Below are 57,671 nucleotides of genomic sequence, written 5' to 3'. Positions count from 1 at the left end.
CCGGCAACGAGCGTTACACCTGCACGCTCCGTGAGGGCCTGAAGTTCGCGAACGGCGACAGCATCACCGCCAAGGACGTCAAGTTCTCGATCGACCGCGCCCGGTCCATCAAGGCCGACAGCGGCGTGTTCGCGCTGCTGTCCACCATCGACACCGTCGAGACGCGCGGCGACCGCGAGGTGATCTTCCACCTCAAGACCGCGGACGCCACCTTCCCGTTCAAGCTGTCGACGCCGGTCGCCGGCATCGTGAGCGCCAAGGACTACGAGAAGAACAAGCTCCGCGACGGCTTCGCCGTGGACGGTTCCGGCCCGTACACCCTGGAGTCCGAGGTCAAGGGCGACAAGCTCGTCAAGGCCGTCTTCACCAAGAACCCCAACTACAAGGGGCAGCTGACGGTGAAGAACTCCAAGGTCGAGATGCGCTCCTTCGACAGCGCCGACGCCATGGGCGCCGCGCTCGAAAAGGGCGACATCGACCTGATGACCCGCTCGATGACGCCCGACCAGATCAACAAGCTCGGCACCCCCACCGACAGCGACATCGACCTCAACGAGATGCCGGGTCTGGAAATCCGCTACCTGGCCTTCAACACCGACGCCCCGACGGTGAAGACCCGGGCCGTCCGCCAGGCCATGGCCCAGATCATCAACCGCGGCGAGCTCGTCGCCAAGGTGTACGGCTCCCAGGCCGAGCCGCTCTACTCGCTCGTCCCGGCGACCATCACCGGTCACTCCAACTCGTTCTTCAACAAGTACGGGGACCCGAGCGTCAACAAGGCCAAGTCGATGCTGACCAAGGCCGGCATCACCACCCCGGTCAAGCTCACCCTGCACTACACGACGGACCACTACGGTGCGGCCACCAAGCCCGAGTTCCAGGTGCTGAAGAAGCAGCTGAACGACAGCGGTCTGTTCGACGTCAGCATCGCCGGTACGACCTGGGACAAGTTCCGTCCGGCCGAGAAGGCGGGCGACTACGACGTCTACGGCATGGGTTGGTTCCCCGACTTCCCGGACGCCGACAACTACCTGGCGCCGTTCCTCGACAAGGACAACTTCCTCGGCTCGCCGTACACGAACAGCCAGGTCAGCAACAACCTGATCCCGGAGTCCCGGCGCGAGGCGGACCGCCTCACCGCGTCGAAGAGTCTCACCGAGATCCAGGACATCGTGGCCGACGATGTCCCCGTGCTGCCGCTGTGGCAGGGTAAGCAGTACATCGCCACCCGGGACGACATCACCGGTTCGGAGTGGGCGCTCAACTCCTCCTCGACGCTCCAGCTGTGGGAGCTCGGCCGAGGTGTGAGCGGCTGACAGACCTCCCCGCCCCGGGGCCTTCACGGCCCCGGGGCGCCGGGACCCGACGACAAGGCTCATGCACGTGAACATGCGCAAGAAGTGGCCGGTTCTGTCCATAACGACGGGGCTGGCCGTCGGCGTTCTCACCGGATGCGGCTCGGACACGGGCGGCTCCTCGGGCGACGGCTCCGCCATCGTCATGGGAATGTCGGACGACGTCCTGGCGACCGACCCCGCATCCGGCTACGACCCCGGCTCCTGGCTGTTGTTCAACAACGTGTTCCAGTCGTTGCTGAGCTTCCCCAAGGGCGGCACCGAACCGGAGCCCGAGGCGGCCAAGGAGTGCGCGTTCACCGACACGGCGACCACCGTCTACAAGTGCACGCTGCGCGACGGGCTGAAGTTCAGCAACGGCGACGCGCTCACCTCGAAGGACGTGAAGTACTCCTTCGACCGCCTGCTGAAGATCGACGACGCCGCCGGGCCGGCGATCATGTTCCCCATGCTCGGCTCGGTGCAGACGCCGGACGAGAAGACCGTCGTCTTCCATCTCAAGTACGCCGACGCCACCTTCCCGAGTAAGATCGCCTCCGGCGCGGGCTCGATCATCGACCACCGGCAGTACTCCTCGGACGGACTGCGCAAGGACGACCAGGCCGTGGGCTCGGGCCCGTACAAGCTGGACTCGTTCAGCAAGGACAAGGCCGTCTTCTCCGTCAACGACGGCTACCAGGGCAACGCCGAGGTCAACAACTCCGGTGTCACGCTCAAGTTCTTCCACGGCGACCAGGCCGCCCTGAAGAACGCGCTGCTGAGCGACCAGATCGACCTCGCCTACCGAGGCCTCTCCGCCAACGACATCGCGGACATCGAGGACGACACCACGACCGGCATGGGCATCAACGTCGTCGAGGGCAGCAGCGCCGAAGTCCAGCACCTCGTCTTCAACGTGGACGACCCGGTCACCGGCAAGCTGGGCGTGCGCAAGGCCATCGCCTACCTCCTCGACCGCGAGGCCCTGGTCAGCCAGGTCTACGAGGACACGGCGACGCCCCTCTACTCGATCATCCCGGCGGGCATCACCGGCCACAACACGTCCTTCTTCGACACCTACGGCGCCCGCCCCTCGAAGTCCAAGGCCGAGGCCGCGCTGCGCGCCGAGGGCATCACCGGCAAGGTGCGCCTCACCCTCTGGTCGACGCCCTCGCGCTACGGACCGGCCACCGACCAGGAGTTCGACGCGATCGCCAAGCAGCTCGACTCCAGCGGGCTGTTCGACGCGACCGTGAAGTCCGTGCCCTACGACCAGTACGAGAAGGACATCGCCAAGGGCAAGTACGGCGTGTACGTGAAGGGCTGGGTGCCGGACTACCCGGACCCGGACAACTTCACCGCCCCCTTCTTCGGCAAGGGCAACGTGCTGAGCAACAACTTCACCAACAGCACCATCACGGGGCACCTCATCCCGAAGACGGCGGCCGAGAGCGACCGCGCCTCTACCGACGCCGACTACGGCAAACTCCAGGACGTGGTGGCCGACGAGCTGCCCATGATCCCGATCTGGCAGGCCAAGCAGTACGCCGTCGTCCGCGACAACGTCTACGGCCTGGAGTACTGCCTCGACGCCTCGACCGTCTTCCGCTTCTGGGAGATCAGCAAGGGCTGACCGCGCCGCGCGGCCTGCCGTGCGCGGTCCGCGCGGACGACGAAGGGCGCCCCTGTCCGGATCTCTCCGGACAGGGGCGCCCTTCGCGCCGTCCAGGTGCGGCCGCCCGCGCGCCGCTCCAGGTGTGCGAGCCCTACTGCGCGCCGGGGCGCACCAGCCCGCTCTCGTACGCGTACACCGCGGCCTGCACCCGGTCGCGCAGCCCCAGCTTGGTCAGCACATGGCCCACATGCGTCTTGACCGTGGTCTCGCTGACGAACAGGTCGGCGGCGATCTCCGCGTTCGACAGGCCGCGGGCCACCAGCTTCAGCACCTCGACCTCGCGCTCGGTCAGCGTGTGCAGGGTGTCCGGCACCGGCTCGTCGCCCGACGGCAGATGGCCCGCGTACTTGTCGAGGAGGCGGCGCGTGATGCTCGGCGCGAGCATCGCCTCACCGGCCGCGACCACCCGGATCGCCTGCACCAGCTCATTGGCCGGCGCGTCCTTGAGGAGGAAGCCGCTGGCGCCCGCGCGCAACGCCTCCACCACGTACTCGTCGAGGTCGAACGTCGTCAGCACGAGGACCTTCGCCGGACCGTCCCGGCCGGGACCGGTGATCTGCCGGGTCGCCTCGACACCGTCCATCCGCGGCATACGGATGTCCATCAGAACCACATCGGGCTGCAGGGCACGGACCTGGTCGAGGGCCTGGAGGCCGTCTCCGGCCTCGCCGACGACCGCGAGGTCCTGCTCCGCCTCCAGGATCATCCGGAAGCCGGTGCGCAGCAGCGGCTGGTCGTCGACCAGTAGGACGCGGATGGCCACGTAAATCTCCTTCGCTAGTCCGGCCCCATTCTGCCCTGCTCGGTGCCACCGGACTGCGGCGCCCTGACGGGGAGCGGATACGGCGGGGGAGTACCGCCGAATTCCGGACACACCGCCTGGTGGTCGCACCAGCCGCAGAGCTTGGTCGGCCGCGGCCGCCAGTCGCCCGTCTCGGTGGCCTGCCGGATCGCGTCCCACAGGGCCAGCAGCTTGCGCTCGACGCGCTCCAGGTCCGCGATCACCGGGTCGTACGTCAGCACGTCACCGCTGCCGAGGTAGACGAGCTGGAGCCGGCGCGGGACCACCTGCTTCAGCCGCCACACCACCAGGGCGTAGAACTTCATCTGGAACAGGGCACCCTCCGCGTACTCGGGCCGGGGGGCCTTGCCCGTCTTGTAGTCGACGATCCGGACGTCGCCGGTGGGTGCCACGTCGACGCGGTCGATGATGCCGCGCAGCTTCAGCCCGGAGTCCAGCCGCGCCTCGACGAACAGCTCCCGCTCGGCGGGCTCCAGCCGGGTCGGGTCCTCCAGCGTGAACCAGCGCTCCACCAACTGCTCGGCCTCACCGAGCCAGCGGGCCAGCCGCTCGCCCTCCGGGTCGTCGGCGAACAGCTCCGCGACCTCCGGCTTGGTCTCCCGCAGCCGGTCCCACTGCCCCGGGATCAGCGACTTGGCGCGCGGCGCGGTCCGGTCGACCGCCGGGGCGTCGAAGAGCCGCTCCAGCACGGCGTGCACCAGCGTGCCGCGCGTCGCAGCCTCGCTCGGCTTCTCGGGCAGCCGGTCGATCACCCGGAACCGGTACAGCAGCGGACACTGCATGAAGTCACTGGCGCGCGAGGGCGAAAGCGACGCGGGCGGCGCGGCGGCCGGGCCCGCGGGGCTGTCGGCGCCCGTCCCCGTGCCCTCGGTGCTGGTTTCCATGACGAAGACCTTACGGCTCACCACTGACAGTGCCGCACCCCTGCGCGGCCGTGACGCGGACGGCCGTGACGGCAGAGGGCCCGGGTGCGGGCGAAGGCACGGAAAACGGAGGGGGTGCCGGGGCGGAACGCATCGCGACGGCCGCATACCATCGACCAGAGACCCTCCCGTTCCGCAGGACCGGGGCGGGGGACGCTTCGAACGAGGGGACATCGTGGACGAGAGCGGCGGGAGCGGGCGGCCGCGTACCGACGAAGCGACCGAGCGCCACGAGAGGCCCCAGGCCTCCCCGGGGCCGGCCGCGGACGCCCCGCGCCCCGGACCGGCAGGGTCCCACCCGTACGGCGGGCCGGAGCCCGCGGCACCGGGCGACGACGAGCCCCGGCGCCCCTCCGGCGCCCCCTCCGGCGCCCCCGGCGCGGACACGGCGGCGAACGGCGGCCCGGGAGCCCGCGCGTCCGCCTCGGACAAGCCGGCCGGGAGTGCCGGGGACGGCGCCACCGGCGGTGCCGCGCGCGACAGGGACGACGAGGGCGCCGGCAGTGCCCCGCGTGGTGCCGGGGACGGCACCGAGGAGTCCGGGAAGCGGTCCCGCACCGACAGCCCCGAGCCGGCCGGCGGCACCCCCGACTCGTCCGAGCGCGACACCGTCACCGAAGCTCCCGACGGGCCCCGCGCCCCGTCGGACCCGGTACGCGAGGCGCGGTCCGGCGGCGACGACTCCGACGACGCCCCCACGAGCATCCTGACGAAGCCGGCCGGCACCGCCGAGCCGCGGGAGCACCCGACGTCCGCGTCCGCCGCCGCCCCGGTGGGAGACGCCCGTACCCGCGCACGGTCGGAGGGCGGCGGGGGACAGCCCCCGCGGCGCGGCCGGGAGCCCGGCGGCGGACTGCTCATGGGGCGGCCCTTCGGCGTCCCGGTGTACGTCGCGCCGAGCTGGTTCCTCGTGGCCGCGCTGATCACCTGGGTGTTCGGCGGCCAGCTCGACCGCGTGCTGCCGGAGCTCGGCGCCGCCCGCTACCTGGTCTCCCTCTTCTTCGCCGTCGCCTTCTACGCGTCCGTCCTGGTCCACGAACTGGCCCATACCGTCGCCGCCCTCCGCTTCAAGCTGCCGGTGCGCCGGATCCAGCTCCAGTTCTTCGGCGGGGTGTCGGAGATCGAGAAGGAGGCCGAGACCCCGGGCCGGGAATTCGTGCTGGCCTTCGTCGGCCCGCTGCTCTCGCTCGTCCTGTCCGGCGTCTTCTACCTGGCCATGCAGACCGTCGAACCGGGCACCGTACCGGGCGTCCTGCTCGCCGGGCTGATGATCTCCAACCTCATCGTGGCGGCCTTCAACCTGCTCCCCGGCCTGCCCCTCGACGGCGGCCGCATGCTCCGCGCCGTGGTGTGGAAGGTCACCGGCAAGCCGATGAGCGGCACCGTCGCCGCCGCCTGGTTCGGCCGGGCCCTCGCCGTCTCCGTACTGATCGGGCTTCCCCTGCTCACCCAGTCCGGATTGGTCGGAGACGCCCCGGACGACATCGGCGGCATGGACACCGTCACCGACGCCCTGCTCGCCGCGATCCTCGCCGCGATCATCTGGACCGGCGCGGGCAACAGTCTGCGGATGGCCCGCCTGCGCGAGCACCTGCCCGAGCTGCGGGCCCGCTCGCTCACCCGGCGCGCGGTCCCGGTGGAGACCGACACCCCGCTCTCGGAGGCGCTGCGCCGCGCCAACGAGGTCGGCGCCCGCGCCCTGGTCGTGGTCGACGCCGACGGCGAACCGCTCTCCCTCGTCCGTGAGGCCGCCATCGTCGGCGTACCGGAACACCGCCGGCCCTGGGTCGCGGTCAGCGGCCTCGCCCAGGACCTGACCGACGGGATGCGGGTGTCCGCCGAGCTCGCCGGCGAGGAACTCCTGGACGTGCTCCGCGCGACGCCGGCCACCGAGTACCTGGTGGTCGAGGAGTCCGGCGAGATCTACGGAGTGCTGTCGGCCGCGGACGTGGAGCGCGCCTTCGTGAAGGCGATGGCGCGGCACCCGTCCTAGGGCCCGGTCCGTCTCCCGCGGGCTGGTCGGTGGCCCCCGCCGGGACCGGTAGGCTGTTCACATGTCCGAACCGACCGGTGCCGCCCGCAGGCGCGGGCCCTTCAAGGTCGGGGACCAGGTTCAGCTGACCGACCCCAAGGGCCGCCACTACACGTTCACGCTCGAAGCGGGGAAGAACTTCCACACCCACAAGGGTTCCTTCCCGCACGACGAGCTGATCGGCGCTCCCGAGGGCAGCGTTGTCCGCACCACGGGGAACGTCGCCTATCTCGCGCTGCGCCCCCTGCTCCCCGACTACGTCCTGTCCATGCCCCGCGGCGCCGCCGTGGTCTACCCCAAGGACGCGGGGCAGATCCTGGCCTTCGCCGACATCTTCCCCGGCGCACGCGTCGTGGAGGCGGGGGTCGGCTCCGGCTCGCTCAGCAGCTTCCTGCTGCGTGCCATCGGCGACCAGGGCATGCTGCACTCCTACGAGCGCCGCGAGGACTTCGCCGAGATCGCCCAGCAGAACGTGGAGCGCTACTTCGGCGGCCCGCACCCCGCCTGGCAGCTCACCGTCGGCGACCTCCAGGACAACCTGTCCGACACGGACGTCGACCGCGTCATCCTCGACATGCTCGCCCCCTGGGAGTGCCTGGAGGCCGTCTCCAAGGCCCTCGTCCCCGGCGGCATCCTCTGCTGCTACGTCGCGACCACCACCCAGCTCGCGCGGACCGTCGAGTCCATCCGCGAGATCGGCTGCTTCAACGAGCCGACGGCCTGGGAGTCGATGATCCGCAACTGGCACATCGAGGGCCTGGCCGTCCGTCCGGACCACAGGATGATCGGCCACACCGGCTTCCTGCTCACCGCCCGCCGTCTCGCGGACGGCGTCGAGCCGCCCATGCGCCGCCGCCGCCCCGCCAAGGGCGCCTACGGCGAGGACTACGCCGGCCCCAACGCCGACGGTGGAGCCGCCCGCTGACGCGAGCGGGTACACACCCGCCCAACGCACCACGAACGTGGCCGAGTTCCCGGAAGCGCCCGGGAACTCGGCCACGGCCCTTTTCTGTTGACACGCAGCCAGAAGTACGGACCCCGCCGTTCCACCACGGTGTGACGTGTGGCACCATGCGGGACACCCCCACCGGCACAGCCCTCACGGGAGACACTCCTAGTGCAGCAATCCGCCGTCCCGGAACTGGCACACACGCACACCAGCCCCATCCAGTGGGTCGCCACGGCCACCGCCATCGCCGGTGTGGTCGCGCTCTCCTCCGTCCTGCAGCCCGACTCCGCGACAGCGGCCCAGCCGGGCCCGGGCGCCAGGACCGCGGCGGCCCCGGCGGCGGCCCCCGACCCGACCGGCGTCGCCTTCCCGATCGAGTGCGGCCCGGCCAAGGCCATCGTCCAGAAGAAGGCGTCCGGCGACCTCGACGGCGACGGCCGCCCGGAGACCGTGGCCGTCGTCCGCTGCGACGCCGGCTCGGGCACCCCGCCCAATGGCGTCTACGTCCTCACCCAAGGCACGGGCGACAAGAAGCCCCGCGTCGTGGCCACTCTGGTCGATCCCAAGGACCGGCTGAGCGTCACGGACTTCGCGGTGCGCGACCGTGCGGTCACCGCCACCTTGCTCGGCTACTCCTCGGCCGAGGTACCGAGTTGCTGTCCGGACGTGAAGGACCTCGCCAAGTGGCAGTGGAAGGGCGGCGCTTTCGTCCGCTCCACCCCGTCCGAAGCACGGAGTGTGTGAGCACACTCCGTGTAGTCCCGGCGTCGTCCCGTCGTGGCCCCGACCGGTTCCGAACAAAAAAGAACACCCCCCGCGGAGCGGGGGGTGTGAGAAACCGGACAGCCGGTGACCCGGGGTGCCCGTGATCTCACTCCGCGTCAGGACCGTAGACCTCGACCCTGTCCGAAACCCGACGTACGTGGATGCACTCGCCGGGACACTCCTTCGCGGAGTCCTGCACGTCGCGCAGAAGCGGCAGCGGCACGGGCGTTGTGGCGCCCGGGGCCTGGAGCAGCTCGTCCTCGGGACTCTTCACGTACGCCAGGCCGTCGATGTCCAGCTCAAAGACCTCCGGGGCGTACTGGGCGCAGATCCCGTCGCCGGTACAGAGGTCCTGATCGATCCAGACCTCGAGCGCCTCGCCGTTAACCCCGGCCTCCTGCTGCACGGTCATTTCTCCTGCCGTTTCCTGCGTCGAGCGACCCGAAGTGGCTGCAAGTCGGGCCAGCTCTGACGGGTGTTGAACACTTCGACCCTACCTCCGTCCGCTTCCCAATCATGTTGGGTGGGTATTCCCCTGGCGTGAGGGAGAGCGCAAGGGTGAAGATCGGACACACCTCGACAGTCTTTGTGATCTAGGGGTTTCAATCGACACCCACCCAGGTAGGGTCTGGAAGCGTCCAGCTCCCCTTGGAGGAGGTGAGGACCGTGGCAGCCCACGACGACGACATGAACCGCGGCATCCGCCCGGGACGGGGGTCCGATGACCCCGCCGGACAGATTGCCTACCTTGAGCAGGAGATCGCCGTCCTGCGACGCAAGCTCGCCGACTCTCCGCGTCACACGAGGATTCTCGAAGAGCGGATCGTCGAGCTGCAGACCAACCTGGCCGGCGTGTCCGCACAGAACGAGCGACTCGCGAACACGCTCCGTGAGGCCCGCGACCAGATCGTGGCCCTCAAGGAGGAGGTCGACCGGCTGGCACAGCCGCCGGCGGGCTTCGGTGTCTTCCTCACGGCGAACGAGGACGGCACGGCGGACATCTTCACCGGGGGCCGCAAGCTCCGGGTGAACGTCAGCCCCAGCGTGGAGCTCGACGAGCTCAGGCGCGGCCAGGAAGTGATGCTCAACGAAGCCCTCAACGTGGTCGAGGCCATGGAGTACGAGAGCGTCGGCGACATCGTGACCCTCAAGGAGATCCTGGAGGACGGCGAGCGCGCCCTCGTGGTGGGGCACACCGACGAGGAGCGGGTGGTGCGGCTCGCCGAGCCGCTGCTGGACGTCACCATCCGTCCCGGCGACGCCCTGCTGCTCGAACCCCGTTCCGGCTATGTCTACGAGGTCGTCCCGAAGAGCGAGGTCGAGGAACTCGTCCTCGAAGAGGTCCCTGACATCGGCTACGAGCAGATCGGTGGCCTGGGCAACCAGATCGAGATGATCCGCGACGCGGTCGAGCTCCCGTACCTCTACCCCGACCTCTTCAAGGAGCACGAGCTGCGGCCTCCGAAGGGTGTCCTGCTGTACGGGCCTCCCGGATGCGGCAAGACGCTCATCGCCAAGGCCGTCGCCAACTCGCTGGCCAAGAAGGTCGCCGAGGTGACCGGTCAGGCCACCGGCAAGAGCTTCTTCCTCAACATCAAGGGCCCCGAGCTCCTGAACAAGTACGTCGGTGAGACCGAGCGGCAGATCCGCCTCGTCTTCCAGCGTGCTCGGGAGAAGGCCAGCGAGGGCACGCCCGTCATCGTCTTCTTCGACGAGATGGAGTCCCTCTTCCGCACCCGTGGCTCGGGTGTCAGCTCGGACGTGGAGAACACCATCGTCCCGCAGCTGCTCGCCGAGATCGACGGTGTGGAGGGCCTGCAGAACGTGGTGGTGATCGGCGCCTCGAACCGTGAGGACATGATCGACCCCGCCATCCTGCGGCCCGGCCGGCTCGACGTGAAGATCAAGATCGAGCGTCCGGACGCCGAGGCGGCGAAGGACATCTTCGGGAAGTACCTCACCCAGCGCCTCCCGCTGCACTCCGAGGACGTCGGGGAGCACGGCGGCGACAAGGCGGCCACCGTCCACGGCATGATCCAGACCGCCGTGGAACAGATGTACGCCGAAACCGAGGAGAACCGCTTCCTGGAGGTCACCTACGCCAACGGTGACAAGGAAGTCCTGTACTTCAAGGACTTCAATTCCGGCGCCATGATCGAGAACATCGTCGGCCGAGCCAAGAAGATGGCGATCAAGGACTTCCTCGAACACAACCAGAAGGGTCTGAGGGTCTCCCACCTCCTCCAGGCCTGCGTGGACGAGTTCAAGGAGAACGAGGACCTGCCGAACACGACGAACCCGGACGACTGGGCCCGGATCTCCGGAAAGAAGGGCGAACGGATCGTGTACATCCGTACCCTCATCACCGGAAAGCAGGGCGCGGACACCGGACGCTCCATCGACACGGTGGCCAACACCGGTCAGTACCTGTAAAAGACAGGGCGGCTGCGGGTGCCCTTCACGGGTACCCGCAGCCGACTGTTTTGCGGGTCACGGCTGGAGCACAGCAATGACGCAAATGATCTCCCCACCAGCGCAGAGGCGTTCTAGGCTCTTTCGTACCGCCGAGTCGCGCAGTGCGGGGACGGGCACCGCACACGCACCGGAGCGCCAGCGGTACTTGAGCAGCGCCCCCGACCGAGGGCGCCGCCGGGCAAGGAGGGCCGCATGACCGTACGGCGAGTAATGGGCATCGAGACGGAGTACGGGATCTCCGTCCCCGGCCACCCCAACGCCAATGCCATGCTCACCTCGTCCCAGATCGTCAACGCGTACGCGGCGGCGATGCACCGGGCGCGCCGCGCCCGCTGGGACTTCGAGGAGGAGAATCCGCTGCGGGACGCGCGAGGCTTCGACCTCGCCAGGGAGGCCGCCGACGCCAGCCAGCTCACCGACGAGGACATCGGCCTGGCCAATGTCATCCTCACCAACGGCGCGCGGCTCTACGTGGACCACGCGCACCCCGAGTACAGCGCTCCCGAGGTCACGAACCCGCGCGACGCCGTCCTCTGGGACAAGGCCGGCGAGCGCATCATGGCCGAGGCCGCCGAGCGGGCCGCCCAGCTCCCGGGCGCCCAGCCGATCCACCTCTACAAGAACAACACCGACAACAAGGGCGCCTCCTACGGCACGCACGAGAACTACCTGATGAAGCGGGAGACCCCCTTCTCGGACATCGTGCGCCACCTGACGCCCTTCTTCGTCTCGCGCCAGGTCGTCACCGGAGCGGGCCGCGTCGGCATCGGCCAGGACGGGCACGAGCACGGCTTCCAGCTCAGTCAGCGCGCCGACTACTTCGAGGTCGAGGTGGGTCTGGAGACGACCCTGAAGCGCCCGATCATCAACACCCGCGACGAGCCGCACGCGGACGCGGAGAAGTACCGCCGGCTCCACGTGATCATCGGCGACGCGAACCTCTCCGAGATCTCGACCTACCTCAAGCTGGGCACGACGGCCCTGGTCCTGTCCATGATCGAGGACGGCTTCATCGCCGTGGACCTCGCCGTCGACCAGCCCGTACGCACTCTCCACCAGGTCTCCCACGACCCGACGCTCAAGCGGCTCGTCACGCTCCGCAGCGGCCGGACACTCACCGCCGTCCAGTTGCAGATGGAGTACTTCGAGCTGTCCCGCAAGTACGTGGAGGAACGGTTCGGGGCGGACGCCGACGAGCAGACCAAGGACGTCCTGCTGCGCTGGGAGGACACCCTGAACCGCCTGGAGAACGATCCGATGAGCCTCGCCGGAGAGCTCGACTGGGTCGCCAAGCGGGAGCTCATGGAGGGCTACCGGCGTCGTGACAGCCTGGACTGGGACGCCGCGAAGCTCCACCTCCTCGACCTCCAGTACGCGGACGTGCGCGCCGAGAAGGGCCTGTACAACCGCCTGGCGGCCCGTGGGCGCATGAAGCGCCTGCTGGACGAGGCCGAGGTCGACCGGGCCCGTACGAAGCCGCCGGAGGACACCCGCGCCTACTTCCGCGGGCGCTGCCTGGAGCAGTACGCGGACGACGTGGCGGCCGCGTCCTGGGATTCGGTGATCTTCGATCTGCCGGGCCGGGACTCGCTCCAGCGCGTCCCAACCCTGGAGCCGCTTCGCGGAACGCGTAATCACGTCAAGGAGCTCCTGGACCGCTGTCGCACGGCCGAGGACCTGGTCAGGGTGCTCTCCGGCGGCTGACCGGTCGCCCGTGCGCGGAGGGGCCGGACAGGGTGGAAAACCCGGCGCACGGGAATCATCGAGGTGGCCCCCGTACGTTGTAGCAACTGCGGGGCCGATGTCGGACCCTGCTTGTAGGGTCTGATCAAGAACGTCGAACCGAGCGGGGTGAGGGTTATGGCGACCAAGGACACCGGCGGCGGACAGCAGAAGGCGACGCGTTCCACCGAGGAGGTCGAGGAGCAGGCGCAGGACGCGCAGGCCTCCGACGACCTCAAGGAGCGCCAGGAGAAGCTGTCGGACGACGTCGACTCCGTACTGGACGAGATCGACGACGTCCTCGAGGAGAACGCCGAGGACTTCGTGCGTTCCTTCGTCCAAAAGGGCGGGGAGTAGCGCCAGTTGTCCGTCCCGGGGCCGGTCTGATCCATTAGGTCGGCACCGGGACGGATGACCGGCGTACGCGCGGGTATGGTCCGTGCACAGATTTGATGATCGGCTCGGCCGTCCACGTCGGGCCGCAGCCTACGTGGAAGGAATCGCGTGGAAGCCAACCCTCGCAGCACCGGGCGTCTGCCGGCTGCCTTCCTGACGCCCGGCTCGTCCTCGTTCATGGACTTCCTGGCCGAGCACCAGCCGGACATGCTCCCTGGCATGCGGCAGCTGCCGCCCACCCAGGGCGTGATCGAGGCCCCGCACGGCACGACCATCGTCGCCGCCACGTTCCCCGGCGGTGTGGTCCTCGCCGGTGACCGGCGCGCGACCATGGGCAATGTCATCGCACAGCGCGACATCGAGAAGGTCTTCCCGGCCGACGAGTACTCGGCGGTGGGCATCGCCGGCACGGCCGGTCTGGCCGTCGAGATGGTGAAGCTGTTCCAGCTGGAGCTGGAGCACTTCGAGAAGGTGGAAGGCGCCCAGCTCTCCCTGGAGGGCAAGGCGAACCGCCTCTCCACGATGATTCGTTCCAACCTCGGCATGGCCATGCAGGGCCTCGCCGTGGTGCCGCTCTTCGCCGGGTTCGACGTGGACCGAGGCAAGGGGCGCATCTTCTCCTACGACGTCACCGGCGGCCGCTCCGAGGAGCACGGGTACGCCGCCACCGGCTCCGGCTCGATCTTCGCGCGCGGTGCCATGAAGAAGCTCTACAGCAAGGACCTGACCGAGGAGCAGGCCACGACCCTGGTCGTCCAGGCCCTGTACGACGCGGCAGACGACGACTCGGCGACCGGTGGTCCCGATGTCGCCCGCCGGATCTACCCCATCGTCACCGTGATCACCGAGGACGGCTTCCGCCGGCTCACCGATGAGGAGTCCTCCGAGATCGCCCGCTTGATCCTGGAGCGGCGTCTGGAGCAGCCCGACGGCCCGCGGGCCGCACTGCTCTGAGCCCGGCCTCTTTATCAAGGTGATCCAGTGACTTCGACAGAAAGGGATGGATAACCGGTGTCGACGCCGTTCTATGTCTCACCCCAGCAGGCCATGGCCGACCGGGCGGAATACGCCCGCAAGGGCATCGCGCGCGGCCGCAGCCTGGTCGTACTGCAGTACGCCGACGGCATCGTGTTCGTCGGTGAGAACCCGTCCCGCGCGCTGCACAAGTTCAGCGAGATCTACGACCGGATCGGCTTCGCCGCCGCCGGCAAGTACAACGAGTACGAGAACCTCCGGATCGGCGGCGTCCGCTACGCCGACCTGCGCGGTTACACGTACGACCGTGACGACGTGACCGCCCGCGGTCTCGCCAACGTGTACGCCCAGACGCTGGGCACGATCTTCTCCAGCGCGGCCGAGAAGCCGTACGAGGTGGAGCTCGTCGTCGCCGAGGTGGGCGAGACGCCCGAGGGCGACCAGATCTACCGGCTGCCCCACGACGGATCCATCGTCGACGAGCACGGCTCGGTCGCCGTCGGTGGCAATGCCGAGCAGATCAGCAGCTATCTGGACCAGCGCCACCAGGACGGCATGTCGCTGGCGGAAGCCCTGAAGCTGGCCGTGCAGTCGCTGTCCCGCGAACCGAACGGCGGTGAGCGGGAGATCCCCGCGGAGCGCCTGGAGGTCGCCGTGCTGGACCGCACGCGCCCGCAGCAGCGCAAGTTCAAGCGGATCGTCGGGCGTCAGCTCGCCCGTCTGCTGGAGGCGGGCGGCGCCACCACCGCCACGGAGGCCGAGGAGTCGGCCGAAGACGAGGAGTGACCTCGGCTTCTTCCGCAGTGCTCCGCGCGCCCCGGCCGCCCGTTCGGCCGGGGCGCGCCGCTGTGCCGGAGGGGCTCGGGGGTGCCTGTGCGGGCCCGCTCAGGCGGCTGGAGCGCCTGGCGGGGCCGTGGAGCCCCGTACGACGAGGGTGACCGGGATGTCGCCCTGAGGGGGAGTCCGGCCCTCCAGGACCGCCAGGAGGGCCTCCATGCCCCGTTCCCCGAAGAGCTCGGCGTCCAGCCGTACGGTCGTCAGCTCGGGATCGATGGCGCGGGCCAGGGCCAGATCGTCCAGGCCCGTGATGGAGAGGTCGTCGGGGACACGCAGCCCCAGGCGCCGTGCCGCCTTGTAGGCACCGGCCGCCAGCTTGTCGTCGTCGCAGACCAGCGCGGTGGGCCGGGGATCGGTGGCGAGCGCGGCCTCGGCGGCGGTCAGGGCGCCCTCGATGGAGATCGGGGCCCGCGTCGTGCGCAGCTCGGTGCCGGGGACCGCGGCGAGGCGCGCGGCCAGCTCCCGTGCGCGTACCTCGAAGGTCCACGAGGCGATGTCGGCCGCGAGGTGCAGGAAACGGCGGTGCCCCAGGGCGAGCAGGTGATCGGCGACCTGCCGTACCCCGTCCGCGATGTCGAGATTGACCGTGGCCGCGCCGAGGCTGCCCGCCGGATCGCTGTCGAGCATCACGAGCGGGAGCTGGTCGCCGCGGATCGCGGTGAGCGCGTCGGCGGCCATGGACGAGGCGATCACGCCGTCCAGCGCGGCCGCCGCCGAGCCGAAGGGGTCCCGGGCGGGGCCGATGCCCTCGGGGGAGGGGTACAGGACCACGCCGAAGCCGTGCGTGGCCGCCACCCGGGCCGCACCGGTGTAGACGCCCGCGAAGAACTCCGTGGTGAGCGCCGGGACGACCAGGAGGACGGTGCGGGTGCGGCCCAGGCGCAGATTGCGGGCCGCGAGGTTCGGGCGGTAGCCGAGCTCCTGGGCCGCTTCCCGGACGCGTTCCGCCGTCGCCTCGGAGACCCGGCCGCGCCACTTCTCGCCGAGCACCAGGGAGACCGCGGCCTGGGACACTCCGGCGGCCTGGGCGACGTCCCGGCTCGTGGGGCGCGTGCTACCTCGTGCCACCGTCGACCTGCTCCCTCGTCTGGACTCCCGGTCAGCGCACATGGTACGTATGGAAGACGACGTTATACGTAAAACCTCATACGTCACGCACGACGGAAGGGCAGGGCATGGCCGCCGGATACCTGGAGATCCTCAGGGCGAGGCACGCCGCACGGCTCCTCGTCGGAACCCTGGTCGGGCGGCTCCCGAACGCCACCGCCGCCATCGCCGTGGTGCTCTTCGTCCGGGCCGAGGGCGGCACCTACAGCCTGGCCGGCGCGCTGGCCGCCGTGTACGGGGTGGCCAACGCCGTGGGGCAGCCCCTGCTCGGACGTCTGGTGGACCTGCACGGCCAGCCCCGTGTCCAGCTGCCCGCCGCGCTCGTGTCGGCCCTCGGAATGGGCGTCTTCGCCTTCGCGGGCACGGAGCCGCTGCCGCTCGCCCACGTCTCCATGGTCGTCGCCGGACTGTTCACACCGCCCCTGGAGGGCGGTCTGCGGGCGCTGTGGCCCTCCGTGCTGGGCAGGGAGGAGCAGGTGCACACCGCGTACGCCATGGACGCGGTGGCCCAGGAGGTCATGTTCACCGTCGGACCGCTGCTCGTGACGCTGTGCGTGGCGCTCTGGTCCGCCCAGGCCGCGCTGCTCGTCCTGAACGTCATCGGGGTGCTCGGCGCGCTCTCCGTGGTCGTCTCGCCGCCCTCGCGCGCGTGGCGCTCGGCCCCGCGCGAGGCGCACTGGCTCGGCGCGCTGCGCTCCGCGGGCCTGCTGGCCCTGCTCGCCGCCTTCCTGTGCATCGGTGTGGCCCTCGGCTCCATCACCGTGGCCGCCGTGTCGTACGCCGACGACCACGGCGGGGACGCGGTGTACGGCTGGCTGATGGCCGGCATCGGCCTCGGCGCGCTCGTCGGCGGCACCGTGTACGGCATGCGTCAGTGGGGCGGCGCGCCGGAGCGGCGACTGCGCGGGCTCGTGGCCCTCCTGGCGGTGTGTTACCTGCCCCTCACGCTGGTGCCCGGCCCCGTCGCCATGACCGCGCTCACCACCCTCGCCGGCGTGTTCCTGGCACCCTGCATCGCCTGCGCCTTCGTCCTGGTCGACCGGCACGCGCCGAAGGGGACGGTCACCGAGGCCTTCTCCTGGCTCGTGACCACGTTCACCGTCGGCGCGTCGGTCGGAACGGGCCTGACGGGCCCCGTGGTCGAGCGGGGCGGGGCCGTGTGGGGCTTCGCCGTGCCGAGCGCCGCCGGGGCCGCCGCACTGGTGGTTCTGCTGGCCACGGGGCGGGTCCTCGCAGCTGCCGGACGAGGTGCGGTCGTTGCGGTCTCATCGGAAAATGATCCAAACCGTGCCGTCGAACCCCGTTTCAGCTCGGAGGATCGGGCGTAATGTTCAGTCATGGACCGCCGCATTTTCGGGCTGGAGAACGAGTACGGCGTCACGTGTACGTTCAGGGGACAGCGCCGCCTGTCTCCCGACGAGGTGGCGCGGTACCTCTTCCGCCGTGTCGTGTCATGGGGCCGCAGCAGCAATGTCTTTCTGCGGAACGGTGCCCGCCTCTATCTCGACGTGGGATCACATCCGGAATACGCGACACCCGAATGTGACAACGTGACGGAACTCGTCACCCACGACAAGGCCGGCGAGCGCATTCTCGAAGGACTCCTGGTCGACGCCGAACGACGCCTGCACGAGGAAGGAATCGCGGGCGACGTCTATCTGTTCAAGAACAACACCGACTCGGCGGGCAACTCCTACGGCTGCCACGAGAACTACTTGGTGGCCCGGCACGGGGAGTTCTCCCGGCTCGCGGACATCCTCATCCCGTTCCTGGTCACGAGGCAGCTGCTGTGCGGTGCGGGCAAGGTGCTCCAGACCCCGCGCGGCGCCGTGTACTGCGTCAGCCAGCGGGCCGAGCACATCTGGGAGGGCGTCAGCTCCGCGACGACCCGCTCGCGTCCCATCATCAACACCCGGGACGAACCGCACGCGGACGCCGAGCGCTACCGCCGCCTGCACGTCATCGTCGGCGACTCGAACATGTCCGAGACGACGATGCTCCTGAAGGTGGGGGCCACGGACCTCGTGCTGCGCATGATCGAGGCGGGCACCGTGATGCGCGACCTCACCCTGGAGAACCCGATCCGGGCGATCCGCGAGGTCAGCCACGACATCACCGGCCGCCGCAAGGTGCGCCTCGCCAGCGGGCGGGAGGCATCCGCCCTCGAAGTGCAGCGCGAGTACTACGAGAAGGCCGTGGACTTCTGCGAGCGCCGCGGCATCCGCACCGGCACCGTCGAGCAGGTCCTGGAGCTGTGGGGCCGCACGCTGGACGCGATCGAGGCCGAGGACCTCGACCGGATCGGCACCGAGATCGACTGGGTGATGAAGTACAAGCTCATCGAGCGGTACCGCGCCAAGCACAACATGACGATGTCTCACCCGAGGGTCGCGCAGATAGACCTCGCCTACCACGACATCCACCGTCGCCGAGGCCTGTACTACCTGCTGGAGAAGAAGGGGCAAGCCGCCCGGATCTGCAACGACTTGAAGATCTTCGAGGGCAAGTCTGTGCCGCCGCAGACCACTCGGGCGCGACTGCGCGGCGACTTCATCCGGCGCGCCCAGGAACAGCGCCGCGATTTCACGGTCGACTGGGTCCACCTGAAGTTGAACGACCAGGCGCAGCGCACCGTCTTGTGCAAGGACCCGTTCCGCTCCGTCGACGACCGGGTGGAGAAGCTGATCGCGGGAATGTGAGCCGCATGTTCCGAAAGTGATTCCGGAACGCAACGCGGGGCGCCGTACGTTTTCCGTACGGCGCCCTTCTCACGTCGTAGAGTTGCGCGCACGCCATCAACCAAGATCGACCGATACGAGGCCCCCACCGTGCGCCGACGCTCACTCCTTCTCGCCGTCCCCGCTGGATTGGTCACACTCGCCGGATGCGGTGACGACGGCAAGTCAGACACGGCGAAGTCCAGTGCCAGCCCCTCTCCTTCGGGCTCCGCCTCCGTAGCGCCGCCGCCGAAGATCGTCGATGGTCCGCTGCCCGGCATCACCGCCGGCACGAAGTTCGACGAGAAGCCGACCGTCGCCAAGGGCACCGGCGAGCCGTCCGAGAACCTCGCCGTCCGCACGGTCATCGCGGGCAACGGCCAGACCGTCGCCGAGAACGACTACATCCAGGCCAATTACCTCGGCCAGATCTGGGACACGGCGAAGGTCTTCGACAACTCCTACGACCGCAAGACGCCGCTGGTCATCCAGCTCGCGCAGGGCGGCATCATCGACGGCTGGCGGTACGGCCTGGTCGGCAAGAAGGCGGGCAGCCGCGTCGAGATGGCCGTCCCGCCGACCTGGGGGTACGGCAAGCAGGGCAACACCCAGGCAGGCATCAAGGGCACCGACACGCTGGTGTTCGTCGTCGACATCCAGCAGACCTTCAACGCGAAGAGCTCCGCCAAGGGCAAGGACGTCCCCCAGACGGACGCAAACCTCCCGAAGGTAGGGACCAACACCGACGGTAAGGCGCCCTCCATCGAGGTGCCCAAGGCCGACGCGCCCACCAAGCTCGTGGCGAACTACGTCATCGAGGGCGACGGCGAGCAGGTCCAGGCCGACAGCAGCGTGCTGGTGCAGTACAAGGGCGTGCTCTGGGACGGCGGCAAGGAGTTCGACTCGACCTACGGCAGGGGTCAGCTGACCTCGTTCTCCCTCCAGCAGGTCGTCAAGGGCTGGGCCCAGGGCCTGACGGGCAAGAAGGTCGGCAGCCGCGTCCTCATCGTCGTCCCGCCGAGCCTGGGCTACGGCGACAACCCGCCGAGCGGCAGCGGCATCAAGAAGGACTCCACCCTGGTCTTCTCCGTCGACATCCTGGCGAAGATGTAACCCTCCCAGGGATGTGAGACTGTCGGTGTTGCCGTAAGGCAACCAAGCGAACAAGCAGGAGCCAAAGACGTGAGCATCGAGAAGCCCGAGATCGACTTCCCGGGCGGCGAGCCCCCGGCGGACCTCGAGATCAAGGACATCTGGGAGGGTGACGGAGAGGTGGCCCAGGCGGGCCAGAACGTCACCGTCCACTACGTGGGTGTCGCCTTCAGCACCGGCGAGGAGTTCGACGCCAGCTGGAACCGCGGGACGCCGTTCCGCTTCCCGCTCGGCGGCGGCCGCGTCATCAAGGGCTGGGACCAGGGCGTGCAGGGCATGAAGGTCGGCGGCCGTCGCCAGCTGACCATTCCGGCCCACCTCGCCTACGGCAACCAGAGCCCGACGCCTGCGATCAAGCCCGGCGAGACGCTGATCTTCGTCGTGGACCTGGTCGCGGTCTGATCGTCCCGCGACCGGACCCGATCACCTGGGGCCCATGCCTGTACGGGCATGGGCCCTCGGCTTTTGCCACGACACCCCGGGGCGGTACGGTCGACGATCGGAAGCACCATAGGGAAGGGCGTCGATGGCCATTGCCAAGGCCGAGCGGCTGATGAACCTGGCGCTGTGTCTGCTCGGGACACGCCGGCCGCTGAGCAAGCGCGAGCTGCGCGAGTCCATCGAGGCCTACCTCGAAGCGAGCTCGGACGACTCCTTCAACAGGATGTTCGAGCGGGACAAGGACGATCTGCGCGAACTCGGCCTGGTCATCGAGACGGTGGAGAACCTCGACGGCGAGGTCGGCTACCTGGCCCGCCGGGACAGCAACCGGCTGCCGCCCATCACGCTCGACGCCGAGGAGGCCGCCGCCCTCGGCCTGGCCGCCAAGGTCTGGCAGCAGGCCCGGCTGGCCGGTGCGGCGAGCGGGGCGCTGCAGAAGCTGCGCGCCGCCGGACTGCCCGAGGACGTGGACCCGTACGAGGCCCATGGCGCCCTGGAGCCGCACATCCCCGTCCACGAGGCGGCCTTCGAGCCGCTGATGCTCGCGTGCCGCGACCGGCGCCCGGTCGTCTTCGACTACCGCAAGGCCACCGCGGCGCACCCGGAGTCCCGGCAGGTCGAGCCGTGGGCCCTCGAATGCTGGCGCGGCCACTGGTACCTGGCCGGCTGGGACCGCGACCGCGGCGCCGAGCGCGTCTTCCGGCTCTCCCGGATCACCGGCCGGGTCCGCACCCGCGCCGGACGCTTCACGGCCGAGGTGCCCGACGTCGTCACCGTGCGTGAGACCGTCGCGGGCTGGGCGGGGGAGATCGCCGACCGCTCCGCGCTGATCCGGCTGCGGACCGGCTCCGGCTACCCGCTGCGCGCCAAGGCCGTCTCCGTACGGGAACTGGGCGACGGCTGGGACGAGTTGGAGATTCCGTACGGGCACGGCCTGGACGCCTGGCTCGTCGAGTTCGGGCCCGACGTGGTGGTCCTGGAGCCCGCGGAGCTGCGGGCCGACGTCGTGGACCGGCTGCGCGCCGTGGCCAAGGGCTGAGGGGGAACGTAAGAAAGTGGCAGGAAAACCGGCCAGGCCCGCGAACGCGATCGACCAGACCCGGCGGATGCTCTCCCTGGTGACCTATCTGCGCGAGCGCCCCGGCGCGCGCGTCGGTGACGTCGCGCGTGCCTTCGGGATCACCGAGGACGAGCTGATCTCCGACCTCGACGTGCTGCCCCTGTGCGGGACCAGCTTCCGCGGCGGCGACCTGCTGGACATCGACACCGACGGCGACCGGATCTGGTGGCACAACCCGGACGACGTGGCGGAGCCGCTGCGTATCGCCGCCGACGAGGCGACCGCGCTGCTCGTGGCGGCCCGAGCGGTGGCGACACTGCCCGGACTGCGCGAGGGCGACCGGCAGGCGCTGCTGCGTGCCACCGCCAAGGTGGAGGCCGCCTCGGGCGAGGCGGCGGGCGCGAGCTCTCGCCTGTCGGTGACCTTCGAGTCCGAGGGCGGGGTCTTCGCGGACGTCGACCGGGCGATCTCCGAGCGGCGCCGGCTGTGGATCCGCTACTACTCGCCGTCGCGTGACGAGCTCTCCGAGCGCGAGATCGACCCGATCCGGCTGGTCAGCGTCGGTCACACCTATGTGGAGGCCTGGTGCCGCCGCTCCGAGGCGCGCCGCACCTTCCGGCTCGACCGGGTCGCCGAGATCCGCATCCTGGACGAGCCGTCGGCGCCGCCCGAGATCGAGCTCAGGGACCTCTCCGAGGGGCTTGTGCAGCCCGCCGCGGAGGACCCGGAGGTGGTCGTCGAGGTCGGTCCGGGCGGGCGCTGGGTCGCCGAGTACTACCCGCACGACAGTGCGGATGAGCTTCCGGACGGCGGGCTGCGTATCACCCTGCGGACCCCCGATCCGGCGTCGCTGCGACGGCTGGCACTGCGTCTGGGCCGCGACGGCCGGATCGTGTCGCCGCAGGGCCTCGCGGACAGCGCCCGTCAGGCGGCCCGCGACGCGCTCGCGGCCTACGACGGGCTCGACGCGCCGCGAGGGGTTCAGGACGGGCCGTACGACAGGCAGGAGCAGGAGCTTTGAGCACGTCGTCGAAGGCTGGCGGGCAGGAGAAGGCGACCATGGCGCCGCGGACCGGCGCGCCGGGACGCGCGGGCGTGGCCGGCGCGCCCGAGATGTCGGCCGTGACGGCCTTCGCCGGGATGCGAAGGGTGGTCGAGGTGATGTTCAAGGCCGCCTGTCCCGACTGCCGGGCGGGCTTCGAGCTCGGGGCGGGCGCCCTGCGCCTGGCCATCGGCGCGAGCAGCCGCACCACCTTCTACTCCTTCACCTGCCCCGAGTGCGGCTCGGCCGTCCGCAAGCCGGCGGGGGAGCGCATCGTCGAGCTGCTCACCGGGGGCGGGGTGCGCACCCTGCGTCTGCACTCCACCGTCTAGAACCTCTAGGGTCGACGTCATGTTCTGGCCGATGTTTGCGATCGCCGCGGGGTTCCTGGGAATCGCCGTGCTCGGTGTCCTCGCCGTCCGTGTCTTCGTGGAGGCGGAGCGGCTCGGCCGCCAGGTTTCCGAGTCCGCGCGCCGGATCGGCGGGGCTGCCGAGGAACTGGAGACCGCCGCCGCACGCGCCGCGAGCTCGGTCGACGCACGGTAAGACGTGGGTGTGATGCGTTTCGAGGGGCTTTCGCCCTGTCACCTTTCGGGCAACGACAGGTACGCTGCAGGTCGCGGCCCGAAGAACGAGGCGCGGGTCGCGAACTGGGAGTACGCACAGGGATTGCCGCGCGTTCACCCCTGAGCGTTACGATCGCTGTCAGCACGACGATCGGACACATGTCCGGCCGATCGGACAGCACCCCGACCATGCAGCCTCGGTGAGAAGGTAAAGACTTATGTTCGGAAGGCTCGGAGCTCCCGAGATCATTCTCATCCTCGTCGTCATCATCCTGCTGTTCGGCGCGAAGAAGCTTCCGGACATGGCGCGCTCCCTCGGCAAGTCCGCCCGGATCCTCAAGAGCGAGGCCAAGGCGATGAAGGACGAGGGCAGCAACCCTGCTCCGGCGGGCCCGCCGAACACCGACGAGCAGCCCCCGGCTCAGCGCACGATCCAGGCCGCGCCCGGCGACGTGACCAGCTCCCGTCCGGTCAGCGAGCCCACGGACACTACCAAGCGCTGACGCAGGGCCGGTGACGTCCGGCCCGCTGCACGAGATGGGAACGTGGGTTGCTCAAGTCTGCCCGCAACACGGAGAAGGATCCCGAGGGGCGGATGCCCCTCGCGGAGCACCTTCGTGAGCTGAGGAACCGGCTCGCGAAGGCGATGCTGGCCATCGTCCTGGTCACGGTCGTCGCTGCCTTCTACTACAACGACATCATCAACTTCTTCACCAAGCCGGTCCTGGACTCGGTCGGGTGTCCGAAGACCTTCGCCGAGCTGGCGAAGATGCCCAAGGGCGACCAGTGCGCGCAGATCACCATCAACGGTCTGCTGGCCCCGTTCACCCTGGCGCTGAAGGTCTCCCTGATGGCGGGTGTCGTGCTCGCCTCGCCGGTCTGGCTCTACCAGCTCTGGGCGTTCGTCGCGCCGGGCCTGCACAGGAACGAGAGGAAGTACGCGTACGCCTTCGTCGGGACCGGTGTCCCGCTGTTCTTCGGCGGCGCCTTCTTCGCGTACAAGGTGCTGCCCACCACGGCGAAGGTGCTGATCGACTTCACGCCGAACGGCGTCAGCAACCTGCTGCCGCTCGACGACCTGCTCGACCTCGTGACGCGCATGGTGGTCGTCTTCGGCCTGTCCTTCGAGCTGCCTCTGCTGCTGGTCATGCTCAACCTCACGGGCGTCCTCACCGGCAAGCGGATGCTCGGCTGGTGGCGCGGCATGATCATGGGCATCACCGTCTTCGCGGCGCTCGCCACTCCCAGCACCGACCCGCTGACGATGCTGGCGCTCGCCGGGCCGATCTGGATCCTCTACTTCGGCGCGGTCGTCTTCTCGCTCCTCAACGACCGGCGCAAGAAGCGCCGCGAGGCCGAGGGACCGGGCGACGACGAGGCCTCCGACCTCGACCTGACGCCTGAGGACATCGGCGCGGTCGAATCCGTGTCGGCCAACCGGGCCCTGCCCGAGCAGGCGGGTACGGACCGGGTGAACGGTTATGACGACGTGACCTGACGAAGCCCGTCGACCTCGTAGGGTCACCCTGTGGCCAGCGAGATCACCCTCTTCGTCAATCCCACCGCGGGACGCGGCCGGGGCGCCCGAGCGGCGCAGCCGGCCGCTTCGGCTCTCCGGGCGGCGGGATTCAGCGTCCGTACGGTCCTCGGTGAGAATCCGCGCGACGCCCTCGCGCAGGCGCGTGCCGCCGTCGAGAGCGGCACCGACGCGCTCATAGCGGTCGGCGGCGACGGCATGGTGAGCCTCGCCCTCCAGGCGGTCGCCGGAACCCGCACCCCGCTCGGCCTGATCGCCGTCGGCACCGGCAACGACTTCGCGCGCGCCCTGGACCTGCCCGTCCAGGACCCCGCCGCGGCGGGCCGGCGGATCGCCGAGTCCCTGAAGGCGTCCCGGCTGCGCGACATCGACCTGGGCCGGGTCGACGGCACCTGGTTCGGCACGGTCCTCGCCTCGGGCTTCGACTCCCGCGTCAACGACCGCGGCAACCGCATGCGTCTGCCCGCCGGCCGCTTCAAGTACGACCTCGCGATCCTCGCCGAGCTCGCCGCCTTCAAGCCCTTCCCGTTCCGGATCACGCTCGACGACGGCGAGGCCCGGGAGATCGAGGCGACGCTCGTGGCGGTCGGCAACGGATCGTCGTACGGCGGCGGCATGAGGATCTGCGCGGACGCGGACCTGGAGGACGGGCTGTTCGACGTCACCGTCGTCGGCGACTGCAGCCGCACGACGCTGCTCAAGGTGTTCCCGAAGGTCTACAAGGGCACGCACCTCGATCATCCGGTGGTGAGCGTGCACCGGGCCGCGAAGGTCGAACTGCTCGCCGAGGGCATCACCGGGTACGCCGACGGAGAGCCGCTCGGGCCGCTGCCGCTGACCGCGGAGTGCGTACCGGCGGCGGTGCGGGTGGTGCTCGCCTGAGCTGCGGGGACCCCATGTCTCACAGCATCTGATCCGGATATTGATCGTCGTGTTGTCAGTGCCGCCCGGTAGTCTCGAAAGCACGATGACAGAGGACCTCTCACCGGCCGAGCGGTACGCGGCAGCACGCAGGCGCGCTGCCGAGCAGGCCACCGCGCTCGCCTCCTTCCGCGAGATGTACGACTTCGGCCTCGACCCCTTCCAGATCGAGGCCTGCCAGGCGCTCGAAGCGGGCAAGGGTGTGCTCGTGGCCGCGCCCACCGGCTCCGGCAAGACGATCGTCGGCGAGTTCGCCGTCCATCTCGCCCTCCAGCAGGGCAAGAAGTGCTTCTACACGACGCCGATCAAGGCGCTCTCGAACCAGAAGTACGCCGACCTGTGCCGCCGTTACGGCACGGACAAGGTCGGCCTGCTCACCGGGGACAACAGCGTCAATTCCGGGGCGCCGGTGGTCGTCATGACCACCGAGGTGCTGCGCAACATGCTGTACGCGGGTTCGCAGACCCTCCTCGGACTCGGCTATGTCGTCATGGACGAGGTGCACTACCTCTCCGACCGCTTCCGCGGCGCCGTCTGGGAGGAAGTGATCATCCACCTCCCGGAGTCCGTGACGCTGGTGTCGCTCTCCGCGACCGTGTCGAACGCGGAGGAGTTCGGCGACTGGCTGGACACCGTCCGTGGCGACACCCAGGTGATCGTCTCCGAGCACCGCCCCGTGCCCCTCTTCCAGCACGTGCTGGCCGGACGCCGGATGTACGACCTCTTCGAGGAGGGCGAGGGCCAGAAGAAGGCCGTCAACCCCGACCTCACGCGGATGGCGCGCATGGAGGCCAGCCGGCCGTCGTACCAGGACCGCAAGCGGGGCCGGGCGATGCGCGAGGCCGACCGTGAGCGGGAGCGCAGACAGCGCTCCCGCATGTGGACGCCGGGCCGCCCCGAGGTCATCGAGCGGCTCGACTCCGAGGGCCTGCTGCCCGCCATCACCTTCATCTTCAGCCGCGCGGCCTGCGAGGCCGCCGTCCAGCAGTGCCTGTACGCGGGCCTGCGGCTGAACGACGACGAGGCACGCGCCAAGGTCCGCGCCATAGTGGAGGAGCGCACCTCCTCCATCCCGAGGGAAGACCTGCACGTCCTCGGCTACTACGAATGGCTGGAGGGCCTGGAGCGCGGCATCGCGGCCCACCACGCGGGCATGCTGCCCACGTTCAAGGAGGTCGTCGAGGAACTCTTCGTACAGGGCCTGGTCAAGGCCGTCTTCGCGACGGAGACCCTCGCGCTCGGCATCAACATGCCCGCCCGCTCGGTGGTGTTGGAGAAGCTCGTCAAGTGGAACGGCGAGCAGCACGCCGACATCACTCCCGGCGAATACACCCAGCTCACCGGCCGCGCCGGGCGCCGCGGCATCGATGTCGAGGGCCACGCGGTCGTGCTGTGGCAGCGCGGCTTCAGCCCCGAGCACCTGGCGGGCCTCGCCGGCACCCGCACCTATCCGCTGCGCTCCAGCTTCAAGCCGTCGTACAACATGGCGGTGAACCTGGTCGAGCAGTTCGGGCGGCACCGCTCGCGAGAGCTCCTGGAGACGTCCTTCGCGCAGTTCCAGGCCGACAAGTCGGTCGTCGGGATCTCCCGGCAGGTCCAGCGCAACGAGGAGGGACTCGAGGGCTACAAGGAGTCCATGACCTGCCACCTCGGGGACTTCGACTCGTACATGCGGCTGCGCCGCGAGCTCAAGGACCGTGAGACCGACCTGGCCCGGCAGGGCGCGGTGCAGCGTCGCGCCGAGGCGGCGGTCGCGCTGGAGAAGCTCAAGCCCGGCGACGTGATCCATGTGCCCACGGGGAAGTACGCGGGCCTGGCGCTGGTCCTGGACCCCGGCCTGCCCGCGGGCCGGTCGAACGGCCACCGCGGCTTCGAGCAGCACGACGGCCCGCGCCCCCTGGTCCTCACGTCCGAACGCCAGGTCAAGCGGTTGGCCTCCATGGACTTCCCGGTGCCCGTCGAGGCGCTGGAGCGGATGCGCATCCCGAAGTCCTTCAATCCGCGCTCGCCGCAGTCCCGTCGTGACCTCGCGTCGGCACTGCGCACGAAGGCGGGGCACATCGTCCCGGACCGGCACCGCAAGAAGCGCTCGCAGGCGGCCGACGACCGCGAGATCTCCCGGCTGCGCACGGAGATCCGCGCCCACCCCTGCCACGGGTGCAACGACCGTGAGGACCACGCCCGTTGGGCCGAGCGCTACCACCGGCTGCTGCGCGACACCTCGCAGCTGGAGCGCCGCATCGAGGGCCGGACGAACACCATCGCCCGCACCTTCGACCGGATCGTGGCCCTGCTGACCGAGCTGGACTATCTGCGCGGCGACGACGTCACCGAACACGGCAAGCGGCTGGCCCGGCTCTACGGCGAACTCGACCTGCTCGCCAGCGAATGCCTGCGCGCCGGGGTCTGGGAGGGACTCGGCCCCGCCGAACTCGCCGCCTGCGTCTCGGCGTTGGTGTACGAGTCCCGGGTTTCCGACGACGCGATGGCGCCCAAGGTGCCGTCCGGCAAGGCGAAGGCCGCGCTCGGCGAGATGGTGCGCATCTGGGGTCGGCTCGACGCCCTGGAGGAGGAGTTCCGGATCACCCAGACGGAGGGCGTGGGCCAGCGCGAGCCGGACCTGGGCTTCGCCTGGGCCGCGCACGAATGGGCCTCCGGCAAGGGGCTCGACGAGGTGCTGCGCGAGGCGGAGATGCCCGCGGGCGACTTCGTGCGCTGGTGCAAGCAGGTCATCGACGTCCTGGGCCAGATCGCCGCCGCGGCGCCCTCCGGGGCGGAGAGTTCGACGGTCGCGAAGAACGCGCGCAAGGCGGTCGACGCCCTGCTGCGCGGGGTCGTGGCCTACTCCTCGGTGGGCTGAGACCGGGCCGGGCGCTCCCCGACGGGGTGCGTCCGGCGGGACCGGGTGACAGGCGGCCGCCGGGACACCTCGACGGCCGTCCGCCGTGATACGTCACGGCCGTCCGCCGTGACGTCCCCGCGGGGCGCGCCGCCTTCCGGACCGGGCGGCGGCGCGCTTCCCCGGACGTCGGCTCAAGGCAGGGCTGCCCCGGACGGGAGGCGGCGCGATGCGTCCCCGGGCGCGGGCTCCCGGCCGGCCGTGGGCAGGCCCGAGGATCAGTCCTCGGCGCGCAGGTGGGCGCGCCAGCCCCCCAGCGCCGTGATGTCCCGGGCGCCTTCGAGCGCGGCCGGTTCGCAGAGAAAGCCCGGGACGTCGCTGCCGTCGGCCAGCTCCACCCGGCCCAGCGCCATCGGCCGGGGCAGCGCGTCGAGCAGCCGGCCGAGCCCCTCCGCGGGAAGCCGCCACACCTCGGTCTCGACGGCCCCGCCCTCCTCGGGGCCGACATGCACCAGCCCCGGCTTCGGCGGGGTCGTGGGCAGCGCGTACAGGCGGTAGACGGGTGCCGTGGACGTCGTCCGCTCCAGTTCGGCGCCCAGGGACAGCAGTTGCGGGTTCAGCGGCTGATCGGACAGATGCGCGCCGACCACGGCGATCCTCAGCGGCGGCTGGAGCAGCCGCGCGATGTGCGCGAGGCGCTCGTCGGTGAACGCGCGGCCGATCAGCATCACACCGAACGGCGCACCGGAGGGTGTGGGACCGGCCGGTACGGCGACGGCCGCCAGATCGAAGAGGTTCGTCGAGTTGGTGAAGCGGCCCAGCCGGGCGTTGGCGCCGATCGGGTCGGCGGCGACCTCGGCGAGGGTGGGATGGCCGGGCGCGGTCGGCAGCAGCAGGGCGTCCGCGTCGCCGAGCTCGGCGAGCGCCCGGGCGCGCAGCCCGTCCAGCCGCTCCTGGTCCGCGTACACCTGGTGGGCCGGGATGTCCCGGGAGCGGGTGATGATCCCGGCGACGGTCGGGTCGAGCCCCACACCGCCCTCGCTCAGCAACTTGTCGACAAAGCTCCCGACGGCGGCGTAGCGCTCGGCGACGAACGCACCGCCGTAGAGCATCTCGGCGGCCTCCGTGAACACGGTGAGATCGAGCGTGGACACCTCCGCGCCCGCCGCGACGAGCCGCTCGACGGCCGCCTCGTACGCCGGTGCCCACCCCTCGTCGAGGTCGCCCAGCTGCGCCGTCGGCGGTACGGCGACCCGCCACGGGCCGGGGAGCCGCTGGGGGAGTGCCGGCAGGTCGCGGCCCGGCGGGGACACCATCTGGGCGAGCACCCGCTCGGCCTCCGGCAGGGTCCGGGCGAACACGGTCACGCAGTCCAGCGAGGCGCAGGCCGGGACGACCCCGGCCGTGGGGACCAGACCCCGGGTCGGCTTGAGTCCGACGATGCCGTTGAACGCGGCGGGGACGCGGCCCGAGCCCGCGGTGTCCGTGCCGAGGGCGAAGTCGACGATGCCCAGGGCCACCGCGACGGCCGAACCCGAACTGGAGCCGCCGCTGACGCGGTCCGGGTCCAGCGCACCCCGGACGGCACCGTAGGGGGAGCGGGTGCCGACCAGGCCGGTGGCGAACTGGTCCAGGTTCGTGGTGCCGAGCACGATCGCGCCGACGGCGCGCAGCCGGGCGACGACCGGGGCGTCCACCTCCGGGGTGTACGCGTAGGCCGGGCACCCCGCGGTGGTCGGCATGCCCCCGACGTCGATGTTCCCCTTGACCGCGAACAGGCGGCCCGCGAGCGGCAGCCGCTCGCCCGCGGCCACGCGTTCGTCGATGCCGCGGGCCTCCTCCTCGGCCTCCGCGCGGGGCCGGAGGTCGATCCAGATCTCCGGGCGGTCCGTCGCCTCGATGCGGGCGTATGCCATGCGGACCCTGGTCACGGCGGACATCGGTGCTCCTTGCGCTGGAGGTACGGCGGGACGGGCGGTGGTGCTACGACTCGTGCGGAGCCAGGATCAGCAGCGCGGTGCCCGCCTCCACCTGGTCGCCCGGCCTGGCGAGTACCTCGTGGACCAGGCCGTCCATCGGCGCGGGTATCCGCGACTCCATCTTCATGGCTTCCAGGGCCAGCAGCGGCTGACCGGCGGTCACCGTGTCGCCCGGGCGGACGTTCAGCTGCCAGACGGACGCGGCGAACTCGGCCTCGACCAGACGGCCGCCCTCCGGCACGGCGACCTCGGCCGCGGAGGCCGTCGGGGCGGACGCCGCCTCGGCGCGGGCGAACTCGCCCGCCGCCTCCCACGCGTCCCGCTCCGCCGCGAACGCCGCGCCCTGCCGGGCCCGGAACTCCGCGACGGACTCGGCGTGCTCGGCGAGGAAGGCCTGGTGGGCGGCGAGCGAGAACTCGCCCTCCTCGACCCGGGGGACGAACCGGCCCGAGACGATGTCCGCCCGGAGTTCGAGCAGCTCGTCCGCCTCGACCGGGTACCACTTGATGCGGTCGAAGAAGCGCAGCAGCCACGGTGAGCCCGGCTCGAACGCGCCGCGCTGCTGCCAGGCCGACCACACCTGGGTGGTGCGCCCGACGAACTGATAGCCGCCGGGTCCCTCCATGCCGTAGACGCAGAGGTAGGCCCCGCCGATGCCGACCGAGTTCTCGGCGGTCCAGGTACGTGCCGGGTTGTACTTGGTGGTGACCAGACGGTGGCGCGGGTCGAGCGGCGTCGCGACCGGCGCGCCCAGGTACACGTCCCCGAGGCCCAGGACGAGGTACTCCGCGTCGAAGACCGTGCGGTAGACGTCGGCGACCGAGTCCAGGCCGTTCACCCGGCGGATGAACTCGATGTTCCAGGGGCACCAGGGCGCGTCGTCGCGGACCCCCGCCATGTAGCGGGCGATCGCCTCACGGGTCGCCGGGTCGTCCCAGGACAGCGGGAGGTGGACCGTCCGGGACGGCACGGTCAGCCGGTCCCCGGCCGGCAGCGTCCGTGCGATCTCCCGGACGGTGGCGAGGAGTTCACGCTGCGGCAGCCTGCCCGGGTCCGCCTGGATCTGCAGCGAGCGGATGCCCGGTGTCAGATCCGTGACACCGTCGATCCCGGCCGCGGCGACCGCCTCCATCAGCGCGTGCGCCCGCATCCGCAGGGCCAGGTCCAGCTGCGCGGGACCGAACTCGACCAGCAGGTTGTCGTCACCGCTGCGGCGGAAGGTCACGTCGCCGTCCCGCGCGAGCACGCCGCCGTCCACGATCGCCGGGCGCACCGAGCCGTCCTCGGCGAGCGGGGTGAAGCGCACCGTGTCTCCCGGGCGGAGCTGCCCGAGCTTCCAGCGTTCGCCGCTGACGACGGTCGCCGGGCAGACGAAGCCCCCCAGTGACGGGCCGTCGGGGCCGAGCAGCACCGGCATGTCGCCCGTGTAGTCGACGGCGCCCACCGAGTACGGCGTGTCGTGGATGTTCGACGGGTGCAGTCCCGCCTCCCCGCCGTCCTTGCGCGCCCAGCGGGGCTTCGGTCCGACCAGCCGCACCCCCGTCCGCGCCGAGTTGAAATGGACCTTCCAGTCGGCGTCGTAGAAGTCGCGGATGTCGTCCTCGGTGAAGAACTCGGGTGCGGCGTGCGGGCCTTCGAGCGCGCCGACCAGCCATCGCGAGCCGAGGACCGGCCGGTCGGCGGCCGGTACCGGTGTTCCGGAGACCACCGAGCCGCCGTGCAGGACGTCGCCGGTGCGCAGCGCCCGTCCGCCGTGCCCGCCGAACCGGCCCAGCGTGAAGGTGGCCGCGCTGCCGAGGAACAGCGGCACGTCCAGACCGCCGCCCGCGAACAGCACATAGGTCCGCAGCCCGTGCTCGTCGGGGGCACCGACGTCCAGCACGGCCCCGGCCGGCACCGTCACGGGCTCCCACTGGGCGACCGCCGTGCCGTCCACGGTGACCGCGGCGGGCGCGCCGGTGACGCACACCGTGGTGGCGTGGGTGAACCTCAACGACGGTCCTCGCAGGGTGCATTCGAGGCCCGGCGCGCCCTCGTGGTTGCCGAGCGCCCGGTTGCCCAGCCGGAACGACAGGTCGTCCATGGGGCCGCACGGCGGTACGCCCACCTGCCAGTGACCGGTGCGGCCCGGCCAGTCCTGCACGGTGGTGAGTGTTCCGCCGGCCACCACCTCGATACGCGGCGTCGGGTCGGTGACGCCGGCCAGCGTCGCCGTCGAATGCGCCGCCGCCCGGAAGGACGGCTCCGCGAGCGCTGCCCGCACCAGGCCCAGGTTCGTCTCGATGCCGTCGATCCGGGTGCGGGCCAGGGCCTCGTCGAGCCGTCGCAGGGCCTGCTCCCGGTCCGGACCGCGGGCGATCACCTTCGCGAGCATCGGGTCGTACGACGTCGTCACCTCGGTGCCCGTCTCGACCCAGCCGTCCACCCGGACACCGCCGGGGAACTCGACCCGGGTCAACAGGCCCGCACTCGGCCGGTGACCGCGGGAGGGGTCCTCGGCGTACACGCGTGCCTCGACGGCGTGACCACGGGGCGGCCCCGGGTCCCGCACGACGTCCGACTCGCCGCGTGCCAGCCGCAGCATCCAGGCGACGAGGTCGATGCCGAGGACCTCCTCGGTCACCGGGTGCTCCACCTGGAGGCGGGTGTTCACCTCCAGGAAGTACGCATCCTCGCGGGCGGCGTCGTACACGAACTCGACCGTGCCGGCCGAACGGTAGCCGACGCTCGCGCACAGGTCGCGGGCGCCGGCGGCGAGCCGGTCGCGCACCTGCGGCGGGAGTCCCGGGGCGGGCGCCTCCTCCAGGACCTTCTGGTTGCGCCGCTGGAGCGAGCAGTCCCGGTCGCCGAGGGTGACGACGTGGCCCGCGCCGTCGCCGAAGACCTGCACCTCGACATGGCGGGCATCCTCGACGAGGCGTTCCAGGAAGACGCCGGCGGAGGAGAAGGACGCCGAGACGACGCGCTGCACCCGCTCCCAGGCCTCGGTCAGTTCGCCGGCGGAGCGACATGCCGACATGCCGATTCCGCCGCCACCACCGGTGGCCTTGAGCATCACGGGATAGCCGATCCGGGAGGCCGCGTCGAGCGCCTCCCCGACGGAGTCCAGCAGCCCGGTGCCGGGTGCCAGTGGCACCCCCGCGGCCCGGGCCGCCGCGCGGGCCGTGTGCTTCGCCCCGAACAGTTCCAGCTGCTCCGGCGTCGGGCCCACGAAGACGATCCCGGCGTCCTCGCAGCGGCGGGCGAAGGCGGCGTCCTCGGAGAGGAAGCCGTACCCGGGGTGGACGGCGCCGGCGCCGGTGTCCTTGGCCGCCCTCAGGACGAGGTCGGCGTCGAGGTACGACTCCTTGGCGGGCGCGGGCCCCAGTCGTACCGCCTCGTCGGCGAGCCGGACGTGGGGCGCGCCGCGGTCGGCGTCGGAGTACACCGCGACGGTGCGCAGGCCGAGTTCGCGCGCCGTGCGGATGATGCGTACCGCGATCTCCCCGCGGTTGGCGACGAGCAGCGTGTCGAAGGTCATCGCGCCGCTCCGACGGTCATCTCCACGGCGGTCGGCTCGAAGCCGTTGCAGGGGTTGTTGATCTGCGGGCAGTTGGAGACCAGGACGATCACGTCGCGCTCGGCGCGCAGGGTCACCCCGAGTCCGGGGGCCGAGATGCCGTCGACGATGCCGAGCGTGCCGTCCTTCTCGACCGGAACGTTCATGTACCAGTTGACGTTCGAGACGAGGTCCCGCTTGCCGAGGCCGTAACGGGCGCCCTCCGCGAGGAAGTTGTCCACGCACGCGTGCTGGGACCAGGTGTGGTGCCCGTACCTGAGGGTGTTCGACTCCTTGGAGCAGGCGCCGCCGACTGTGTCGTGCCGGCCCACTTCGTCGTCGACGACGGTCATCAGCGGGGTGTGCTCGTTCGACATCAGGACGCTTCCGGTGGTCAGGAAGATGTTGCCCTGCGCGTGGATCGTGTCCGGCGCGCTGTAGCGCACGGCGGTGTCCGCGGCGTCGTACAGCAGGAAGTCGACGGCCTGGTTGCCGTGCAGATCGGTGATGGTGAGCGTCTCGCCGGCGCGGACGACGGCCGACCAGGCGGCTCGGGCGGGAACGACGGTCGTGCTCATGCGAGCCCCCTCGCGGCGAGGAATTCGACGGTGTTCAGGAAGGCCCGGCGGCCCTCGGGCGTGGCCTCCCACAGCGGGTCGCCCGGTTCGGTCGGCGCCGCGCGCCAGGCGAGCACTTCCAGCGGGCCGCTCACGTACCGCGGCCGGGGGTCGGCCGGGTGCGGCACGTTCGCGATCAGTACGGTCACGTCCTGCTCGGCGCGCAGCGTCACGCTCCCGCCAGGTCCGGACGAGCCGGTGAAGTGCAGCGAGCCGTCGTCGCCCACCTCCACCCCCTGGAAGAAGGACAGTGAGGGCGGCAGATCACGCGGGGCGAGGCCGTTCTTCGCGGCGGCCAGCTTGAACAGCTCACGGCCGGCCGGGGAAGCGGACTGCGGCGTCCCGTCCCCGTACCGCTCGGTGTTGCGCAGCAGGGTGGAGGTGCCGCACAGGGCGTCGTGGCGCCCTGAGGTGTCGGTGACCACCGAGGCCAGCACCCGGCCCTGGTCGGACAGCAGCAGCTGCCCCTCGCCGAGGTAGGCGTTCCACTGGACCTTGACGGTGTCCGCCACGTTCAGCCGTTCCCAGGGACGGCCGGCGACATGAAGGAGGAGGTGCGCGCAGGCGTCGCCGGCCAGGTCGGTCAGCCGCATCTCCGTGCCGCGCGCCAGCGCCTTGTGCGTGTAGTTGCCGCCCGCCACCGTCTCGGCCCACACCAGGTGGCCCGCCTCGCAGGGCGGGGCGGGCCAGGCGCTCGCCGGGACGACGGGCATGGCCTCGGTGCGCGTGCCCTCCTGGGCGCGCGCATGGGCGCGGGCTCCGTATGTGGTCGCTGTCGCCATCGCGGGACCTCCGGCTCCGGGTGTCATTTCTGTCGCGCGACAGAAATTAGGGGCGGGCCGGGTCGCCGGCATTGCCCGGCTGTTGCCGCCCGGTTACCGATCCCTCACCGGGATCGGCCGGAGATCGCCGGGCGGCGCCCTGTGCGAGGATCGACCGCATGGGAACAGCGGGCGCACCGGGAGGGCGACGGGTCGGCAGGCCGCGCGCCGCGCAGCGGCCGGACAGCGGGCTGTCGCCGCGCGACGAACTGCTCGCCGCCGCAGCCGAGTTGTTCACCACGCGCGGATACGCGGCCACGACCACCCGGGCCGTCGCCGAGCGTGCCGGCATGCGCCAGGCGTCCATGTACCACTACGTGTCGGGCAAGGAGGAGCTGCTCGCCGAGCTCCTGGAGTCCACGGTCACGCCCTCGCTGACCCTCGCCCGTGAACTCCTCGCGGACGACGCCGCGCCGGCCGAGGGCCGGCTGTGGGAGCTCTGCCGCACCGACGTGGCGCTCCTCTGCGGCGGCCCGTACAACCTGGGCGGTCTCTATCTGCTGCCCGAGGTGCGGGCCGAGCGGTTCGCCGGCTTCCATGCCGTTCGGTCCGAACTCAAGGACGCCTACCGGCAGTTGCTCGCCGCGACGGCGGCCGGGGGAGCGCTCGCGAAGAGCGAGCTCGATCTGCGGACGGACCTGCTGTTCGGTCTGATCGAGGGAGTCATCCTCGTGCACCGCTCCGATCCTGACCGGCCGGTGTCGGCCTTCGCGGAGGCGACCGCGGACGCGGCACTGCGCATCGCCGGGGTGTCGGCCGGAACCTGAGCGGTGCGTGTCGCCGGGGTGCCGGCCAGAGCGTGCGCCGGGTGCCGACCGGGGCGTGATCCGTGTGTGTCGCCGGGTTCCGGCCGGAGCCTGAGCGGCCCGCGGCTGCCCCCCTTCCGTACCTTCCGGATCTCCTCCGGAGTTCCGCCCACGGCGGCGATTTCACCTGGTCGAGGTGTGGATTTCGCATGCCCGTATCCCGTTACACACCGTGTGCGAACGAAGCCGCAGCGTGCAAATGGGGCCGAGGGTACTCCTGTCGCGAGGGCGAATTCAGGTGCTTGCTGAATATGACACAGCGATGATCCGGTCGGACTAAGCTCGCCCGCAGCGCACCGAGTTGAGATGTATTCGGGCGCTTGTTCCCAAAAGTTCCGAAGATCTAGTTTGATCCGTGCATTTCCCCCACAAACCTCCCCACCCCCAGCCGACCTGTCTCAGAGGGCATACATGGTGAGTGTTCAATCGCCTCCCGGTGGCCGCGAACTTCCCTACGCGCGCGTCCTGTTGCTGCCGGCCATACTGATGGCCGCGGTGACCGGCGCCGCCGTCGCCTTGGTGACGGAGTCGGCGCGACCAGCCGTCGGTGTGTGCGGCGGCATCGCCACGCTGCTGGTCATCGCGATCGGCGCCGAGGCCGTACGCCGCGGCCGCGTCGCCCGTGATCTGCGCGCCGAGTTCGCGCAGCGCTCCGCCTTGCTGGAACAGCGCATCGCCGCCCACGACCAGGAGATCGTGCGCCTCTCCGAGGACGTCCTGCCGACCGCGCTCGACCGGTTGCACGGCGGTGACTCACCCGCGGAGGTGGTCCGCACCCTGGACCGGGACAACCCGGAGTACGCCGACATCCCCGCGTCGCAGCGCGCGCTCCTGAAGAAGATGCTCAAGGCCATCGACGTCGAGGAGTCGATGCGCGACGCCGCGCAGCGCTCCTTCGTCAACATCGCCCGGCGCGTCCAGGCCATCGTCCACCAGCAGAACAACGAACTGCGCGAGATGGAGGAGGACCACGGGCGCAACCCCGAGGTCTTCGACGACCTGCTGCGCATCGACCACGGCACCGCGCTGATCGGCCGCCTCGCCGACTCCATCGCCGTGCTCGGCGGCGGCCGTCCCAGCCGCCAGTGGCCCAACGCCGTACCGCTGTTCAGCGTGCTGCGCGGCGCGATGTCCCGGATCCTCGAATACCGCCGCATCGAGCTGCACAACATCGTCGACATCGCCGTCAAGGGCGAACACGTCGAACCGATCATCCACGCGCTCGCCGAGCTCCTCGACAACGCCACGCGCTACTCGCCCCCGCACACCAAGGTGCACGTCACCGCCATCGAGGTGCAGACCGGCATCGCCGTCGAGATCGAGGACGGTGGCGTCAGCCTCAGCGACGAGGCCCGCGGCAAGATCGAGGAACTGCTCCGGCTCGCCGCGGCCGGCGTCGACCCGAACGTGATGGGCCAAGCCCCCCGGCTCGGCATGGCGGTCGTCGGACGACTCGCCCAGATGTACAACATGCAGGTCTCCCTGCGGCAGTCCGCGTACGGCGGCGTCCGCGCCGTCCTCGTCGCCCCGCGCGACATGCTCACCAACGACTTCGCCCCCGGTCTCGCGCACGGCGTCGGCATGAGCTCCACCGCGGGCCTCGACACCGGCGGTGTGGAGGGACCGGCGCGCAAGCCGAAGAAGCGCAAGCCGACCACCGGACCGCGCATCCCCTCCTCGAACGGCGGGTCCCACGACGACGACGTGCCCGTGGTCACCGAATGGACCCCCAACGGGCTGCCGCAGCGCCGCAGCCGCGTCAAGGTCCCGCTCAGTCGGCGGATCGCCGAGGCCCGTGCCGAGGCCGAGGCCGCGGAGGCCGCCGCGGCGGCGCCCGAGTGGACGCGGGAGTCCGAACCGCAGGAGAAGGAGCCCGAACCCGGCCTGTGGGTCGAAGCGTTCATGAACGGCCTCAAGGGCGACCCGGACCCGACCGCATTCACGATGAACAACCAGGCGGCCCCTGCCGAGGCCGACGACGAGGGGGACCTCAAGTGATCCAGCAGCGAGCCAACTTCGACTGGATGCTCAAGGAGCTCGCCGACGGCGTACCGGGCATCCGGCAGATCGTCGTGCTCTCGGCCGACGGACTGCGCATCGCCCGCTACGGCGGCGAGCCGGACGCCGCGGACCGGGTCGCCGCGGCCTGCGCGGGCCTGCAGAGCCTGGCCGGAGCCGTCGCGGGCGAGATCCCCAACAGCGACGGCCGGATGCGCATGGTCATCATCGAGATCGACGGGGGCTACTTCTACCTGATGTCCGCCGGACCCAACGCCTACCTCGCGGTCCTCGCCAACCAGACCGCGGAGCCCGGACTGATGAGCAACCGCATGCGTGACCTCGTCGTCCGGATCGGCGCCCATCTCACCAGCCCGCCGCGGCGCAACGGGCAGACCGTATGACTCCTCCGCAGCGCCGGCGGCGCCACCCCAAGGAAGAAGCCCCGGATCCTCCGGCACCGGAGTCCCCCCACGTCCAGGAAGGCGCGGAGGGCGCGGACGAGGAGGGCGAGGGCAAGTCGAAGAACCCGGAGCGCCTGTACGTGCTCACGGGCGGCGGCGAGGGCGGTGACCGGGCCGAACTCGACCTGGTCACCCTGGTCGTGGCGCGCGCCGACGCGTCGCCCCCCGTCGCCCAGCCCGAGCAGTCCGCGCTGCTGCGGCTCTGCCAGGCCCCTCTGTCCGTCGCCGAGCTCTCGGCCTATCTCAACCTGCCGTTCAGCGTGGTGACCGTCCTGCTCACCGAGATGCTGGCGGCCGAACTGGTACACGCGCGCGCCCCGATCGTCCGCTCGGCGCTGCCCGACCGTTCCCTCCTCGAAGCGGTGATGCATGGACTTCAAAAGCTCTGACACCATCACGGGCCCTCGCGCCGAGGACCATCTGCCGCACACGGCACAGGCCGCGGTGAAGATCGTGATCGTGGGCGGCTTCGGGGTCGGCAAGACGACCATGGTGGGTTCCGTCAGCGAGATCAAACCGCTGACCACCGAGGAGACCATGACGCAGGCCGGCATCGGCGTCGACGACAACTACGGCTCCGAGAGCAAGACGGCCACCACCGTCGCCATGGACTTCGGCCGCATCTCCATCACGGACCAGCTGGTGCTCTACCTGTTCGGCACGCCCGGACAGGAGCGCTTCTGGTTCCTCTGGAACGGCCTCTTCGAAGGAGCCCTCGGCGCCGTGGTGCTCATCGACACCCGTCGTCTGGAGGTCAGCTTCGACGTGATCGGCCGCCTCGAGGAGCGCGGCGTGCCGTTCGTCGTGGCGATCAACGACTTCCCCGACGCCCCCGGCTACCCGATCGAGGACCTGCGGACGGCGCTCGACCTGCCCGAGGAGATCCCGATCGTGAAGTGCGACGCGCGCCGCAGGGCCTCCAGCCGGGACACCCTGATGACGCTGATGCGCTTCCTGCACTCCCTGGCGATCACCTCGGCACCCGTCTGACGCGACGTCGACGAAGGCGCCTCCCACCCCTTCCGCCACCCCCCAAGACCCGGATCCCCCTCAGTTTCGGAGCGATCACCGTGACGTCTGAATCCCACTCCCCGACCGGTACGGACGACCCCACGCTCGGACCGCCGCCCGGCTGCCCCGCCCACGGCCTCGGCCCCGGCGGGCTGCACCGCCTGTACGGACCCGAAGCGGAGGACCTGGAAGCCCTCTACGAGAAACTCCGCGCGGAACACGGCGCCGTCGCCCCCGTGCTGCTCCACAACGACGTACCCATCTGGGTGGTGCTCGGCCACGGCGAGAACCTGCACATGGTGAACACGCCCCAGCACTACGCGCGGGACAGCAGGCTGTGGACCGCCGTCCAGGACGGCACCGCGGGCGCCGACCATCCGCTCGCCCCGCACATCGCCTGGCAGCCCATCTGCTCCCACGCCGAGGGCGACGAGCACCTGCGGCTGCGCGGAGCCGTCACCGGCGCCATGACCACCATCGACTTCCGCAGTCTGCGGCGCTACATCAACCGAGCGACGCAGCGCCTGGTCAACGAGTTCTGCGAGCTCGGGAAGGCCGACCTGGTCGGGCAGTTCGCCGAGCACCTGCCGATGTCCGTGCTGTGCGAGATCCTCGGCATGCCCGAGGACTACAACGACCGCATGGTGCACGCCGCCCGCGACCTCCTCAAGGGCACCGAGACCGCGATCGCCAGCAACGAGTACGTCATGAGCGTCCTGACGCAGCACACTCTGCGGCGCCGCGCCAACCCCGAGGAGGACTTCACCAGCCACCTCATCAACCACCCGGCGGGGCTCACCGACGACGAGGTCGCCCAGCACCTGCGCCTCGTCCTGCTCGCCGCCTACGAGGCGACCGCCAACCTCATCGCCAACGTGCTGCGCATGGTCCTCACCGATCCGCGTTTCCGGGCCCAGCTCAACGGCGGGCAGATGACGGTGCCGGAGGCGGTCGAGCAGTCCCTGTGGGACGAGCCGCCGTTCAGCGCGGTCCTCGGCTACTTCGCCAAGCAGGAGACGGAGCTGGGCGGCCGGCGCATCCGCAAGGGCGACGGACTGCTCTTCGGCATCGCCCCGGGCAACGTCGACCCGCGGGTCCGCCCCGACCTCGCCGCCAACATGCAGGGCAACCGCTCCCACCTCGCCTTCGGCGGCGGTCCCCACGAGTGCCCGGGACAGGACATCGGCCGTGCCATCGCCGATGTCGGGGTCGACGCGCTGCTGCTGCGGCTGCCGGACACCGAACTGGACTGCAAGGAGGACGAGTTGCGCTGGCGGGCGTCGATGTCGTCGCGTCACCTCGTGGAGCTGCCGGTGACGTTCGCGCCGCGGCCGCCGCAGGACGTCATGCAGCGGCCCTCGGTCAACGCGCTGCCCCGCCAGCGGCCGAACTGGCAGGTCACGACTGAGGCGTCGGAGCCGAGTCCCGCGCCGCAGCCGGTGGCCCCGCAGGCCCCGCCGACGCCCGAACCCGCCGCCCGCCTCGGCGCCTGGCAGCGCTTCCTGCGCTGGTGGCGCGGCTACTGACAGAACGGCACCGCACGATGGTGGCCGGCCGTCGCCCGCGCCGGGCATGGCCGGCCGCCGGTCGGGCCCGGCCGCACGGTGGTGGCCGGCTCCGACGGCCCGGGGGCCCGCCTCCGGATCAGGGCCCGGCAGGGTACGACGCGGCCCCGTCCGCCCCGGCCCACGCCTCGTACGACGTCCAGGCCTCCAGCTCCCGCGCACTGGTGAACCGGTGCTCGTGCCCCGTGATCGGATCCGTGAACTCCAGGACTCGCGCGAGCAGTTGGAGCGGGCGGCTGAAGTCGCCCGCCGGAACCGGGCCGGTCACCACGGGGTAGAGCGGATCGCCGAGGATCGGCACGCCCAGCGCGTTCATGTGCACACGGAGCTGATGGGTCTGCCCCGTGCTGGGCGTCAGCCGGTAGCGGCCCAGCGGGCCGCGCCGTGCGGGCAGTTCGATCCCGCTGACGGCGTTCGGCTCGCCGGGCACCTCACGGGCGGCCAGCACCCCGCGTTCCTTCACGATCCGGCTGCGGACCGTCCGCGGCAGCGCGAGACCGGGGGAGTACGGCGCCACGGCCTCGTACTCCTTGCGGACCAGCTTGTCGCGGAACAGCGTCTGGTACGCGCCGCGTTCCCCGGGGCGCACGGTGAACAGCACGAGCCCGGCCGTGAGCCGGTCCAGTCGGTGCGCGGCACCGAGCGCGGGCAGTTCCAGCTCGCGCCGCAGCCGGGCGAGCGCGGTCTCGGCCACATGACTGCCGCGCGGGGTGGTGGCCAGGAAGTGCGGCTTGTCCGCCACCACGATGTGCTCGTCGCGGTACACCACGTCGAGCGCGAAGGGCACCGGCTCCTCGTCGGGCAGCTCCCGGTGGAACCATACGAACATCCCCGGCACGTACGCGGCGTCGGCCGTCACGGGCCGTCCGTCCTCCCCGACGATCAGCCCCGCGCCGATCATCGCGTCGATCACGCCGGTCCCCGCCGCGAGCCGCTCGACCAGATGGTCCCGGACGGTGGCCCAGCCCCCGTCCCACGGCAGCCTGACCCGCACGGGGTCGACCCCGTCGCGCTGCGGGAGGGGGGAGGGCGGAATCCGGGGCTTGCGTCTCACCTGGTCAAGCGTACGAGGCCGGTACCACCTCGGGAGACTCGGTGACCGTCGCCCGCACCCGGTACGCGCGGTACACCGCACCCGCGAGCACCGTCACTCCGAGGAACAGCAGGGTGAACCACCGGAAGTACCAGTGTCCGCCCGCCGGGTCGTACACGGCGGCTCGCGGCCAGGCGAGGTTGACGGTCATGAACAGGCCGTAGAGCAGCGCGAGGACGTTCACGGGGACGCCCCAGCGGCCGAGCGAGAAGAGCGGGGCGCCGGTCTCGTCGGTGCCGCCCGCCCCGAACCCGCCGCGCAGCCGGCGCACCAGCAGCGGTCCGGTCACCATCGCGTACGCCAGGTACAGCATCACGATGCAGGTGGTGCCGATCGCCAGGAACGCGTCCGGCGAGGCGAAGTTCAGCAGCAGCAGCGCGGCCGCGAGGACACCGACGACGAGGGCGGGCGCGCCGGGCATGCCGGTGCGCGGGGCGACCCTGGCGAGCCGGCCGGAGAAGGGCAGCTGTCCGTCGCGCGCCATGGAGAAGAGCATGCGGCAGGCGGCCGTCTGGATGGCCAGGGTGGCCACCGCGACGGCCACCGCCACGTCGGCGAGCAGCGCGCGCCCGACCCCGTCGCCGAGGCTGCTGGTCAGGACGTAGCTCAGACCGTCCACGCCGAGGCGGCCGTCGGTGAGGCTGGGCGCGGCCAGCAGCCCGCCGAGGACGATCAGACCGCCGAGCAGGCCGGCCGCGCCGAGTGCGGTGAGGATCGTACGGGGCGCGGTACGGCGGGGGTTGTGGGTCTCCTCGCTCATCTCGCCCGCGCTGTCGAAACCGATCATCACGTACGCGGCCATGAACGAGCCCACCATCAGGGCGCCGAAGAGGCCGGTGCCCCCCTCGCCGGTGTGGAACGTGATGCCGGGGGAGCGCTCGGAGTGGGTGAACAGCAGCACGATGATCAGGACGGCGCCGATGATCTCGGCGGTCACGCCGATCCGGTTGACGGCCGACATCACGCGGTTGTCGACGACGTTGACCAGGGTGGTGAGGGTCAGCAGGATCACGCCGAGGACGGCCGCGTTGGCGGCGCCGTCGGCGCTGGTGGGTGCCGGGTCGTCGCCCACCAGCTGGAAGCCCGACCAGATCGCGGGCAGCACCATCTGGAGCGCGAGGGCCGCCGCGGCCACCACCACGATCTGCCCGATCACCATGATCCAGCCGGCGAACCAGCCGAAGGACAGGTTCGACAGCCGGGACGACCACTGGTAGATCGCGCCCGAGAGGGGGTAGCGCGCGGCCAGTTCCGCGAAGCAGGCGGCGACCGCCAACTGGCCCAGGAGCACGGCCGGCCACGTCCAGAAGAAGACCGGGCCCCCGAACGCGTACCCGAAGGCGAAGAACTGGAAGACGGTCGTGAGGACCGAGATGAAGGAGAAGCCGGCGGCGAACGAGGCGTACCGGCCGAGGCTGCGGTGCAGTTCCTGGCGGTAGCCGAACTCGGCGAGGCCCGTGGCCCCGTCGGGCCGCGGCGGGTCGGGGCGGACGTCGGCGGGGGCGGTGCTCGTCATGGCGGCAACCTGCTTTCGCACAGCGGCGCGAGGATTCCTGTCGAGCGACAGAAATTAGGGAGGGGCTGTTTCGCCGGCGTCACGCGTCCGTGTCCGGGGCGCACCTAACTCCTCACGCCCTTGCGGGGGGCCACAGAACGCGATACATCGTGTGTATTGACGGTCCTCGGCCGTCGCGATATGTTCGGCCACGGATATTCGGTGACGAGTTGCCACAGTTCGGTGGCGATCACGCCGGCGAAGGGGGTGGATGCCGTGGCGGCCAAGCGCCGGAAGCTCGGCAACCCGCTGGCCCTCGCGGTCATGGTGCTGCTCACCGAGCGGCCGATGCATCCGTACGAGATCGCCCAGACCCTGCGCCGGCGCGGCAAGGACGCCAGCCTGAAGATCAACTACGGCTCGCTCTACACCGTCGTCCAGAACCTGGAGAAGCACGGGTTCGTCGAGGTCGCCGAGGTGCAGCGGGAGGGCAACCGCCCCGAGCGCACGCTGTACGGCATCACGGACGCCGGACGCGAAGAGGCCACGGAGTGGCTGTCGGACCTGCTCGCCGTCCCGGCGCGGGAGTATCCGATCTTCGAGGCCGCGCTCTCCCTGATGTGCGTGCTGCACCCCGACGAGGTGGCGCGGCTGCTCGCGGAGCGGCTCACCATGCTGGAGGTGCAGGCCGCGAGCCTGCGCGGCGGCCTGGCGAAGCTGTCCGAGACACTGCCCCGGCTCTTCCTCGTCGAGTCCGAGTACCAGCTGCACATGATCGAGGCGCAGGCCGTCTGGGTCCGGGGCTTCCTCACCGAGATCAAGGACGGCACGTTCCCCGGCGTCAAGGAATGGCGGACCTTCCTCGAAACGGGTGAGGCTCCGCCGGAGTTCCAGGATCCGGAGGGCGGCGGCCTCGAAGGAAAGTAACCGAGAGAACAGACCCCGGCAGAGCTGTTGCAGCAGCCCCGCCAGGGTCTCGAACCCCGAACCGGCTCCGCCGTGCGGCAGACCGGGCCATCGAGGTGCGGCACACCCAGGATAGCCCGGCGCTCTTCACGCGGATCGGCTCGGCCCTGCCCGAGAACACCGCTCACTCAGGAGAGCCGTCGACATGAGTACCACCCGCGCGCCCGCCATCGAGGCGCGCCGACTGACCAAGACCTATCCCGGAGACGTCACCGCGCTCAGCGGCATGGACGTCACCGTCGCCACCGGCACCGTGCTCGGACTCCTCGGCCCGAACGGCGCCGGCAAGTCCACCACGGTCAAGATCCTCACCACCCTGGCCCGCCCCGACTCGGGCTCCGCCACCGTCGCGGGCCACGACGTGCGGCGCCACCCGGACCGGGTGCGCCGCGCGATCGGCGTGGTCGCCCAGAACTCCGGTGCCGACCCGGTGGCCACCGGCCGGGAGAACCTCCGGCTCCAGGGCAGGCTGTACGGCCTCAAGGGCGCGGCGCTGAGCCGTCGCGTGGACGACCTGCTGGACCGCTTCACCCTCGCCGACGCGGCGAACCGCCAGGTCAAGACCTATTCGGGAGGCATGCGCCGCCGTCTGGACGTGGCCCTGGGGCTCGTCCACCGCCCCGAGGTGCTCTTCCTGGACGAGCCGACCACCGGCCTCGACCCGCAGGCGCGCACCGCGATGTGGGACGAGATCGCCCGACTCGCCGGGGACGAGGGACTGACCGTCCTGCTCACCACGCACCACCTCGAAGAGGCCGACCGGCTCGCCGAACGCATCGCGATCGTCGACCGCGGCCGGGTCGTCGTCGAGGGCACCCCCGACGGTCTGAAGGGCGAACTGCGCGGTGACGCCGTCCATGTGGAGCTGCGGGAGGCCGTCGGTGAAGCCGGCCGTACGCTGCTGAGCGGCGCCCTCACCGCTCTGCCGGGCGTGCACGAGGCGCTGTTCGACGGCCGGCGCGTCAGCGTCCGCGCCGACGACGGGGCCGGGGCGGTGCCGGCCCTGCTGGGCGCGCTGGAGCGTGCCGGGGTCGGCGTCGCCTCCGCCACCGTCGCCCGGCCCTCGCTCGACGACGTCTACCTGCGCTACGCGGGCCGCCGCTACTCCGAGGCGGACGCTCAGTCCGCCCAGGACCTCGCAGTTGCCGGAGGTGTGCGATGAGCACCGCCGTCTCCCAGACCTGGTACATGACCCAGCGTCAGCTCATGGTGTTCGTACGGCAGCCCGCCTACCTGCTGATCACCCTGATCCAGCCGGTGGTCTGGCTGTTCCTGTTCGGCAGCCTCTTCAAGAAGGTCGTCGAGCTCGGCGGCTTCGGCACCACCTCGTACCTCGACTACCTCGTGCCCGGGGTCGTCGTGATGAGCGCGCTCAGCTCCAACATGTGGGCGGGCATGACCACGCTCGACGAGATCCAGCGCGGCACCCTCGACCGTTTCCTCACGACACCCGTGAGCCGGGCGGCCCTGATGAACGGCAATGTCGTCAACAACGGCGTGGTGACCGCCCTCCAGTCGGTCGTCATCGTGCTGCTCGGACTGCTCGGCGGTGCCGACTACCCGGGCGGCCTCGGTGGCGTCGCGGTCCTGGTCGTCGCCTCGGTGCTGCTCGGCACGGTCTTCGGGGCGCTGTCCAACGCGCTCGGCATGCTGGTCCGGGAGCGGGAGTCGATCATCGGCATCAACACCTTCCTGCTGCTGCCGCTGACGTTCCTGTCCAGCGCCTTCATGGCCCCGTCCCAGATGCCCGGCTGGATGCGGCACATCGCCGACTTCAACCCGCTCGACTGGGCGATGGTCGCGGGCCGCTCGGCGATGTCCGAACACCCCGACTGGGGCGACGTGTTCGGCAGGGGAGGCGGTCTGCTCGCGCTGGCGGTGGTGTCGGTGTGGCTGTCGATCCGCACGTTCCGCTCGTACCAGCGGTCGGTGTAGGACGGGCTGTGGGCTCGCGGCGGCGGTCGGTGCGGCAGGAGTGCACCGGGCGAGCCGGGCCGGCCGGGCGGAGTCCGCAACGGTCCCGCCGGTGCCTGCCGGTGCCTGCCGGTGCCTGCCCGTGCCCACCGGTGCCTGCCGGTGCCTGCCGGTGCCTGCCGGTGCCTGCCGGTGCCTGCCCGTGCTTGCCGGTGCCTGCCGGTGCCTGCCCGTGCTTGCCGGTGCCCGCCGGTGCCCGCCGGTGCTCATCGGGGCGGTCACGTGTGCGTGGCCGCCCCGCGCGGGTTACGCGGACGCCTCCTGCTCCGCCTCCACCTGCGCGTTCCACTCGCGCTTCGACGCCTGCCAGCCGTCCTCGTTGTGACCGAGGCGCCAGTAGCCGGAGATCGACAGGTCCTCGCGCGGGATCTCGCGCTCGACGCGCAGCATCCGGCGCAGCTCCTTCACGAAGCCCGCCTCGCCGTGCACGAACGCCTGCATCCGGCCCGCCGGGAACTCCAGCGCGCGAACCGCCTCCACCAGCGTCTCGCCGATCGGCCGGTTCCCGCGGTGCAGCCAGACGACCTCCACGTCGGAGTCGATCTTCTGCTCCTCCTCCGGTCCCGCGACCTCGACGAAGGCGTGGGCCATGGCGCCGTCGGGCAGTGCCTCCAGGGCGGTCGCGATCGCGGGCAGCGCGCTCTCGTCACCGGCCAGCAGATGCCAGTCGGCGCCCGCGTCGGGGGCGTAGGCACCACCGGGACCCATGAACCGGACGACCTCGCCCGGCCGGGTCCGCAGCGCCCAGGGACCCGCCAGCCCCTCGTCGCCGTGCACCACGAAGTCCAGGGTCAGCTCGCGGTGTTCGGGGTCCCACGCCCGCACCGTGTACGTCCGGGTCACGGGCCACTGCTCGCGCGGGAACTCCGCCCGGACGCGCTCCATGTCGAACGGTTCGGGATACGTGACGCCCTCGGGGCCGAACAGCAGCTTCACATAGTGATCGGTGCAGGAACCCGCGGTGAAGTCGGCCAGACCGTCGCCGCCCAGCACGACACGCTGCATGTGCGGGGTCAGCCGCTCCGTCCGCACCACCTGCGCGGAGTGGGGCTTCCGGGGCTTGCGTGCGGGGCGTTCTGCCATGACGGCCTCCTGGATCACATGCTTAGGTTTACCTAAGTTAGCACCCTCTTCTCTGCGTCACCTATGCGTACGGCGGTATCACCCATGCCGGAAGAGTTCGGCTATGCGTGCAGGGTGGAGAGCAGTCGCTGGAGCGAGCCGCCCAGACCCCAGCGCGTGGCCAGCGCCTCCAAGGCGGCCGGATCCCGCGGCGCGTGCGGCAGCGTCGTGTCCACGTCCGGCAGGGGCACGTCGCCCGCGACCTCGACGACCTTGGGCGCCACCGCGACGTACGGACGCGACTCGTCGAGACGCTTGCGCTGCGACGGCGTCAGCCGGGACGTCGGGTCGTCGACGGCGGCCATGATCCCGGCGAGGTCGCCGAACTCGGCGAGCAGCTTGGCGGCCGTCTTCTCGCCGATGCCCGGCACGCCCGGCAAACCGTCGCTCGGGTCGCCGCGCAGCAGCGCCAGATCCGCATACCCGGCGCCGTCCACGCCGTACTTCTCACGCAGCCACGACTCGTCCGTGAGCTGGAGCGTGCCGACGCCCTTCAGGGGATACAGGACGCGAACGCCCCTCTTGTCGTCCACGAGTTGGTACAGGTCGCGGTCGCCGGTGACGATGTCGACCGGGCCGGTGGCGCGGCCGGTGAACGTGCCGATCACGTCGTCCGCCTCGTACCCCTCGACGCCCACGCGGGCGATGCCGAGCGCGTCCAGGACGGCCTCGATGACCGGGACCTGCGGTGACAGCGTGTCCGGGACCTCCTCCTCGTCCGGCCCTCCCTCGTGCTCCTCGGCCACCCGGTGGGCCTTGTAGGACGGGATGAGGTCGACCCGCCACTGCGGGCGCCAGTCCGCGTCCATGCACGCCACCAGGGCGTCGGGGCGGTGGTCCTTGACGAGGCGGTCGATGAATTCCAGCAGCCCGCGCACGGCGTTGACCGGTGTGCCGTCCGGGGCCTTCACGGATTCCGGGACACCGAAATAGGCGCGGAAATACAGCGAGGCGGTGTCGAGAAGCATGAGTCGTCGCGTCTGCTCTGTCACGCTCCGCATCATGCCGTACGCCACCGACAGTGCCGTGGCACCGACGGTGACGTGGGCCACTCTCGTGTTTGCTCCGCGTAAGCGGGGGCAGGCGCCGCCTCTGAGCGAAGTCGGTTGCGCTTTCAACCGCACAGGCCGTGCGGCCGTGCGGACCGTTCCAACCGTGCGAACGAGAGGTACACGTGTCATCCAGGCTAGAAGCCGAACATCTGCACAAGGTGTTCGGCAGACGACCGAAAGAGGCCGTGGAACGGCTCCGCGAAGGGACCGACCGCGAGGAGCTGCGGGCCGACGGCACCACCGCCGCGGTCATCGACGCATCCTTCACGGTGGAGCCCGGCCAGATCTTCGTCGTCATGGGCCTGTCCGGATCCGGCAAGTCCACGCTCCTGCGCATGCTGAACGGACTGCTGGAGCCCACCGCGGGACACGTACGCTTCGACGGCCAGGACCTCACCGAACTCAGCGCCCGTGAGCTGCGCCAGGTCCGTTCGAAGAAGATCAGCATGGTCTTCCAGCACTTCGCTCTCTTCCCGCACCGCAGTGTCCTGGAGAACGCCGCCTACGGCCTGGAGGTCCAGGGCGTACCGGCCGCCGAACGCCGGAAGCGGGCCACCGAGGCACTCGAACTCGCGGGCCTCGCGGGCTGGGAGAAGTCCTGGCCCGACGAACTGTCCGGCGGCATGCAGCAGCGCGTGGGCCTCGCCCGCGCGCTCGCCACCGACGCCGACCTGCTGCTGATGGACGAGTCCTTCAGCGCGCTCGACCCGCTGATCCGCCGCGACATGCAGGACCAGCTGATCGAGCTCCAGCGCAAGCTCAAGAAGACCATCGTGTTCATCACGCACGACCTCAACGAGGCGATGCGGCTGGGCGACCGGATCGCCGTCATGCGTGACGGCCGTATCGTCCAGATCGGCACCGCCGAGGACATCCTGGTCCGCCCGGCCAACGACTACGTCGCCTCCTTCATCCAGGACGTCGACCGCTCGCGCGTCCTGACCGCGGGAGCCGTCATGGACACCGACGTACGCGGCGACGAGGCGGACTGCTCCTGCGAGACCGCCACGCCCGACACCTCCTTCGTGGACCTGTGCGCCATCAGCGCCAGGCTGTCGCACCCGGTGGCCGTGGTCGACAAGAAGCGCGACCTCGTCGGTGTCGTGCCCCGGCAACGACTGGTCGGCTTCCTCGGCGACGAGCAGGGGGCGCCTCAGCCCTGCGTCACCCCGCGTGACGGAGACGGCAAGCTGAACAAGGCGGTGCAGGCCGATGCCTAGGATTCCCTTCGGCGACTGGGTCAACGACGCGGTCGACTGGCTGCTGCACCACATGGCGTGGCTCTTCGACTTCTTCAAGGTCGTCTTCGAGGGCGCCTACGACGGCATCAACGCCGTCCTCCAGGCGCCTCAGCCGCTCCTCCTCGCCGGCATCTTCGCGGTCGTCGCCTTCTGGCTGCGCGGCGCCTCCGCCGGTGTGCTCGCCTTCGCGGGATTCGCCTTCATCGACTCCCTCGGCCTGTGGGAGGACGCGATGGTGACCCTGTCGCTCGTCCTCGTGTCGACGCTCATCGCACTCGTGATCTCCGTGCCGGTGGGCATCTGGGCGGCGCGCTCCGACCGGGTCAGCGGCCTGGTCCGGCCGGTGCTCGACTTCATGCAGACGCTGCCCGCGATGATCTACCTCATCCCAGCGATCCTGTTCTTCGGCACCGGCGGCCCCGCCGGCATCGTGGCCACACTGATCTTCGCGCTGGCCCCCGGCGTCCGCATGACCGAGCTGGGCATCCGCCAGGTCGACAAGGAACTCGTCGAGGCCGCCGACGCGTTCGGCACCACACCGCGCAGCACGCTGCTGCGCATCCAGCTGCCCCTCGCGCTGCCCACCGTCATGGCGGGCGTCAACCAGGTCATCATGCTGGGCCTGTCCATGGCCGCCATCGCGGGCATGGTCGGCACCGGCGGCCTCGGCGGCGACGTGAACGAGGCCATCGGCCAGCTGAACGTCGGCCTCGGCTCCGAGGCCGGTGTCGCCATCGTGATCCTGGCGATCTACCTCGACCGCATGACCAGTTCGCTCGGCAGCCAGGTCTCGCCGCTGGGCCGCCGAGCCGCCGCCAAGCTCCGTGCCGCGCAGGGCCTGAAGATCTGGTCCTACCGTCCCCGGCCCGCGGTGGCCGTGGTCGGCGTCGTCGTGCTCGCACTCGTCGCGGGCGGCATGAGCGTCTTCGGCGGCGGGGCGAGCGAGTCCACCGCGGCCGACGGCAAGAACGTCGGACAGGGCAAGAAGGTCACCATCGGCTACATCCCGTGGGACGAGGGCGTCGCCTCCACCTTCCTGTGGAAGGAGGTCCTCGAACAGCGCGGATTCCAGGTCGACGCCAAGCAGTTCGACGCGGGCCCGCTCTACACCTCCCTCGCCCAGGGCGACATCGACTTCGAGACGGACTCCTGGCTGCCGACCACGCACGAGCAGTACTGGAAGAAGTACGGCAAGCGGCTCGACGACCTGGGTTCCTGGTACGGCCCGACCTCCCTGGAGCTCACCGTGCCCGCCTACATGAAGGACGTCGACTCCCTGGCGGACCTCAAGGGCAAGGCCGGCCGGTTCGGCGGCAAGATCACCGGCATCGAGTCCAGCGCCGGGATGATGAGCCTGCTCAAGAGCAAGGTGCTCAAGGAGTACGGCCTCGACAAGGAGTACAAGGTCGTCGACAGTTCGACGCCCGCGATGCTGGCCGAGCTGAAGCGCGCGTACGCCAAGCAGGAGCCCATCGTGGTCACCCTCTGGTCGCCGCACTGGGCCTACAGCGACTACAAGCTGAAGAAGCTCAAGGACCCGAAGGGTGCCTGGGGCAAGGGCGACGGGGTGCACACCCTCTCCCGCAAGGGCTTCGCCCAGGACAACCCGGTCGTCGGCCAGTGGCTCAAGAACTTCAGGATGAGCGAGCAGCAGCTCACGAGTCTGGAAGCGGAGATCAACAAGGCGGGCAAGGGCAAGCAGCAGGACGCCGTGCGCGCCTGGCTGAAGAAGAACCCGGGTGTCGTCGACAAGCTGGCGCCGGTCAAGCGCGCGGCCGCCCCGGCCGAGGCGAAGCGCCCGCTGGACGTCGCCTGGTTCCCCTGGGACGAGGACGTCGCCGTCACCTACCTGTGGAAGAACGTGCTGGCCCGTCGCGGCTACACGCTGAACCTCAAGCAGATGGACGTCGGTCCCGTCTACACGGGCCTGGCCTCCGGCGACATCGACCTCAACTTCGACGCGTGGCTGCCGTACGCCCAGGCCAACTACTGGGACCAGCACAAGGACGACCTCAAGGACCTCGGCACCTGGTACCGGCCGACCTCGCTGGAGATCGCGGTGCCGTCGTACGTGAAGGACGTCAAGTCCCTCGCCGACCTCAAGGGGAAGTCCGGCACCTTCGGCGGGAAGATCATCGGCATCGAGCCGGGCACCGGCGAGATGAATCTCCTCAAGAAGAAGGTGCTTCCGGGGTACGGCCTCGACAAGGAGTACAAGGTCGTCGACGGCTCCACGCCCGCGATGCTGGCCGAGCTGAAGCGCGCGTACGCCAAGAAGGAGCCCGTCGCCGTCGTCCTGTGGTCGCCGCACTGGGCCTACAGCGAGTACAAGCTCACCAAGCTCGCGGACGACAAGAAGCTGTTCGGAGAGGGCAACACGATCCGGACGATCTCCAGTGAGAAGTTCCCGGACCAGTACCCGCAGCTCACCGAGTGGATCAAGAACTTCCGGATGACCGAGGACGAACTCGGCAGCCTGGAGAGCGAGATCAAGCAGCGCGGACAGGGGCACGAGGAGGACGCCGTCGCCGCGTGGCTCAAGGAGCACCCGGACATGGTGGGGCGGATGACACCGCAGTAGTTCCACCGGTCGTCCACCGGATGTGATCCACCCAGGGGTGGTCTTCGTCGCACGGGTCCCGTGCCGAAGGCCACCCCGTCCTCGTTCCCGGTCCCGCGCCGCCGGCGGACGCGCGCGAGGGGCGCCGAATGAACGGGCCGCCTCCGCCTCCGCCTCCGACTCCGACTCCGCCTCCGACTCCGACTCCGCCTCCGCCTCCGGCCCCGGCTCGGAGGCGGGCCCGTACTCGCGCCCGACGGCGGCGACGGCGACGTACTGGCGTACGAGAAAGATCCGGACAACCGCATCGCCGGTGCGGCCCCCTCGGACCCGGCCGCACCGGCCCACCCGACGGGACGTCAACTCGCCTGCGTGCGAGGGGACTTCATGAGACGCCGCCCGGGCGTCCGTTCGCCCTCCCGGCCGGTCCTCGGCCCCCGAGGGGCGTCGGCGCTCCGGACGTCGCCCGACGCCCCGAAGCAGGGTGTACGGAGGCGGAGTTGGTCGATGCGGCCCGTGCGGCGAGCGTTGCGGAACCCCTCGCACCCGTGCCTACGATCCCGCGGCCGGGCGGACCTGTCGGAGAACCCGTCGCCCTCGCGGCGCCGGTCCGGTCCCGCCGGACCCGCGACAGACCCGCCGCGCGCCCCGCCGTGCCATCCGGCCCCGCCGGCCAGCCATTTCGTCCCGCCCGACGGGTGCGTGCCGGACGAGTCCGGGCAACTCGTCCGATGGCGCGAACTGTAACCCTGGCCCTGCATCGATGTGACAGCGATGTGACGGGTGCATGAAACGGTTTGCCGAACATGCGTAGGGTGCAAACAACTCATCAGAAGTAGTGGCCCGTCGAACCGGCGGACCGCGGCATCCGTATCGGACCGACGACGCAAGGGAGGGAGCCGGAGCGATGGGCGACCACAAAGATCAGCCCCTTCGGGTGGGCGCGGCCGTCCGGCGGCGACGCCGGGCACTGCGGCTCACTCTCGCCGTCGTGGCCGAGCGCAGCGGCCTGTCGGTCCCCTTCCTCAGCCAGGTCGAGAACGAACGGGCCCGGCCGAGCAGGAGTTCCCTGGAGCGGGTCGCCGACGCGCTCGGCACCACCGCCGTGGAGTTGCTCGCCGCGGCCGACCCGGCGTGCAGCGTCGACGTCGTGCGCGCCGACGTGGGCGCGGAGTTCACCCCCGAGGCCCAGGTGCGCCCCCTGGTGCGCGGTCACCACCAGATGCACGCCACGGAGTTCACGGGTGACCACGACGAGGGACGCGAACTCCAGCACCGCAACGACAAGTTGATGTTCGTCGCCGACGGCGCCGTGGAGGTCGAGGCGGAAGGGCGCGCCCATCGCCTCGGACGCGGCGACACGCTGTACCTGACGGGCGGGGTGCGCCACCGCTGGCGGGCGACGGTGCCGGACACCCGGGTCGTCGTCGTCGAGGTCGCCGACCACATCGACGCGGTCGAGGACCGGCGCAGCTCCGGCAAGCGCTGACCCCGCCGGGCGGCGGCCGCCGCACGTGCCGCGGCCCGCTGCGATACTGACGCCATGTCCGGCCCCTCCGATGACACCGTCCGCACGTCCGCCCGCCCACCGGCGTCCACGCCTGCCGACGAACGGTCCGCCGTTCCGTCGCCCGGCCGCACCCCGCCGCGTGTCGTGTCGCTCGTGCCCTCGCTCACCGAGGCCGTGGCCCTCTCCGTGCCCGGCGCCCTGGTCGGCGCGACCGACTGGTGCAGCCGTCCCGCGGACCTCGACGTCGTGCGCGTCGGCGGCACGAAGAACCCGGACGTCGGCCGGATCGTGCGGCTCGCCCCCGACCTGGTGGTCGCCAACGAGGAGGAGAACCGGGAACCCGATCTGACCGCCCTGCGCGAGGCCGGGATCGAGGTACTGGTCACCGAGGTGCGCGACGTGCCGGGAGCGTTCCGCGAACTGGCCCGCGTGCTGGACGCCTGCCGCCCCGGAACACGTCCGCGCTGGCTCGACGAGGCCGAGGCGGCCTGGACGGAGCTGCCGCAACCGGCCCGCCGCACGACCGCGATCGTGCCGGTCTGGCGGCGGCCCTGGATGGTCCTCGGCCGGGACACCTTCGCCGGCGACGTCCTGGCACGCCTGGGTGTGGACAACGCGTACGCCGGCCACGCGGACCGCTACCCCCGCGTGCCGCTCCCCGACCTCAGGGCCGCGGCGGCGGATCTCGTCGTCCTGCCCGACGAGCCGTACCGCTTCACCGCGGACGACGGACCCGAGGCCTTCGAGGGCCTGCCCTGCGCGCTGGTCGACGGCCGCATGCTGACCTGGTACGGCCCCTCGCTCGCCGAGGCACCCGGCGTGCTCAGCGCGGCGCTGCGAGCAGCTTGGGATGGAGCTTCCCGCGGCCTTGCGGAGGAGGGCTGATGGTTGCCGGAGTGCTGAGTGTGTGCTCTGGCGCTGGTTTGCTGGAACCGTGTGGGTCGTGCCTGTCGTCGTGGAAGCATGGTTCGTTCGCTGATGGTGCGTGAGGGGGCGTCAGATGGGTCGGACGGGGCGTTGGTTGCTGGTGGTTGCTGGTTCGTTGGTGGTGTTCGGGCTGTGTGTGTTGCTGGGTGATCTGTTGTTGCCGTGGGATCAGTCGACGCGGATCGGGACGGGGGCGGGTGCCGGCGCGGTGATTGCAGGTGTGTTGGGTGCCTGGGCTTCGTCCCTGATCGGTTCCTCGACCCCGTCGGCTGCCGCGACGCCCGGAAGGTCGACTGCGTCGGGTGAACGGTCGGTTGCCACTCAGGACAATTCCGGGGTGATCATCACGGGGGACAACGGCACTGTTCAGCGATGACCGAGACACCGGTTCCACCCGCATCCGGTGACCGTTCCGTTTCGGCGGCCAGCAGTTCCGGCGTCATTTCCACCGGGGACCAGGCGCGGATCGAGCAGCGGACCTTGGTCGTGTCTCCGGGAGCCTTGCAGCCGGCGGTCCCGAACGAGGCGATAGCCCAGCTGAATAACCTGCCCGCATTGGACAGCCGTGTCTTCGAAGGCCGTGACAGTGCGCTCAAGGCTTTGCTGAAGCTTCCGTCGGCGGGGACGGGCATCGTCACTCAGACCGTGCGGGGCATGGGGGGAGTGGGTAAGAGCACTCTGGTCCTGCACCATGCCCACGCCTGCTTGGCGGCCGGTCACGGGCCGGTTTGGTGGATCGACGCGTCATCGACCGCCACCATTTCGGCCGGGCTGGCTTCCCTGGCCGCAGCTGTCAATCCGGTGCACGCGGCGCTGCCGTTGGACGAGGGCGCCGACTGGGCCGCCGCCTGGCTGCAGGGCCGCACGGGATGGCTGTTGGTGTTCGACAACGCCGAGGAACCTGCCGACCTTCAGTCCCACCTAGGCCGGTTGAGTACCGGTCAGACCCTGGTTACTACGCGGCGTGACCTGCCCTGGCGCGACCTCGGCACCCCGCTTCGCCTGGATACCCTCACTCCTGAAGCTTCGGTGAAGGTGTTGCAGGAGATCACGGGGCACCAGGCCGACGGCGATGTTGCGGGGCTGGCCGAGTTGGCCGAGGAGCTCGGTCATCTGCCCCTGGCTTTGCAGCAGGCCGGCGCTTACCTGGCGCAGACTCGCAGCAGCGCTGCCAGTTACCTCGCCCGACTGCGTGCCGACCCCGCGGATGTGCTGGCGACCACGGCCCCGGGAGATCCTCAGCAGCGGACCATTGCCCGGCTGTGGGGCGTCACCCTCGACGCCCTGCACACGACCGATCCCCATGCAGTGGAGCTGCTGCGAGTCCTGGCCTACTGCGCGCCCGATGCGCTGCCAAGATGCGTACTGAGCGGTTCCTTGTCCGCGGACCAGGATGTGGATCACGCGCTGGGCGTGCTCGCCGCGTACAGCATGATCACCCTCAACGATGAGGCCGTCACGGTCCACCGCCTCGTGCAGACGGTGCTGCGCAGCAGCACTCCCGCGCCCTCTCCGAGGTTGCGCCCCAGGGGAATCTGGAGATGGCTCCGCTGGTCCCGGCCGGCCGGGACGCCTCACCCGAGCGAAGCCGCCGTAAATTGGCTCCATGCCGCGTTGCCATCGGGTAGTCCCGAGGACGTGCAGACCTGGCCTGAATGGCAACAGCTGCTGCCGCACGTGCAAGCCGTAGACAAGCACCACCCAGGCGGGTCGAAGCTCTCTACCTTCGCCGCTCTGCTGGGTCAGACCGCGTTCTATCTGAGGGCCCGCGGCCAGGCCTCACAAGCGCTGCCATTGGAGGTGCGGGCGCTGGCGGTCACCGAGGCCGTGTTCGGCCCGGATCAGCCCGAGACCGCCCTGCGTCTGGGCAATCTCGCCGCAACGTTCAGCGATCTGGGGCGTCACGCGGAGGCGTTGCCGCTGGAGGAGCGGGCGTTGGCCGTCACCGAGGCCGCGCTCGGTCCCGACCACCCCACCACTGCCCTACGCCTGGGCAATCTCGCTAGGACGCTCAGCGATCTGGGGCGTCATGCGGAGGCCTTGTCGCTGGAGGAGCGGGCGCTGGCGGTCACCGAGGCTGCGTTCGGCCCGGATCACCCCGACACCGCCGTTTGCCTGGGCAATCTCGCCGCGACGTTCAGTGCTCTGGGGCGTCATGCGGAGGCGTTGCCTTTGGCGGAGCGGGCGTTGGCCGTCAGCGAGGCCGCGCTCGGTCCGGAGCACCCTGATACCGCCCTGCGCTTGGGCAATCTGGCGAGGACGTTCAGTGCTCTGGGGCGTCATGCGGAGGCGTTGCCGTTGGCGGTGCGGGCGTTGGCCGTTACCGAGGCCGCGCTCGGTCCGGAGCACCCTGATACCGCCCTGCGGCTGGGCAATCTCGCCACAACGTTCAGCGATCTGGGGCGTCATGCGGAGGCGTTGCCGCTGGAGGTGCGGGCATTGGCCGTTACCGAGGCCGCGCTCGGTCCGGAGCACCCTGATACCGCCATTCGCCTGGGCAATCTCGCCGCGACGTTCAGTGCTTTGGGGCGTCATGCGGAGGCGTTGCCTTTGGCGGAGCGGGCGTTGGCCGTCAGCGAGGCCGCGCTCGGTCAGGACCACCCTGACACTGCCCTGCGCTTGGGCAATCTGGCGAGGATGTTCAGTGCTTTGCGGCGTCATGCGG

At 70.6% G+C, this 57,671-nt stretch carries 48 protein-coding genes (1 of these 48 running past the window's edge); 36 read left to right on the top strand and 12 right to left on the bottom strand.

Going from position 1 to position 57,671, the window contains the following annotated elements; genetic code table 11:
• Positions 1-1,316, top strand: partial view of an ABC transporter substrate-binding protein gene (locus BKI49_RS06335; protein WP_095933203.1) — the 3' portion only. The gene continues 289 nt to the left of window position 1, outside the view; 1,316 of the gene's 1,605 nt are visible here — the last part of the coding sequence; its start codon lies beyond the left edge, outside the window; it ends in the stop codon at positions 1,314-1,316.
• Between the two features lie 67 nt (positions 1,317-1,383).
• Complete coding sequence (locus BKI49_RS06330; protein WP_095933241.1) at positions 1,384-2,967, top strand: ABC transporter substrate-binding protein; 1,584 nt, start codon at positions 1,384-1,386, stop codon at positions 2,965-2,967.
• A 133-nt stretch (positions 2,968-3,100) separates the two neighbouring features.
• On the opposite strand, the gene BKI49_RS06325 is transcribed toward BKI49_RS06330, so the two are convergent.
• Both BKI49_RS06325 and BKI49_RS06320 read right to left on the bottom strand, forming a co-directional pair.
• On the bottom strand, positions 3,101-3,772 hold the full coding sequence (locus BKI49_RS06325; RefSeq protein WP_010988071.1) for a response regulator: 672 nt from the start codon (positions 3,770-3,772) through the stop codon (positions 3,101-3,103).
• Positions 3,773-3,786: 14 nt separating this feature from the next.
• On the bottom strand, positions 3,787-4,695 hold the full coding sequence (locus tag BKI49_RS06320; protein WP_095933202.1) for a RecB family exonuclease: 909 nt from the start codon (positions 4,693-4,695) through the stop codon (positions 3,787-3,789).
• A gap of 214 nt (positions 4,696-4,909) precedes the next feature.
• Between BKI49_RS06320 and BKI49_RS06315 the strand changes: the two genes are divergently transcribed.
• The 3 genes from BKI49_RS06315 (at position 4,910) to BKI49_RS06305 (ending at position 8,459) form a co-directional block, all read left to right on the top strand.
• Positions 4,910-6,727 carry a site-2 protease family protein gene (locus BKI49_RS06315; protein WP_095933201.1) on the top strand — a complete coding sequence of 606 codons (1,818 nt, stop codon included), beginning with the start codon at positions 4,910-4,912 and terminating at the stop codon, positions 6,725-6,727.
• A gap of 61 nt (positions 6,728-6,788) precedes the next feature.
• Complete coding sequence (locus BKI49_RS06310; protein ID WP_028801621.1) at positions 6,789-7,691, top strand: tRNA (adenine-N1)-methyltransferase; 903 nt, start codon at positions 6,789-6,791, stop codon at positions 7,689-7,691.
• Between the two features lie 192 nt (positions 7,692-7,883).
• On the top strand, positions 7,884-8,459 hold the full coding sequence (locus BKI49_RS06305; protein ID WP_095933200.1) for a hypothetical protein: 576 nt from the start codon (positions 7,884-7,886) through the stop codon (positions 8,457-8,459).
• 127 nt (positions 8,460-8,586) lie between these two features.
• On the opposite strand, the gene BKI49_RS06300 is transcribed toward BKI49_RS06305, so the two are convergent.
• Positions 8,587-8,892 carry a ferredoxin gene (locus BKI49_RS06300; RefSeq protein ID WP_095933199.1) on the bottom strand — a complete coding sequence of 102 codons (306 nt, stop codon included), beginning with the start codon at positions 8,890-8,892 and terminating at the stop codon, positions 8,587-8,589.
• A 254-nt stretch (positions 8,893-9,146) separates the two neighbouring features.
• On the opposite strand from BKI49_RS06300, the gene arc reads away from it, so the two are divergent.
• The 5 genes from arc (at position 9,147) to prcA (ending at position 14,834) form a co-directional block, all read left to right on the top strand.
• Entirely contained in the window at positions 9,147-10,913 is a 1,767-nt protein-coding gene (arc, locus tag BKI49_RS06290) for a proteasome ATPase (protein WP_095933197.1), read from the top strand.
• Between the two features lie 234 nt (positions 10,914-11,147).
• Positions 11,148-12,659 (top strand): depupylase/deamidase Dop, encoded by a 1,512-nt coding sequence (gene dop, locus BKI49_RS06285; protein WP_373557522.1) that lies wholly within the window; start codon positions 11,148-11,150, stop codon positions 12,657-12,659.
• 156 nt (positions 12,660-12,815) lie between these two features.
• Positions 12,816-13,034 (top strand): ubiquitin-like protein Pup, encoded by a 219-nt coding sequence (locus BKI49_RS06280; protein WP_028801616.1) that lies wholly within the window; start codon positions 12,816-12,818, stop codon positions 13,032-13,034.
• A gap of 147 nt (positions 13,035-13,181) precedes the next feature.
• The gene (gene prcB / locus BKI49_RS06275; protein WP_095933195.1) at positions 13,182-14,027 is read left to right on the top strand and encodes a proteasome subunit beta; all 846 of its coding nucleotides are present in this window, start codon (positions 13,182-13,184) and stop codon (positions 14,025-14,027) included.
• A gap of 57 nt (positions 14,028-14,084) precedes the next feature.
• Positions 14,085-14,834, top strand: a complete 750-nt coding sequence (gene prcA, locus BKI49_RS06270) for a proteasome subunit alpha (protein WP_028801614.1) — start codon at positions 14,085-14,087, stop codon at positions 14,832-14,834.
• A gap of 99 nt (positions 14,835-14,933) precedes the next feature.
• Here the strand turns inward: prcA and BKI49_RS06265 are convergent, their stop codons facing one another.
• Positions 14,934-15,953: a LacI family DNA-binding transcriptional regulator gene (locus tag BKI49_RS06265; protein ID WP_179332350.1), complete on the bottom strand. Its 1,020-nt coding sequence runs from the start codon at positions 15,951-15,953 to the stop codon at positions 14,934-14,936.
• A 107-nt stretch (positions 15,954-16,060) separates the two neighbouring features.
• Here BKI49_RS06265 and BKI49_RS06260 point away from each other — a divergent pair, with 107 nt between their 5' ends.
• The 12 genes from BKI49_RS06260 (at position 16,061) to BKI49_RS06205 (ending at position 28,288) form a co-directional block, all read left to right on the top strand.
• The gene (locus BKI49_RS06260; RefSeq protein ID WP_095933193.1) at positions 16,061-17,320 is read left to right on the top strand and encodes an MFS transporter; all 1,260 of its coding nucleotides are present in this window, start codon (positions 16,061-16,063) and stop codon (positions 17,318-17,320) included.
• A 9-nt stretch (positions 17,321-17,329) separates the two neighbouring features.
• Entirely contained in the window at positions 17,330-18,691 is a 1,362-nt protein-coding gene (gene pafA / locus BKI49_RS06255; RefSeq protein WP_028801611.1) for a Pup--protein ligase, read from the top strand.
• A gap of 129 nt (positions 18,692-18,820) precedes the next feature.
• Entirely contained in the window at positions 18,821-19,822 is a 1,002-nt protein-coding gene (locus tag BKI49_RS06250; protein WP_095933192.1) for an FKBP-type peptidyl-prolyl cis-trans isomerase, read from the top strand.
• Between the two features lie 69 nt (positions 19,823-19,891).
• Positions 19,892-20,263, top strand: a complete 372-nt coding sequence (locus BKI49_RS06245) for an FKBP-type peptidyl-prolyl cis-trans isomerase (protein ID WP_028801609.1) — start codon at positions 19,892-19,894, stop codon at positions 20,261-20,263.
• A gap of 124 nt (positions 20,264-20,387) precedes the next feature.
• Entirely contained in the window at positions 20,388-21,341 is a 954-nt protein-coding gene (locus tag BKI49_RS06240; protein WP_095933191.1) for a helix-turn-helix transcriptional regulator, read from the top strand.
• A gap of 16 nt (positions 21,342-21,357) precedes the next feature.
• A complete protein-coding gene (locus BKI49_RS06235) occupies positions 21,358-22,383 on the top strand; it encodes a helix-turn-helix transcriptional regulator (RefSeq protein WP_095933190.1) in 1,026 nt (341 codons plus the stop codon).
• Between the two features lie 38 nt (positions 22,384-22,421).
• Positions 22,422-22,736 (top strand): hypothetical protein, encoded by a 315-nt coding sequence (locus BKI49_RS06230; RefSeq protein WP_095933189.1) that lies wholly within the window; start codon positions 22,422-22,424, stop codon positions 22,734-22,736.
• 19 nt (positions 22,737-22,755) lie between these two features.
• On the top strand, positions 22,756-22,950 hold the full coding sequence (locus tag BKI49_RS06225; RefSeq protein ID WP_095933188.1) for a hypothetical protein: 195 nt from the start codon (positions 22,756-22,758) through the stop codon (positions 22,948-22,950).
• 238 nt (positions 22,951-23,188) lie between these two features.
• Positions 23,189-23,473 carry a Sec-independent protein translocase subunit TatA gene (tatA, locus tag BKI49_RS06220; protein ID WP_028801604.1) on the top strand — a complete coding sequence of 95 codons (285 nt, stop codon included), beginning with the start codon at positions 23,189-23,191 and terminating at the stop codon, positions 23,471-23,473.
• Between the two features lie 47 nt (positions 23,474-23,520).
• The gene (gene tatC, locus BKI49_RS06215) at positions 23,521-24,468 is read left to right on the top strand and encodes a twin-arginine translocase subunit TatC (RefSeq protein ID WP_095933187.1); all 948 of its coding nucleotides are present in this window, start codon (positions 23,521-23,523) and stop codon (positions 24,466-24,468) included.
• 30 nt (positions 24,469-24,498) lie between these two features.
• Positions 24,499-25,389 (top strand): diacylglycerol kinase, encoded by an 891-nt coding sequence (locus tag BKI49_RS06210; protein ID WP_095933186.1) that lies wholly within the window; start codon positions 24,499-24,501, stop codon positions 25,387-25,389.
• A gap of 40 nt (positions 25,390-25,429) precedes the next feature.
• Complete coding sequence (locus BKI49_RS06205; protein WP_095933185.1) at positions 25,430-28,288, top strand: DEAD/DEAH box helicase; 2,859 nt, start codon at positions 25,430-25,432, stop codon at positions 28,286-28,288.
• Between the two features lie 257 nt (positions 28,289-28,545).
• On the opposite strand, the gene atzF is transcribed toward BKI49_RS06205, so the two are convergent.
• Genes atzF through BKI49_RS06185 form a run of 4 tightly spaced genes read right to left on the bottom strand, consistent with a single transcriptional unit; the run spans position 28,546 to position 35,183 of the window.
• Positions 28,546-30,207, bottom strand: a complete 1,662-nt coding sequence (atzF, locus tag BKI49_RS06200; protein ID WP_095933184.1) for an allophanate hydrolase — start codon at positions 30,205-30,207, stop codon at positions 28,546-28,548.
• Between the two features lie 43 nt (positions 30,208-30,250).
• Positions 30,251-33,766: a 5-oxoprolinase/urea amidolyase family protein gene (locus BKI49_RS06195; protein ID WP_095933183.1), complete on the bottom strand. Its 3,516-nt coding sequence runs from the start codon at positions 33,764-33,766 to the stop codon at positions 30,251-30,253.
• Positions 33,763-34,362 (bottom strand): urea amidolyase associated protein UAAP2, encoded by a 600-nt coding sequence (locus BKI49_RS06190; RefSeq protein ID WP_095933182.1) that lies wholly within the window; start codon positions 34,360-34,362, stop codon positions 33,763-33,765. Before BKI49_RS06190 ends, BKI49_RS06195 begins: the two co-directional genes overlap by 4 nt.
• Positions 34,359-35,183, bottom strand: coding sequence for an urea amidolyase associated protein UAAP1 (locus BKI49_RS06185; protein ID WP_095933181.1), 825 nt, complete (start codon positions 35,181-35,183; stop codon positions 34,359-34,361). The genes BKI49_RS06190 and BKI49_RS06185 overlap by 4 nt, the downstream gene beginning before the upstream one ends.
• Before the next feature lie 158 nt (positions 35,184-35,341).
• On the opposite strand from BKI49_RS06185, the gene BKI49_RS06180 reads away from it, so the two are divergent.
• The 6 genes from BKI49_RS06180 to BKI49_RS06155 all read left to right on the top strand — a co-directional run bounded on the left by BKI49_RS06180 (position 35,342) and on the right by BKI49_RS06155 (position 41,027).
• Positions 35,342-35,989, top strand: a complete 648-nt coding sequence (locus BKI49_RS06180) for a TetR/AcrR family transcriptional regulator (RefSeq protein WP_095933180.1) — start codon at positions 35,342-35,344, stop codon at positions 35,987-35,989.
• A 450-nt stretch (positions 35,990-36,439) separates the two neighbouring features.
• Positions 36,440-38,026: an ATP-binding protein gene (locus tag BKI49_RS06175; RefSeq protein WP_095933179.1), complete on the top strand. Its 1,587-nt coding sequence runs from the start codon at positions 36,440-36,442 to the stop codon at positions 38,024-38,026.
• Positions 38,023-38,430 carry a roadblock/LC7 domain-containing protein gene (locus BKI49_RS06170; protein WP_095933178.1) on the top strand — a complete coding sequence of 136 codons (408 nt, stop codon included), beginning with the start codon at positions 38,023-38,025 and terminating at the stop codon, positions 38,428-38,430. The genes BKI49_RS06175 and BKI49_RS06170 overlap by 4 nt, the downstream gene beginning before the upstream one ends.
• Entirely contained in the window at positions 38,427-38,879 is a 453-nt protein-coding gene (locus BKI49_RS06165) for a DUF742 domain-containing protein (protein WP_095933177.1), read from the top strand. The genes BKI49_RS06170 and BKI49_RS06165 overlap by 4 nt, the downstream gene beginning before the upstream one ends.
• On the top strand, positions 38,860-39,480 hold the full coding sequence (locus BKI49_RS06160; protein ID WP_095933176.1) for a GTP-binding protein: 621 nt from the start codon (positions 38,860-38,862) through the stop codon (positions 39,478-39,480). Before BKI49_RS06165 ends, BKI49_RS06160 begins: the two co-directional genes overlap by 20 nt.
• Positions 39,481-39,560: 80 nt before the next feature.
• Entirely contained in the window at positions 39,561-41,027 is a 1,467-nt protein-coding gene (locus tag BKI49_RS06155; RefSeq protein WP_095933175.1) for a cytochrome P450, read from the top strand.
• A 118-nt stretch (positions 41,028-41,145) separates the two neighbouring features.
• Here BKI49_RS06155 and BKI49_RS06150 read toward each other — a convergent pair whose 3' ends face one another.
• Both BKI49_RS06150 and BKI49_RS06145 read right to left on the bottom strand, forming a co-directional pair.
• Positions 41,146-42,120: an RluA family pseudouridine synthase gene (locus tag BKI49_RS06150; RefSeq protein WP_095933174.1), complete on the bottom strand. Its 975-nt coding sequence runs from the start codon at positions 42,118-42,120 to the stop codon at positions 41,146-41,148.
• Between the two features lie 4 nt (positions 42,121-42,124).
• A complete protein-coding gene (locus BKI49_RS06145) occupies positions 42,125-43,675 on the bottom strand; it encodes an amino acid permease (protein ID WP_095933173.1) in 1,551 nt (516 codons plus the stop codon).
• A gap of 255 nt (positions 43,676-43,930) precedes the next feature.
• Here BKI49_RS06145 and BKI49_RS06140 point away from each other — a divergent pair, with 255 nt between their 5' ends.
• The 3 genes from BKI49_RS06140 to BKI49_RS06130 all read left to right on the top strand — a co-directional run bounded on the left by BKI49_RS06140 (position 43,931) and on the right by BKI49_RS06130 (position 46,555).
• Positions 43,931-44,581 carry a PadR family transcriptional regulator gene (locus BKI49_RS06140; RefSeq protein ID WP_257004633.1) on the top strand — a complete coding sequence of 217 codons (651 nt, stop codon included), beginning with the start codon at positions 43,931-43,933 and terminating at the stop codon, positions 44,579-44,581.
• Positions 44,582-44,765: 184 nt separating this feature from the next.
• Positions 44,766-45,782, top strand: a complete 1,017-nt coding sequence (locus BKI49_RS06135; RefSeq protein WP_095933171.1) for an ATP-binding cassette domain-containing protein — start codon at positions 44,766-44,768, stop codon at positions 45,780-45,782.
• Entirely contained in the window at positions 45,779-46,555 is a 777-nt protein-coding gene (locus BKI49_RS06130) for an ABC transporter permease (RefSeq protein WP_095933170.1), read from the top strand. Before BKI49_RS06135 ends, BKI49_RS06130 begins: the two co-directional genes overlap by 4 nt.
• Positions 46,556-46,840: 285 nt before the next feature.
• On the opposite strand, the gene BKI49_RS06120 is transcribed toward BKI49_RS06130, so the two are convergent.
• Positions 46,841-47,677 carry a siderophore-interacting protein gene (locus tag BKI49_RS06120; RefSeq protein ID WP_095933240.1) on the bottom strand — a complete coding sequence of 279 codons (837 nt, stop codon included), beginning with the start codon at positions 47,675-47,677 and terminating at the stop codon, positions 46,841-46,843.
• Positions 47,678-47,778: 101 nt separating this feature from the next.
• Positions 47,779-48,717 carry a 5'-3' exonuclease gene (locus tag BKI49_RS06115; RefSeq protein ID WP_257004637.1) on the bottom strand — a complete coding sequence of 313 codons (939 nt, stop codon included), beginning with the start codon at positions 48,715-48,717 and terminating at the stop codon, positions 47,779-47,781.
• A 173-nt stretch (positions 48,718-48,890) separates the two neighbouring features.
• On the opposite strand from BKI49_RS06115, the gene BKI49_RS06110 reads away from it, so the two are divergent.
• The 5 genes from BKI49_RS06110 to fxsT form a co-directional block, all read left to right on the top strand.
• Positions 48,891-49,988: a quaternary amine ABC transporter ATP-binding protein gene (locus BKI49_RS06110; RefSeq protein WP_095933169.1), complete on the top strand. Its 1,098-nt coding sequence runs from the start codon at positions 48,891-48,893 to the stop codon at positions 49,986-49,988.
• Positions 49,981-52,590 (top strand): ABC transporter permease/substrate binding protein, encoded by a 2,610-nt coding sequence (locus BKI49_RS06105; RefSeq protein ID WP_095933168.1) that lies wholly within the window; start codon positions 49,981-49,983, stop codon positions 52,588-52,590. Before BKI49_RS06110 ends, BKI49_RS06105 begins: the two co-directional genes overlap by 8 nt.
• An 886-nt stretch (positions 52,591-53,476) precedes the next feature.
• On the top strand, positions 53,477-54,058 hold the full coding sequence (locus BKI49_RS06100; RefSeq protein ID WP_095933167.1) for a helix-turn-helix domain-containing protein: 582 nt from the start codon (positions 53,477-53,479) through the stop codon (positions 54,056-54,058).
• 54 nt (positions 54,059-54,112) lie between these two features.
• Positions 54,113-54,964 carry a helical backbone metal receptor gene (locus BKI49_RS06095; protein ID WP_095933166.1) on the top strand — a complete coding sequence of 284 codons (852 nt, stop codon included), beginning with the start codon at positions 54,113-54,115 and terminating at the stop codon, positions 54,962-54,964.
• A 414-nt stretch (positions 54,965-55,378) separates the two neighbouring features.
• The coding region (gene fxsT, locus BKI49_RS06090) for an FxSxx-COOH system tetratricopeptide repeat protein (RefSeq protein ID WP_095933165.1) at positions 55,379-57,671 on the top strand (2,293 nt) is incomplete at its 3' end.

This window comes from Streptomyces sp. Tue6028 (assembly GCF_002300165.1).
In the GTDB taxonomy this organism is placed as follows: domain Bacteria; phylum Actinomycetota; class Actinomycetes; order Streptomycetales; family Streptomycetaceae; genus Streptomyces; species Streptomyces siamensis.
The sequence above is the reverse complement of the archived record's forward strand: the minus strand, read 5'-3'. Positions and strand labels throughout refer to the sequence as shown.

Excerpts from the sequence above, each read along its gene's own strand:
- BKI49_RS06320 (WP_095933202.1), bottom strand. The coding sequence starts at position 4,695 with ATGGAAACCAGCACCGAGGGCACGGGGACGGGCGCCGACAGCCCCGCG.
- BKI49_RS06310 (WP_028801621.1), top strand. The coding sequence starts at position 6,789 with ATGTCCGAACCGACCGGTGCCGCCCGCAGGCGCGGGCCCTTCAAGGTC.
- BKI49_RS06300 (WP_095933199.1), bottom strand. The coding sequence starts at position 8,892 with ATGACCGTGCAGCAGGAGGCCGGGGTTAACGGCGAGGCGCTCGAGGTC.
- dop (WP_373557522.1), top strand. The coding sequence starts at position 11,148 with ATGACCGTACGGCGAGTAATGGGCATCGAGACGGAGTACGGGATCTCC.
- BKI49_RS06280 (WP_028801616.1), top strand. The coding sequence starts at position 12,816 with ATGGCGACCAAGGACACCGGCGGCGGACAGCAGAAGGCGACGCGTTCC.
- BKI49_RS06260 (WP_095933193.1), top strand. The coding sequence starts at position 16,061 with ATGGCCGCCGGATACCTGGAGATCCTCAGGGCGAGGCACGCCGCACGG.
- pafA (WP_028801611.1), top strand. The coding sequence starts at position 17,330 with ATGGACCGCCGCATTTTCGGGCTGGAGAACGAGTACGGCGTCACGTGT.
- BKI49_RS06240 (WP_095933191.1), top strand. The coding sequence starts at position 20,388 with ATGGCCATTGCCAAGGCCGAGCGGCTGATGAACCTGGCGCTGTGTCTG.
- BKI49_RS06230 (WP_095933189.1), top strand. The coding sequence starts at position 22,422 with ATGGCGCCGCGGACCGGCGCGCCGGGACGCGCGGGCGTGGCCGGCGCG.
- BKI49_RS06225 (WP_095933188.1), top strand. The coding sequence starts at position 22,756 with ATGTTCTGGCCGATGTTTGCGATCGCCGCGGGGTTCCTGGGAATCGCC.
- tatA (WP_028801604.1), top strand. The coding sequence starts at position 23,189 with ATGTTCGGAAGGCTCGGAGCTCCCGAGATCATTCTCATCCTCGTCGTC.
- atzF (WP_095933184.1), bottom strand. The coding sequence starts at position 30,207 with ATGTCCGCCGTGACCAGGGTCCGCATGGCATACGCCCGCATCGAGGCG.
- BKI49_RS06195 (WP_095933183.1), bottom strand. The coding sequence starts at position 33,766 with ATGACCTTCGACACGCTGCTCGTCGCCAACCGCGGGGAGATCGCGGTA.
- BKI49_RS06190 (WP_095933182.1), bottom strand. The coding sequence starts at position 34,362 with ATGAGCACGACCGTCGTTCCCGCCCGAGCCGCCTGGTCGGCCGTCGTC.
- BKI49_RS06185 (WP_095933181.1), bottom strand. The coding sequence starts at position 35,183 with ATGGCGACAGCGACCACATACGGAGCCCGCGCCCATGCGCGCGCCCAG.
- BKI49_RS06180 (WP_095933180.1), top strand. The coding sequence starts at position 35,342 with ATGGGAACAGCGGGCGCACCGGGAGGGCGACGGGTCGGCAGGCCGCGC.
- BKI49_RS06175 (WP_095933179.1), top strand. The coding sequence starts at position 36,440 with ATGGTGAGTGTTCAATCGCCTCCCGGTGGCCGCGAACTTCCCTACGCG.
- BKI49_RS06165 (WP_095933177.1), top strand. The coding sequence starts at position 38,427 with ATGACTCCTCCGCAGCGCCGGCGGCGCCACCCCAAGGAAGAAGCCCCG.
- BKI49_RS06160 (WP_095933176.1), top strand. The coding sequence starts at position 38,860 with ATGGACTTCAAAAGCTCTGACACCATCACGGGCCCTCGCGCCGAGGAC.
- BKI49_RS06145 (WP_095933173.1), bottom strand. The coding sequence starts at position 43,675 with ATGACGAGCACCGCCCCCGCCGACGTCCGCCCCGACCCGCCGCGGCCC.
- BKI49_RS06135 (WP_095933171.1), top strand. The coding sequence starts at position 44,766 with ATGAGTACCACCCGCGCGCCCGCCATCGAGGCGCGCCGACTGACCAAG.
- BKI49_RS06130 (WP_095933170.1), top strand. The coding sequence starts at position 45,779 with ATGAGCACCGCCGTCTCCCAGACCTGGTACATGACCCAGCGTCAGCTC.
- BKI49_RS06120 (WP_095933240.1), bottom strand. The coding sequence starts at position 47,677 with ATGGCAGAACGCCCCGCACGCAAGCCCCGGAAGCCCCACTCCGCGCAG.
- BKI49_RS06115 (WP_257004637.1), bottom strand. The coding sequence starts at position 48,717 with ATGCGGAGCGTGACAGAGCAGACGCGACGACTCATGCTTCTCGACACC.
- BKI49_RS06105 (WP_095933168.1), top strand. The coding sequence starts at position 49,981 with ATGCCTAGGATTCCCTTCGGCGACTGGGTCAACGACGCGGTCGACTGG.
- BKI49_RS06100 (WP_095933167.1), top strand. The coding sequence starts at position 53,477 with ATGGGCGACCACAAAGATCAGCCCCTTCGGGTGGGCGCGGCCGTCCGG.
- BKI49_RS06095 (WP_095933166.1), top strand. The coding sequence starts at position 54,113 with ATGTCCGGCCCCTCCGATGACACCGTCCGCACGTCCGCCCGCCCACCG.